The 57,671-nt window shown below is 39.2% G+C and carries 49 protein-coding genes and 1 pseudogene (2 of these 50 cut by a window edge); 25 read left to right on the top strand and 25 right to left on the bottom strand.

Annotated features, from left to right (window positions below):
• The 4 genes from EL121_RS02330 to EL121_RS02315 form a co-directional block, all read left to right on the top strand.
• Positions 1-499, top strand: the 3' portion of a protein-coding gene (locus EL121_RS02330; RefSeq protein WP_039197400.1) for a thermonuclease family protein. Its footprint begins 200 nt before the window's first position; the window shows 499 of its 699 coding nt (coding positions 201-699); its start codon lies beyond the left edge, outside the window; its stop codon occupies positions 497-499.
• Entirely contained in the window at positions 499-1,701 is a 1,203-nt protein-coding gene (locus EL121_RS02325; RefSeq protein WP_039197397.1) for an aminotransferase class V-fold PLP-dependent enzyme, read from the top strand. Before EL121_RS02330 ends, EL121_RS02325 begins: the two co-directional genes overlap by 1 nt.
• A gap of 109 nt (positions 1,702-1,810) precedes the next feature.
• Positions 1,811-2,785 carry a 6-phosphofructokinase gene (gene pfkA / locus EL121_RS02320; RefSeq protein WP_039197396.1) on the top strand — a complete coding sequence of 325 codons (975 nt, stop codon included), beginning with the start codon at positions 1,811-1,813 and terminating at the stop codon, positions 2,783-2,785.
• A gap of 63 nt (positions 2,786-2,848) precedes the next feature.
• Entirely contained in the window at positions 2,849-3,559 is a 711-nt protein-coding gene (locus EL121_RS02315; protein WP_039197394.1) for a YwiC-like family protein, read from the top strand.
• A gap of 38 nt (positions 3,560-3,597) precedes the next feature.
• Here EL121_RS02315 and rluD read toward each other — a convergent pair whose 3' ends face one another.
• Positions 3,598-4,575, bottom strand: a complete 978-nt coding sequence (gene rluD / locus EL121_RS02310) for a 23S rRNA pseudouridine(1911/1915/1917) synthase RluD (RefSeq protein WP_018652666.1) — start codon at positions 4,573-4,575, stop codon at positions 3,598-3,600.
• A gap of 153 nt (positions 4,576-4,728) precedes the next feature.
• Between rluD and EL121_RS02305 the strand changes: the two genes are divergently transcribed.
• The 5 genes from EL121_RS02305 (at position 4,729) to recQ (ending at position 9,432) form a co-directional block, all read left to right on the top strand.
• On the top strand, positions 4,729-5,511 hold the full coding sequence (locus EL121_RS02305; RefSeq protein WP_039197392.1) for an outer membrane protein assembly factor BamD: 783 nt from the start codon (positions 4,729-4,731) through the stop codon (positions 5,509-5,511).
• Positions 5,512-5,602: 91 nt separating this feature from the next.
• Positions 5,603-6,634, top strand: a complete 1,032-nt coding sequence (gene tsaD / locus EL121_RS02300; protein WP_039197390.1) for a tRNA (adenosine(37)-N6)-threonylcarbamoyltransferase complex transferase subunit TsaD — start codon at positions 5,603-5,605, stop codon at positions 6,632-6,634.
• A gap of 4 nt (positions 6,635-6,638) precedes the next feature.
• On the top strand, positions 6,639-7,205 hold the full coding sequence (locus tag EL121_RS02295; protein WP_039197388.1) for a nucleotidyltransferase family protein: 567 nt from the start codon (positions 6,639-6,641) through the stop codon (positions 7,203-7,205).
• A gap of 28 nt (positions 7,206-7,233) precedes the next feature.
• Positions 7,234-7,539 (top strand): iron donor protein CyaY, encoded by a 306-nt coding sequence (cyaY, locus tag EL121_RS02290; RefSeq protein WP_039197386.1) that lies wholly within the window; start codon positions 7,234-7,236, stop codon positions 7,537-7,539.
• Positions 7,540-7,623: 84 nt separating this feature from the next.
• On the top strand, positions 7,624-9,432 hold the full coding sequence (gene recQ, locus EL121_RS02285; protein WP_039197383.1) for an ATP-dependent DNA helicase RecQ: 1,809 nt from the start codon (positions 7,624-7,626) through the stop codon (positions 9,430-9,432).
• Positions 9,433-9,492: 60 nt separating this feature from the next.
• Here recQ and EL121_RS02280 read toward each other — a convergent pair whose 3' ends face one another.
• The 8 genes from EL121_RS02280 to lexA all read right to left on the bottom strand — a co-directional run bounded on the left by EL121_RS02280 (position 9,493) and on the right by lexA (position 16,618).
• Positions 9,493-9,684 (bottom strand): hypothetical protein, encoded by a 192-nt coding sequence (locus EL121_RS02280; protein WP_039197381.1) that lies wholly within the window; start codon positions 9,682-9,684, stop codon positions 9,493-9,495.
• Positions 9,685-9,982: 298 nt separating this feature from the next.
• Positions 9,983-10,393 (bottom strand): DUF2251 domain-containing protein, encoded by a 411-nt coding sequence (locus tag EL121_RS02275; protein WP_039197380.1) that lies wholly within the window; start codon positions 10,391-10,393, stop codon positions 9,983-9,985.
• A gap of 103 nt (positions 10,394-10,496) precedes the next feature.
• Positions 10,497-11,807, bottom strand: coding sequence for a phosphopyruvate hydratase (gene eno / locus EL121_RS02270; protein WP_014991897.1), 1,311 nt, complete (start codon positions 11,805-11,807; stop codon positions 10,497-10,499).
• Positions 11,808-12,018: 211 nt separating this feature from the next.
• On the bottom strand, positions 12,019-13,191 hold the full coding sequence (gene rlmC, locus EL121_RS02265) for a 23S rRNA (uracil(747)-C(5))-methyltransferase RlmC (protein WP_039197379.1): 1,173 nt from the start codon (positions 13,189-13,191) through the stop codon (positions 12,019-12,021).
• Positions 13,192-13,272: 81 nt separating this feature from the next.
• Entirely contained in the window at positions 13,273-14,310 is a 1,038-nt protein-coding gene (gene nagZ, locus EL121_RS02260; protein WP_039197378.1) for a beta-N-acetylhexosaminidase, read from the bottom strand.
• A 114-nt stretch (positions 14,311-14,424) separates the two neighbouring features.
• Positions 14,425-15,156 (bottom strand): TerC family protein, encoded by a 732-nt coding sequence (locus tag EL121_RS02255; protein ID WP_014991894.1) that lies wholly within the window; start codon positions 15,154-15,156, stop codon positions 14,425-14,427.
• 85 nt (positions 15,157-15,241) lie between these two features.
• Positions 15,242-15,922, bottom strand: coding sequence for a DNA mismatch repair endonuclease MutH (mutH, locus tag EL121_RS02250; protein ID WP_039197376.1), 681 nt, complete (start codon positions 15,920-15,922; stop codon positions 15,242-15,244).
• A 60-nt stretch (positions 15,923-15,982) separates the two neighbouring features.
• Complete coding sequence (gene lexA / locus EL121_RS02245; RefSeq protein WP_014991892.1) at positions 15,983-16,618, bottom strand: transcriptional repressor LexA; 636 nt, start codon at positions 16,616-16,618, stop codon at positions 15,983-15,985.
• Positions 16,619-16,776: 158 nt separating this feature from the next.
• Between lexA and plsB the strand changes: the two genes are divergently transcribed.
• The 5 genes from plsB to EL121_RS02220 all read left to right on the top strand — a co-directional run bounded on the left by plsB (position 16,777) and on the right by EL121_RS02220 (position 24,675).
• Positions 16,777-19,221 (top strand): glycerol-3-phosphate 1-O-acyltransferase PlsB, encoded by a 2,445-nt coding sequence (gene plsB, locus EL121_RS02240; RefSeq protein ID WP_039197374.1) that lies wholly within the window; start codon positions 16,777-16,779, stop codon positions 19,219-19,221.
• Between the two features lie 113 nt (positions 19,222-19,334).
• A complete protein-coding gene (purT, locus tag EL121_RS02235; RefSeq protein ID WP_039197372.1) occupies positions 19,335-20,516 on the top strand; it encodes a formate-dependent phosphoribosylglycinamide formyltransferase in 1,182 nt (393 codons plus the stop codon).
• A gap of 317 nt (positions 20,517-20,833) precedes the next feature.
• Positions 20,834-21,055 (top strand): hypothetical protein, encoded by a 222-nt coding sequence (locus tag EL121_RS02230; protein WP_039197370.1) that lies wholly within the window; start codon positions 20,834-20,836, stop codon positions 21,053-21,055.
• A gap of 288 nt (positions 21,056-21,343) precedes the next feature.
• Entirely contained in the window at positions 21,344-22,603 is a 1,260-nt protein-coding gene (locus EL121_RS02225; RefSeq protein ID WP_164997533.1) for an HlyD family secretion protein, read from the top strand.
• Positions 22,603-24,675, top strand: coding sequence for a peptidase domain-containing ABC transporter (locus EL121_RS02220; RefSeq protein WP_081978364.1), 2,073 nt, complete (start codon positions 22,603-22,605; stop codon positions 24,673-24,675). Before EL121_RS02225 ends, EL121_RS02220 begins: the two co-directional genes overlap by 1 nt.
• Before the next feature lie 353 nt (positions 24,676-25,028).
• Here the strand turns inward: EL121_RS02220 and dnaE are convergent, their stop codons facing one another.
• The 4 genes from dnaE to EL121_RS02200 all read right to left on the bottom strand — a co-directional run bounded on the left by dnaE (position 25,029) and on the right by EL121_RS02200 (position 31,981).
• Positions 25,029-28,505, bottom strand: a complete 3,477-nt coding sequence (gene dnaE, locus EL121_RS02215; protein ID WP_039197367.1) for a DNA polymerase III subunit alpha — start codon at positions 28,503-28,505, stop codon at positions 25,029-25,031.
• Between the two features lie 208 nt (positions 28,506-28,713).
• Complete coding sequence (lptG, locus tag EL121_RS02210) at positions 28,714-29,796, bottom strand: LPS export ABC transporter permease LptG (protein WP_039197365.1); 1,083 nt, start codon at positions 29,794-29,796, stop codon at positions 28,714-28,716.
• The gene (lptF, locus tag EL121_RS02205; RefSeq protein ID WP_039197364.1) at positions 29,797-30,900 is read right to left on the bottom strand and encodes an LPS export ABC transporter permease LptF; all 1,104 of its coding nucleotides are present in this window, start codon (positions 30,898-30,900) and stop codon (positions 29,797-29,799) included.
• 259 nt (positions 30,901-31,159) lie between these two features.
• Positions 31,160-31,981 carry a hypothetical protein gene (locus EL121_RS02200; protein WP_039197362.1) on the bottom strand — a complete coding sequence of 274 codons (822 nt, stop codon included), beginning with the start codon at positions 31,979-31,981 and terminating at the stop codon, positions 31,160-31,162.
• Positions 31,982-32,339: 358 nt separating this feature from the next.
• On the opposite strand from EL121_RS02200, the gene pepA reads away from it, so the two are divergent.
• Positions 32,340-33,839, top strand: coding sequence for a leucyl aminopeptidase (gene pepA, locus EL121_RS02195; RefSeq protein ID WP_039197360.1), 1,500 nt, complete (start codon positions 32,340-32,342; stop codon positions 33,837-33,839).
• Positions 33,840-34,068: 229 nt separating this feature from the next.
• Positions 34,069-34,573 (top strand): annotated as a pseudogene (locus tag EL121_RS02190) (MFS transporter).
• Positions 34,574-34,645: 72 nt separating this feature from the next.
• On the opposite strand, the gene EL121_RS02185 reads toward EL121_RS02190, so the two are convergent.
• The 4 genes from EL121_RS02185 to EL121_RS02170 form a co-directional block, all read right to left on the bottom strand.
• Positions 34,646-35,278: a 7-carboxy-7-deazaguanine synthase QueE gene (locus EL121_RS02185; RefSeq protein WP_039197356.1), complete on the bottom strand. Its 633-nt coding sequence runs from the start codon at positions 35,276-35,278 to the stop codon at positions 34,646-34,648.
• Positions 35,279-35,302: 24 nt separating this feature from the next.
• Positions 35,303-35,725 carry a 6-carboxytetrahydropterin synthase QueD gene (gene queD, locus EL121_RS02180; RefSeq protein WP_039199028.1) on the bottom strand — a complete coding sequence of 141 codons (423 nt, stop codon included), beginning with the start codon at positions 35,723-35,725 and terminating at the stop codon, positions 35,303-35,305.
• On the bottom strand, positions 35,718-36,386 hold the full coding sequence (queC, locus tag EL121_RS02175; protein WP_039197354.1) for a 7-cyano-7-deazaguanine synthase QueC: 669 nt from the start codon (positions 36,384-36,386) through the stop codon (positions 35,718-35,720). The genes queD and queC overlap by 8 nt, the downstream gene beginning before the upstream one ends.
• Positions 36,387-36,535: 149 nt before the next feature.
• Entirely contained in the window at positions 36,536-37,672 is a 1,137-nt protein-coding gene (locus EL121_RS02170; RefSeq protein ID WP_039197353.1) for a family 20 glycosylhydrolase, read from the bottom strand.
• 300 nt (positions 37,673-37,972) lie between these two features.
• Between EL121_RS02170 and purM the strand changes: the two genes are divergently transcribed.
• The 3 genes from purM to aspA all read left to right on the top strand — a co-directional run bounded on the left by purM (position 37,973) and on the right by aspA (position 40,934).
• Complete coding sequence (gene purM, locus EL121_RS02165; RefSeq protein WP_039197351.1) at positions 37,973-39,010, top strand: phosphoribosylformylglycinamidine cyclo-ligase; 1,038 nt, start codon at positions 37,973-37,975, stop codon at positions 39,008-39,010.
• A gap of 72 nt (positions 39,011-39,082) precedes the next feature.
• Positions 39,083-39,364: a DUF1294 domain-containing protein gene (locus tag EL121_RS02160; protein WP_039197350.1), complete on the top strand. Its 282-nt coding sequence runs from the start codon at positions 39,083-39,085 to the stop codon at positions 39,362-39,364.
• Positions 39,365-39,506: 142 nt separating this feature from the next.
• A complete protein-coding gene (gene aspA / locus EL121_RS02155) occupies positions 39,507-40,934 on the top strand; it encodes an aspartate ammonia-lyase (RefSeq protein ID WP_039197347.1) in 1,428 nt (475 codons plus the stop codon).
• Between the two features lie 80 nt (positions 40,935-41,014).
• Here the strand turns inward: aspA and clpB are convergent, their stop codons facing one another.
• A complete protein-coding gene (clpB, locus tag EL121_RS02150; protein ID WP_039197345.1) occupies positions 41,015-43,588 on the bottom strand; it encodes an ATP-dependent chaperone ClpB in 2,574 nt (857 codons plus the stop codon).
• 263 nt (positions 43,589-43,851) lie between these two features.
• On the opposite strand from clpB, the gene EL121_RS02145 reads away from it, so the two are divergent.
• Entirely contained in the window at positions 43,852-44,505 is a 654-nt protein-coding gene (locus tag EL121_RS02145; RefSeq protein ID WP_039197342.1) for an OmpW/AlkL family protein, read from the top strand.
• Between the two features lie 206 nt (positions 44,506-44,711).
• Here the strand turns inward: EL121_RS02145 and argE are convergent, their stop codons facing one another.
• The 5 genes from argE to EL121_RS02120 form a co-directional block, all read right to left on the bottom strand.
• Positions 44,712-45,854, bottom strand: a complete 1,143-nt coding sequence (gene argE, locus EL121_RS02140; RefSeq protein ID WP_039197340.1) for an acetylornithine deacetylase — start codon at positions 45,852-45,854, stop codon at positions 44,712-44,714.
• Positions 45,855-45,868: 14 nt separating this feature from the next.
• A complete protein-coding gene (locus tag EL121_RS02135) occupies positions 45,869-46,648 on the bottom strand; it encodes a hypothetical protein (protein WP_039197339.1) in 780 nt (259 codons plus the stop codon).
• A gap of 13 nt (positions 46,649-46,661) precedes the next feature.
• Complete coding sequence (locus tag EL121_RS02130) at positions 46,662-48,062, bottom strand: basic amino acid/polyamine antiporter (protein ID WP_039197337.1); 1,401 nt, start codon at positions 48,060-48,062, stop codon at positions 46,662-46,664.
• A 96-nt stretch (positions 48,063-48,158) separates the two neighbouring features.
• On the bottom strand, positions 48,159-49,574 hold the full coding sequence (locus tag EL121_RS02125; protein ID WP_039197335.1) for a basic amino acid/polyamine antiporter: 1,416 nt from the start codon (positions 49,572-49,574) through the stop codon (positions 48,159-48,161).
• Between the two features lie 89 nt (positions 49,575-49,663).
• Positions 49,664-50,557 (bottom strand): homocysteine S-methyltransferase family protein, encoded by an 894-nt coding sequence (locus EL121_RS02120; RefSeq protein WP_039197333.1) that lies wholly within the window; start codon positions 50,555-50,557, stop codon positions 49,664-49,666.
• Positions 50,558-50,775: 218 nt separating this feature from the next.
• On the opposite strand from EL121_RS02120, the gene metK reads away from it, so the two are divergent.
• Positions 50,776-51,927, top strand: coding sequence for a methionine adenosyltransferase (gene metK, locus EL121_RS02115; protein ID WP_014991856.1), 1,152 nt, complete (start codon positions 50,776-50,778; stop codon positions 51,925-51,927).
• A gap of 93 nt (positions 51,928-52,020) precedes the next feature.
• Positions 52,021-52,773 (top strand): TatD family hydrolase, encoded by a 753-nt coding sequence (locus EL121_RS02110; protein ID WP_039197331.1) that lies wholly within the window; start codon positions 52,021-52,023, stop codon positions 52,771-52,773.
• Positions 52,774-52,861: 88 nt separating this feature from the next.
• Here EL121_RS02110 and rep read toward each other — a convergent pair whose 3' ends face one another.
• Together rep and EL121_RS11555 are read right to left on the bottom strand one after the other, a co-directional pair.
• A complete protein-coding gene (gene rep / locus EL121_RS02105; RefSeq protein WP_039197329.1) occupies positions 52,862-54,880 on the bottom strand; it encodes a DNA helicase Rep in 2,019 nt (672 codons plus the stop codon).
• Between the two features lie 96 nt (positions 54,881-54,976).
• The gene (locus EL121_RS11555) at positions 54,977-55,117 is read right to left on the bottom strand and encodes a hypothetical protein (protein ID WP_164997532.1); all 141 of its coding nucleotides are present in this window, start codon (positions 55,115-55,117) and stop codon (positions 54,977-54,979) included.
• A 200-nt stretch (positions 55,118-55,317) separates the two neighbouring features.
• Here EL121_RS11555 and potA point away from each other — a divergent pair, with 200 nt between their 5' ends.
• The 3 genes in view from potA to potC are tightly spaced (each overlapping or abutting the next) and all read left to right on the top strand, a layout consistent with a single transcriptional unit that may run on beyond the window.
• A complete protein-coding gene (potA, locus tag EL121_RS02100) occupies positions 55,318-56,433 on the top strand; it encodes a spermidine/putrescine ABC transporter ATP-binding protein PotA (RefSeq protein WP_039197327.1) in 1,116 nt (371 codons plus the stop codon).
• A complete protein-coding gene (gene potB, locus EL121_RS02095) occupies positions 56,420-57,286 on the top strand; it encodes a spermidine/putrescine ABC transporter permease PotB (protein ID WP_039197325.1) in 867 nt (288 codons plus the stop codon). Before potA ends, potB begins: the two co-directional genes overlap by 14 nt.
• Positions 57,286-57,671, top strand: partial view of a spermidine/putrescine ABC transporter permease PotC gene (potC, locus tag EL121_RS02090; RefSeq protein ID WP_014991849.1) — the 5' portion only. 382 nt of this gene lie beyond the right edge of the window; the window shows 386 of its 768 coding nt (coding positions 1-386); the start codon lies at positions 57,286-57,288; the stop codon falls past the right edge of the window. The genes potB and potC overlap by 1 nt, the downstream gene beginning before the upstream one ends.

The following is a 57,671-nucleotide window of genomic DNA, read 5'->3' as shown; positions in this document are numbered from 1 at the left end:
CAATAAAGCCAAACAGGCGCTAGCAAATTTGGTATTTAAAAAACAAGTGATATTGCATAGTAGCAGTTATGATCGTTACCAACGCTTATTAGCGGTGGTTTATGATGAGCAAGAACGCAATATCAATTTATTGTTAGTACAAAAAGGTATGGCATGGGCGTATCGTGAAACACTGCCGATTTATGAGCAGGCAATGCTAAAAGCAAAACAAGCGCAGAAAGGATTATGGCAAGATAAATCGCCAATCAATCCGGCGGAGTGGCGTAAAACGCATAGTGCGGATAAGCGATCGGATTCCGGCTGGAATTGGCAAAATATTTGGAAAAAACGACCGCTTGTAAAAGATAAAACGCTAGATTGTGAGAGAATGTTACGTTGTAGTGATTTTAGTGACTACCAAAGTGCGAAACGTTATTTCGACCAATGTGGTTCCAAAACCATGGATGGAAATAATGACGGTATTCCTTGTAATAAATTGTATCGAGAGGCATTGCATTAATGGATATCCAACAAATAACAGCATTTAGATCTCAGTTTCCTTTTTTTAAGCAGCAAGCCGAATGGACCTATCTGGATTCGGCGGCAACAACCTTAAAACCCCAAATATTAATTGATAGCACTACTGAATTTTATGCCTCGGCTGGTTCGGTACATCGTAGTCAGTACGATCTTGCACAGAGCCAAGCCTATGAACGGGCGAGAGATCTCATTGTCTCTCGTTTTAATGTCGAGTCTCGCAATGCGGTAATTTGGACGAGCGGTACAACCCATGCAATTAATTTAGTGGCGTACGGCTTGGAATATTTACTGGAGGCCGGAGATGAAATCATTATTTCCGTAGCCGAACATCATGCGAATTTTATTCCGTGGCAACAGTTAGCGCAGCGTAAGCAAGCAAAATTGGTCGTGTTACCGTTAGATGCAAATTTTCAGCTAAATCCTACCGCTTTACAGCAGACTATTTCTACAAGAACTAAAATCGTTGCCTTGAATTTAGTTTCAAATGTCACTGGTATACGTCAGCCGGTTGAGCAGCTAATCCCAATCATTCGCCAACATTCGAATGCAAAAATTTTATTGGATTGTGCCCAAGCGGTATGTTGTGAAAAGGTCGATGTGCAAAAACTGGGTGCGGATTTTTATGCTTTTTCCGCACATAAAATGTATGGGCCGACCGGTGTGGGTGTGTTAACCGGAAAATTGCAAAGTTTAGAGCAAATTCGACCATTATTTTTCGGTGGTAAAATGCTGAATGATGTATCCGAATCAACTCTTTCTGTTGCTGATTTGCCTTATCGTTTAGAAGCCGGTACGCCGAATATCGCCGGTATTATTGGTTTTGGTACAATTTTGGAGTGGTTGGAACAATGGGACTTTGAGGCGTTGAATCAAGCGGTTGAAAGCTTAGCGGAAGAGGCCTACAAGCGGTTAAAAAATTATAAAAATATCCAAATTTTTTCTCAGCCGGGCTGTTCTACTATCAGCTTTACATTTCAAGGGATTCATCATGCCGATATTGCTGCAATTATGACGGAACGTAAGATCGCTTTACGTAGTGGAGAACACTGTGCAAAACCGTATTTGCGCTATTTAGATCAAACCGGAACTTTACGATTATCGATTGCACATTATAACCAAATAGAAGATTTGGAGTGCTTTTTAGAAGCATTGGATTTAGCACTTGAGATTTTGGCTGATTAGATCAAAAAAATATGAAAATTTGCTAGAATGAATACCCTAAATAAGGTAATCTTCACGCCAATTTCCGATTTATTTTAAAATTTTAAATTTATAGCAAAAGGTGTCTAAAATGGCTAAACAAATCAAAAAAATTGCTGTGTTAACGAGTGGTGGTGATGCGCCGGGTATGAATGCTGCGATTCGTGGTGTCGTTCGTGCAGCACTCAATGAGGGTTTAGAGGTATACGGTATCCAAGACGGTTATTATGGTTTATATAATGACAAAGTTATCCAACTTAATCGCCGTTCGGTATCAGAAACAATTAACCGTGGCGGTACATTCTTAGGTTCTGCGCGTTTCCCGCAATTTAAGGATCCGGAAGTGCGTAAGCAAGCGGTAGAAACGCTGAAAAAATATGAAATTGATGCATTAGTGGTTATCGGTGGTGACGGATCTTACATGGGCGCGAAACTATTAACGGAAGAATTCGGCTATCCTTGCATCGGTTTACCGGGCACGATCGATAACGATATCGTAGGTACAGACTATACAATCGGTTACCAAACGGCATTAGAAACGGCTGTGGAAGCTATTGACCGTTTACGTGATACTTCTACTTCGCACCAACGTATTTCAATCGTAGAAATCATGGGACGCCACTGTGGTGATTTAACCATTAGTGCAGCGCTTGCAAGTGGTTGTGAATATATTGTTGTGCCGGAAAAAGGTTTAGATAAAGAATCATTAATGCGTAATATTGATGAGGGCTTCAAAAAAGGTAAGCGTCATGCAATTATTGCGATTACCGAGTTAATGACGGATGTGCATCAGTTAGCAAAAGAAATTGAAGCTCGTTTTGGTCACGAAACGCGTGCAACAGTATTAGGTCACATTCAACGTGGTGGTGCGCCTTGTCCGTTTGACCGTATTTTAGCATCACGTATGGGTGTATATGCGGTAGATTTATTGTTACAAGGTCATGGCGGTCGTTGTGTCGGTATTCAAAACGAAAGATTAGTACACCACGATATCATTGATGCAATTAACAATATGCGTCGTCCGTTCAAAGAAGAATTGTTCGATGCAGCTAGAAAATTATTCTAATTTTTCTTAAAATTGAGAGGCGGCTTAAGTAAGCCGCCTTTTTTATTTGTACAAGGAAAATTTATGTTTAATGATAAGCCGGTTATTTCAAATCAGCACGGCGCATTAGCCATGGCATTTATTCCTTTTTTATACGGAATGTTTGCTTCGACTCCAACGCTAAATCACCTCTTTTTAGGTTTAGCATGGTTGTTTCTTTATTTATTTTCTTACCCTTTTCTTTCATTATTTAGCAAAAAGCCAACCGATCGTAACAAAAAGTGGGCGTTCATTTATGCGTTGATAAGCTTATTCTGTGCAATACCGATTTTATTAACTACTCCCCAGATTTTGCAATTTTTAGCGTTAATTTTACCGCTTGCTGCGATTCAAATTTATTATGCAAAACAACGAGATGAACGTAATTTGCTTAATGATATTGCCGGTTATTTAACTTTTGGTGTGATCGGTATGGCGAGTTTCTATCTCACTACAGAACAGGTTAATTGGGACATTTTAATTCACCCAACACTATTTTTTATCGGGGCAACCTTATATGTAAAAAGTATGGTGCGAGAGCGTAAAAATCCGCTGTATATGGAACTGAGTATCGGCTTTCATCTACTGTTTGCGATTATTTATTTAATGTTCGGAAACCAATGGTTGTTTGTAGTGTATTTGATCGGACTAGCGCGTGCAATTGTCGTGCCGAGTTTCGGTTGGAATGTGAAGCAAGTCGGGATGTTTGAGTTCCCTGTTATTTTCATTTTTATGATTAGCTTAATTTTTGGATAAGAAAAGGCGCTTATACAATGTAAGAGCGCCTTTTTTAATTAGTAATCTAAATCATCTTTATATAATTGATAATCCGCTTTTAAAGCCTCAATTAATTCAACGAAATCATCCGGTAGCGGTGCGTGCCATTCCATCAGTTCGCCGGTAATCGGGTGTTCTAAACGTAACATAGTTGCGTGTAATGCTTGGCGTTGGAAGCCACGTAATACCGCTAAAAACGCTTCGCTTGCTCCTTTTGGCGGACGAGGGCGACCACCATAGAGCTGATCGCCTAATAACGGATGCGCAATATGTGCCATATGTACACGGATTTGGTGAGTACGACCGGTTTCTAAACGTAAACGCAGGCGAGTATAGTTACGGAAACGCTCCATAATACGATAATGAGTTACCGCCGGTTTACCCATAGGGTGTACTGCCATTGCGGTACGTTTGGTTGGATGGCGAGCCATTGGCTCATCCACTTTACCGCCTTGTGTCATTACACCGCTTGCTACCGCTTCATATTCACGTGTAATACGGCGTTTTTGTAATGCGGTTACTAAATGAGTTTGTGCCGGAATATTTTTTGCTACCACCATTAAACCGGTTGTGTCTTTATCTAAACGATGCACAATACCGGCACGAGGCACTTCTGCAATCGGTGGATAGTAATGCAATAAGGCATTCAACACTGTACCGTCCGGATTACCGGCACCCGGGTGGACAACTAAGTCTTTCGGTTTATTGATAACTAGAATGTCATCATCTTCATACACGATATTTAACGGAATATCTTGTGGCTCGAATCGTACTTCTTCTTCGATTTCCGCTTGAACTTCGATAAGCTCGCCACCGAATACTTTTTCGCGCGCTTTGTTTACAATATTGCCGTTTACTTTCACTAAATCACTTTCAATCCACACCTTTAAACGTGAACGAGAATAATCAGGGAAAAGTTGCGCCAGCGCTTGGTCTAAACGAGCGCCGAGTAAATCCGCCGAAACCTCGGCAGTTAATGTCATTTGTTGAGTCATTTAAAGATAAATTCCAAAATTTGTCTGTTGCTTATTTGAATAGGTTATATAAAATAGGGAAATTGGTATGAACTTAGCAAAGTGCCATTGGTCAAACTTGACCATTGTACATTAACTTTTGGTCATAGACACTTTTTTATAGGTAAAATCATTATGCATAAATTCACATCTCTTGCTTCGCTGGTGTTAGCGGGGCTGTTAGTAGTAGGTTGTTCTAATAGTGCGAATAAAGAATTAGAAGAATCATCCGCACAAGATCTCTACACTAAAGGGCAAACCTATTTACAAGATGGCGATTATAACTCAGCAATTCGCTATTTAGATGCGGTTGGTACCAAAGGTGGCCAACAAAGTGCGTTTGGTGAGCAAACTCAATTAAGTTTAATTTATGCAAATTATAAAGTCGGTGAGTATTATAAAGCATTAGATGCGGCGGAACGTTTTGTGCGAGCTTATCCAAATAGTGCGAGCATGGATTATGTTTACTATTTAGCCGGTTTAAGTAATGCACGTTTAGGTGATAACTTTATTCAAGATTTCTTTGGCGTAAATCGTGCGTCTCGTGCATTAGATAGCGTACGTAATGCGTATGGTAGCTTCCAGACGATTGTACAGCACTATCCACAAAGCAAATATGCGCAAGATGCAAAAAACTGGATGGGCTATTTAATCAACCGTATGGCAGAACACGAGTTAGCGATTGTTAAATTCTATGATGATCGTGAAGCTTATGTTGCGGTGGTAAATCGTGTAGAAGAAATGATGCGTTTCTATCCGGAAAGTAAACCAACATACGAAGCTTTAGCTTATATGCAAAAGGCTTATGAGCAAATCGGAATCAAAGATTCGGCAGAGAAAGTTGCCGCATTAATTGAAGCGAATAAAGATAAAAGCTTCCCGGAAATCATTAAGCCTGAATATAGCGAACAGTTCTAATTAAGCGGTTGATTTTTATAAAAGTTTTGCAATTCTAGGGGCGTTATTTTTGAATAATGCCCCTTTCCCATTTCATAAATAAGAAGAAAATATGCGAATTTTAGGTATTGAAACTTCCTGTGACGAAACAGGAGTGGCAATTTATGATGAACATAAAGGTTTGGTTGCCAACCAACTTTATAGCCAAATTGAAATGCACGCAGATTACGGTGGTGTTGTGCCGGAACTGGCCTCTCGAGATCATATCCGTAAAACGTTACCGCTCATCCAAGAAGCATTGAAAGAAGCGAATTTAACCGCAGATGATATTGACGGTGTTGCCTATACGGCAGGTCCGGGGTTAGTCGGTGCATTGCTAGTTGGCTCTACGATTGCCCGTTCGCTTGCTTATGCATGGAACGTGCCGGCGCTTGGAGTTCACCATATGGAAGGGCATTTAATGGCGCCGATGTTGGAAGATAATCCGCCGGAATTCCCATTTGTGGCGTTACTGATTTCAGGCGGACATACTCAGCTGGTCAAAGTAGATGGCGTAGGACAGTATGAAATTCTCGGCGAGTCGATTGATGATGCGGCAGGTGAAGCCTTTGATAAAACCGGTAAATTACTTGGATTAGATTATCCGGCCGGTGTGGCGGTATCACAATTAGCTGAAAAAGGTATACCGAATCGTTTTGTTTTCCCTCGTCCAATGACGGACAGACCAGGGCTTGATTTCAGCTTTTCTGGCCTAAAAACCTTTGCAGCGAATACGATTAATGCCCATTTAAATGAGAATGGTCAGTTGGATGAACAAACTCGTTGCGATATCGCCCACGCTTTCCAACAAGCAGTGGTGGATACGATTATCATCAAATGTAAACGAGCTTTACAGCAAACCGGTTATAAACGTCTTGTGATGGCTGGCGGTGTGAGCGCTAATAAACAATTACGTACCGATTTAGCCGAAATGATGAAAAACTTAAAAGGCGAAGTGTATTATCCTCGCCCGCAATTCTGTACCGATAATGGCGCAATGATTGCTTATACCGGCTTTTTACGCTTAAAAAATGGTGAAACTACCGATTTAAGTGTTAGCGTTAAACCTCGCTGGCCAATGACGGAATTACCAAAAATCGGGTAAGGTTATGTTAGAAAAAATTGAGCGTTTAATTGTTGAAATAAATAAGCTGCATTTAGCTTTTTCCGAAGATTATTTTGAAACGGGTAAAGTTGCAAAAGTAAACTTAAAACATACGCTTGCTAAAGTGCCGACAGAGCATATTTTATCTTACCGTTTAAATTTACACGAATCTATCAATGATTATTTATTCCGTGCGGATTTATACGATATTCCTTATTTTTATCGAGTAAAAGCCTCGGAATCTATTTTAGATAAGATCAAACGTTTTGAGTCTCGTAGCGAAGGCTACCCGGTTAATAGCATTATGAATGACATTTTTGGTGCGAGGATAATCGTTTCCAGTGAAGAAATCGCAGAGATTATGGAACGTTTAGACGATTGGAAAGATAAATATGGTTTAAAAAATTGGTATTTGAGAGATAAAGAAGAATATGTAGGAATTCATATTTACTTTAAAAATGCCAGTAACTTTTATTATCCTTGGGAACTACAAGTTTGGGATAAAAAGGATGCAGAAAAGAATATTCAGAGCCATATTAAATATAAACGTAATTTTGTAAAAAATATTTAGCAAGTATATAGATCTTAATGAGGAAAAAATGAACGTAGCAGAATTTCACCAAAAAATTGAACAAGTATGGCAACAAATCGAAGAAAAAATTGATGATGAAGGTTTAAGTGTCGATACTGAAATTCAAGGTGCAGTATGTACATTAACTTTTGATGATGAATCACAAATTGTCATCAATAAACAAGAAGCGATGTTAGAGTTATGGCTTGCTAGCAAATTAGGTGGCTTTCATTTCGCTTACCGTGATGGTGAATGGGTTACTGCAGAAGGACGCTCTTTCTGGACGCATCTTGAAGAAGCCTTCGCGCGTCACGGTGAACAAATCAGCTTTTAATTAATAAGCGGTCGTTTTTGTAAAAAGTTTTGCAAATTTGACCGCTTGTCTATTTCCTTTTTAGCTTATCTTATTGGAATCACAATGCAATTATCTCAAACTGCTGCCAAAGATGTATTAAATAATGTCTTCGGTTATCAATCTTTTCGTCACGGACAACAAGAGGTGATCGATTCGGTTTTGGCGGGAAGAGATTGCCTTGTGATTATGACCACCGGCGGCGGTAAGTCGCTTTGTTATCAAGTGCCTGCACTTTGCTTAGACGGTATTACGCTAGTGATTTCTCCGCTGATTTCCTTGATGAAAGATCAGGTCGATCAGCTACTTACGAATGGTATTGAAGCCGGTTTCCTAAACTCCACTCAAACGTTTGAAGAACAACAAGAAGTTGAGCAGAAAGCACTTTCCGGTCAGCTAAAATTACTTTATCTCTCGCCGGAAAAAGTGATGACCCAAGGCTTTTTCCATTTTATTTCGTTATGCAAAATTAGCCTAATTGCCGTTGATGAAGCGCATTGTGTTTCGCAGTGGGGACATGATTTTCGCCCGGAATATACTTTATTAGGCAATCTACGTGATACCTTTCCGAATGTGCCTCTTATGGCATTGACGGCAACCGCAGATCCAACAACTCGTCACGATATTCTGCAACACTTACGCTTAAAAGTACCGCATACTTATTTAGGCAGTTTTGATCGCCCGAATATTCGCTATACGGTACAAGAGAAATTTAAGCCAATGGAGCAGTTGGCAAAGTTTATCAGTAAGCAACAGGGCAAGAGCGGTATAGTTTATTGTAATAGCCGTAAAAAAGTGGAAGAAATTACCGAGAAACTTGCGGCACGTAAAATTTCGGTGATGGGTTATCACGCAGGCATGTCAGTTCAGCAACGTGAAACGGTTCAAAATGCGTTTCAGCGAGATAATATTCAAGTTGTGGTTGCTACTATTGCTTTTGGGATGGGGATTAATAAATCGAACGTGCGTTTTGTCGTGCATTTCGATTTGCCGCGCAGTATCGAATCTTACTATCAAGAAACCGGGCGTGCAGGACGTGATGATTTACCCTCTGAAGCGGTATTATTTTATGATCCTGCCGATTATGCGTGGCTGCAAAAAGTGCTATTGGAAGAACCGGAAAGTGAGCAGCGCGATATAAAACAACATAAATTACAAGCGATCGGCGCCTTTGCCGAATCACAAACCTGTCGCCGTTTAGTTCTGTTGAACTATTTTGGTGAATCACGCCAAGAGCCTTGTAAAAATTGCGATATCTGTTTGGATCCGCCTCGTAAATATGATGGGACATTGGATGCGCAAAAAGTAATGTCGGTGATTTATCGTACCGGTCAAACTTTTGGTGCGCATCATGTGATTGGTGTATTACGAGGTTTAAATAATCAAAAAATTCGCCAGTTTAATCATGATCAGCTTTCGGTGTACGGCATCGGTAAAGAGCAAAGCCAAGATTATTGGCTAAGTATTATTCGTCAACTGATTCACCTCGGTCTAATTCGCCAAAATATTGTTAATCATTCGGCATTACAGCTCACAGAAGAGGCTCGCCCGGTGTTGCGTTCAGAGAAAAAACTTGAATTAGCAATGCCTCGCTTAACGTTCTCGGCAACGGCTTATGTACAGAAACAGACTTCGGTTCGTTATGATAAAGACTTATTTGCTCGTCTACGTTTTCTACGTAAACAAATTGCCGATAAAGAAAATATCCCACCTTATGTGGTATTCAATGATGCAACTTTGCAAGAAATGGCGGAATTTTTACCGCTTAGTGAAATGGAAATGTTGGATATTAATGGGGTAGGAGAACGTAAACTGGAACGTTTCGGTGGTGCTTTTCTAAGCCTGATTCAAGAACACTGTAATAGCCGCAAATAAAAACTGCACTTAAAATCACGTGAGCTCAAAGTGAAATTAAGTGCAGCTTATCAATTCAAATTATTTGCCTTGAGCAGCCCATAAGTCTGCGATACATTGGTTTGGAGCGTATACCAATTTACCTTCTTTAGTAATGTAAGGTGTTGGATCATATTCACGAGTACAAGCGCCTGGGAAGTTAGCCGCATAAGCGCTAGTCGTTGCAGAAAGTAAAGTAACAGTTGCTAGTGTTGCAAGAACTAATTTTTTCATAATGAACTCCTAATAAATTTTTATACATAAAATATCAAATATAAACTTGATAACAATTATCAATAACTATATTTGATGCGTAAATTTTACGCAGGGGTTGTTATAGAGTCAAGTATATTATTTAAACATTTTAACTTGTCAGCTCTCTTTGTATATACGTCAGTATTCTAAATAATTTTTCTGAAATGTAATGCTTATTGAAATAAAAAGTGAACGAAACTCTCTATAAAAAGGGTTCAGTTCACTTTAAATCAAGATCTATTTATTAAACAGTAAATAAGCTTAGTCAGGTACTCAATTACCCAAGCCATTTCTCAACTAATTCAGCATTTGTTTCTTTATGTACCCACATGCTACCTAATTCCGGTTGAGGGAATTTCGTGTGGTTATAGCCGACAAATTGGCTAAAATCGAAAGCAGCGTGCGGATAGCCATTAATTAGTAAAAAGGCTTGATAGCCATTTTCAGACCAACAAATTTCTAAGCGACGAGGTTCCATTAAGGTCTTTTCTTCAATGTCTGATTTACTATAAACAAATAAGCTATCCACTACTGGATTTTCTGTCTGATGCAGATCCATCGCATAAAAATAACCTGTTTCACCATCATCTTCGAACATGACAACCAGGTGTTCATATTTTGTTGAATGCGCTCCATTACGATAACCTTGCCCGATAAGTAATTGGTCAGTTAAAACAGAATATAGCATTGTTTTTCCTTTTTAATTGAATTGTCTATTTTGGCTTTATACTTGCTTAGAATACAAAAATGCCACAGAAATTTCTGTGGCATTTTTTGCTAATCAAATAAGATTACGCTTGACCTTTAACTTCTTTACGACCGTTAAATGGTGCTGGTGTACCTGCTGCAGCTAATGCTTCTTCGATACGGATTAATTGGTTGTATTTAGCAACACGGTCTGAACGGCTCATAGAACCTGTTTTGATTTGACCTGCAGCTGTACCAACCGCTAAATCAGCAATTGTTGCATCTTCAGTTTCACCTGAACGGTGTGAGATAACCGCTGTATAACCAGCATCTTTAGCCATTTTGATTGCTGCTAAAGTTTCAGTTAAAGAACCGATTTGGTTGAATTTAATTAAGATTGAGTTTGCGATACCTTTCTCGATACCTTCTTTTAAGATACGAGTGTTAGTTACGAATAAGTCGTCACCAACTAATTGAACTTTGTCACCTAAAACTTTAGTTTGGTATGCGAAACCTTCCCAGTCTGATTCATCTTGACCGTCTTCGATAGATACGATTGGGTACTCTTTACATAAACCTTCTAAGTAGTGAGTAAACTCTTGAGAAGTGAATGTTTTGCCTTCACCTTTCATATCGTATACGTTACGTTCTTTGTCATAGAACTCAGATGATGCACAGTCCATCGCTAAAGTTACGTCTTTACCTAAAACATAACCTGCTTTTTCAACTGCTTCTTTGATACATGCTAAAGCATCTGCGTTTGACGCTAAGTTTGGAGCGAAACCACCTTCGTCACCAACAGCTGTATTTAAACCTTTAGATTTTAATACTTTCGCTAAGTTGTGGAATACTTCCGCACCGATACGAAGAGCTTCTTTTAATGTAGAAGCGCCAACCGGTTGAATCATGAATTCTTGGATATCAACGTTGTTGTCAGCGTGCTCACCGCCGTTGATGATGTTCATCATTGGTAATGGCATTGAGTATACGCCCGGAGTACCGTTTAATTCAGCGATGTAAGCATATAATGGTAAACCTTTAGACGCTGCTGCTGCTTTAGCTGTTGCTAAAGAAACCGCTAAGATTGCGTTTGCACCGAATTTAGATTTGTTGTCTGTACCGTCTAAATCGATCATGATTTGGTCGATTTCAGCCTGTGCAGTACCTTCTTTACCAACTAATGCGTTAGCAATTTCATTGTTTACTGCTGAAACAGCTTTTAATACACCTTTACCTAAGAAACGTGATTTATCGCCATCACGTAATTCTAATGCTTCACGTGAACCTGTAGATGCACCAGATGGAGCAGCTGCTAAACCTACGAAGCCACCTTCTAAGTGAACTTCTGCTTCAACAGTTGGGTTACCACGTGAGTCGATGATTTCACGACCAATTACTTTAACGATTTTAGCCATTGTTAATATCCTCTAATTGAGAGTTAATGAAAAAAAGAATAATAATATAGTAAAGATATTTTACGCTTTTGTCTTGTAAAAAAGTGATTTAGCTCACAAAATCTAGCGCTTCTTTGATCGAATACGGATAAATGAAACTAAAGTTATCCAATTATACCTAAATTTTGCTAAAAATATAAACTCCTACCAATATTAAGGTAGGAGAAAAAGCTTATTTTTTTATGAGAAAAGTGAGCACTTCATAATGCGAAGTATGTGGAAACATATCGAATAATTGCACCTTTTGGAGTGAATAATTGCTTAATGCTTCAAAATCTTTCGCCATTGTTTGGGCATTACAGCTTGAATAAATTAAATAAGGTGTACCCAATTGGTTTAAAAACTCCGCAAGCGGTTTTCCAATACCACGGCGAGGCGGATTCACTATCACAAGATCCGGTGTTGCACCTTTCTCGTTCAGCGCAAATTGTGCCGAGTCAAGCGAAGCGAATGTTACATGTTTAAGTTGTAGTTGCTCGGCGGATTTCGTTGCACTGGCAATCGCAGAAGCTGAAATCTCAATACCGGTTAATTGTACATTCTCATTCTTCTCTTGTAGCGCTTTTGCGCAATGCAAACCAAAGCCTCCGACACCGCAGAACAGATCCCAAAATTGTTGAATCGGTAGTTCTTTTATCCAGTTTTGCGCTGTGGCATAAAGCTGGCTTGCAACATTCGGATTGGTTTGGAAGAAACCTTGTGGACGAATAAATAACGGAATGCCGTTAAAATTTTCTTCAATCGTGGTTCTTTCTGTGAGGAAGATTTCGGTTTCGCCCTCTAAAATCGCAGCATGTTGCGGCTGGATATTTAAGCTAACGATAGAATCTTTCGGCAGTTTAGCTAATAAATTTGGCAATTCACGTTCAACAAGCAGTCGTTTTTGCTCACTTCTGAGCACAAAGCGCAACATAACAGATTGGTTATATTGGCTTTGCGTGATCAAAATATACTTCAATTCGCCTTTCTTTTTCGAAATGTTATAAGGCACGAGTCCAGCTCGGGCGATAAAATCTTTAAGAATCGGAAAAAGCGCTTCAAATTCAGTCGGATAGAGTGGACAATCACATAGATCGATACCACTTTGCGGATCGGTTTGATCTTTTAAAATGCCTAAAATTGGACGCTCGACACTGCCGGATACCACCATTTTCGCTTTATTACGAAACTGTTTTTGTGAAGATTGAACAGGCGGTAAGATTTCAGTGAATTTTTGCAAAATAAAAGGCGAAATTAACCGCTTAAGATTAGCTTCTTTATCCATAAGCTGCGTAGAATATGGCTTTTCTAACCACTGACATGAAGTACAATGTTGCTGTTGAAAATGCGGGCAATTTAATATCATTTTGTTAAAAGAATAGGGATATTTTTAGTAGTTTGTTAGGGCATAAAATATGATTTATGCCCTAAAAAAATAAATTATTGATTAGCAGTGCTGTGCTTTGTATTCAAGCCATTCGTTTTGTAATGCGGTTAAACGTTGCTGTGCTTGCTGATAACGAGGACTTGCTTCAAGCTCGTTCCAACTTACTGTTTTACGTTTCATCAATGAAATATGGCGTTCAGTTTGGGCTTTGCTCGGTTGATATTTTAAACCGTCCAACACTTGAATAACACCTTCCGGCTCATTACAGAGTAGTAGTAAGTCACAACCTGCGTGAATTGCTTTCTCCGATCTTTCGACAAAATTGCCCATAAAACTGGCACCTTTCATGCCTAAATCATCGGAAAAAATCACACCGTTAAAATTAAGTTGACTACGTAATACTTGCTTTAGCCAATATTCCGAACCGCTTGCCGGTTGGCTGTCACATTGTGTATAAATCACGTGAGCTGGCATAATTGCAGACAGTTTGCCTTTTGAAATGAGCTGTTTAAACGGCAAAATATCGTGGTTGAAAATCAATTCTTTCGGACGATCATCAAAAGGTGTTTCTAGATGCGAATCGGCTAATACGTGTCCGTGACCGGGGAAATGTTTACCGGTCGTCGCCATTCCCATTTCTCTCATGCCGTCAATAAACGCTTCGGCTATCGGCAGAATCATATCCGGATTTTCGCCAAACGAACGATCGCCAATAGCTTTACACTGATGGCCTAAATCTAAGACTGGTGCAAAACTTAGATCAATATCTAAGGCGAACATTTCAGCAGCCATTAGCCAACCGGTCTGCTGGGCTAAAGCGGTCGATTCTTGCGGATTTTTTGCAAGTGTATGAAACGCTTGCATTGCCGGCAATTTAGTAAAGCCTTCACGGAAACGCTGCACTCGGCCACCTTCTTGATCAACAGTAATCAATAACGGTTTTTTTACCCGTTGGCGAATTGATTTTACTAAGGCTTCCAGTTGTGCTTTATCGTAAAAATTACGGCTAAATAAAATCAAGCCGGATACGAGAGGGTGTTCAAGGATTTCAACCTCTTCTTGGCTGAGTTCTTTATCTTTTATATCAATCAGTAACATAATTTGTCGCGAGTATAATTGCAAAATTTGGGGGAAAAGTGACCGCTTGCAATAGAATAAGGATGCGCTATTTTACATTAAAAAAGCCCCTGATTTTCATCAAGGGCCGATTTATTATGCTTTAGCGTGTTTTTCTTGATTTTTACGCATTTTAATATTGAGTAATTCCACAATAACAGAGAAGCCCATTGCGGTGTAAACTGCTGATTTTGGAATATGGATATTAAAGCCTTCGCCGACTAATACCACACCGATTAAAATTAAGAATGCTAATGCGAGGTTTTTAATGGTTGGGTTATTATCTACGAAATCACCAATTGATTTTGCTGCAAGCATCATCACCGCTACCGCAATAATGATTGCGATAACCATCACCGGAATATCATCTGCCATTGCTACTGCAGTGATTACCGAGTCAAGCGAGAAGACAACGTCAAAAATAGCAATTTGAACTAAAATCATCAAAAAGCTGGCTTTTTTACTCGAATTTTCTTTTTCTTCGTGTGATTCGCCTGCAATTGATTCTTTCAATTCCATCGCACTTTTCACAATAAGGAAAATACCACCGAGTAAAAGAATTAAATCACGACCGGAAATCGGCATACCCGCAATTGAGAAAAGCGGATCGACTAATTTCATCATCCAAGCAAGGGAAAGTAATAGCAGGATACGTGTTCCCATTGCTAATGCTAAACCAATAATACGAGCTGATTGGCGTTGATGAATCGGGAGACGTGAAACTAAAATACTGATAACAATAATGTTATCGATACCTAATACGATTTCAAGCCCAGTAAGGGTTAAGAGTGCGACCCACGCTTCGGGATTTGCAATCCAATCAAACATAAAGTGTCCTTTTAATAGAGAAAGATTTAATAGGTTATCACCTATAATTTAAAAGGCGCTAATCATAGCGAGAGTCATGTAAAAATTAAAGGGGCGAACGTAAAAAATTCTGTAAAATTTCGGCGGTAAATTGTTTACGTAAATAAAAGCCTAACGGTAAAGATTGGACTCGTTCACCTTGCTGATTAATTGCACTCGTTAGTGATCGACTATTCCGACCTTTAGGACGTAATTGCATTACTTCGCCAAGTGTGGCATTAATCTCATTTAAACGCCCAAAAATAATATATTCCATTAATTCTTCCCAGTCATTTTTCAACTGTTGTTCTTGTTCAAATGAAGGTGTCCATAAAATTGGCTGTCCTATATGGCGTGCTGCAACCGGAATTTGTCTTTCTCCTTGCACCGGAATCCATAATACTTTTTGTAATTTGTGGCGAACGTGTGAGGTTTGCCAGGTAATACCGGTATTTTGCGTCAGCGGCGCTAAACTGACAAAGGTCGTTTCTAGAGGAAAACCTTTATGATTAATAGGAATAGTTTTGAGTTCAATCCCTAAATGCGCAAAATCCTGTTCCGGCTTGCTGCCGGCTTTTGCGCCTAAAGCCGTTTCGATTAATTGCCCGACCCAACCTTTATCTCGGAGGAGATCGGGAGGAACATCCATATTTAATTGCTGGGCGATTTCACCAAGTGTAAAACCGGCAAGCCAATTTGCTTTTTCAAGTAATTCGGCTTCGGAATGTGAAAAGGTGGAAAGTTGCATAAGAATATACTAATGACTTATAGGAGAATGATTTATCTTCATTCTCCTAATAATTGAGAGTTACATCCACGCGTTATTACGAATCACACCAACGGCAATCCCTTCGATTTCGATATATTCTATGCGAGGATCAACAATAATTGGTTCTAATTCATCATTTTCTGGATGAAGATAAATGAGATCACCTTTTTTCTCTAAACGTTTTACGGTAACTTCATCATCAACTCGTGCGACAACAACCTGACCGTTACGAGCAAAGTTTGTTTTATGCACGGCAAGTAAATCACCGTCTAAGATACCAATTTTTTCCATCGAGTTGCCATTTACTTTAAGTAAGTAATCCGCATTCGGATTAAACATTGCACCGTTTACCGGATAATGGCTCTCAACGTGTTCAATCGCCATAATCGGCGTACCCGCTGCTACTTTTCCAATTAAAGGTAAGCCGTCATCATTAGCTGCTTCTTCGGTTTCATTATTCACTAAGATGCGAATACCACGTGAAGTACCGGAAAGCATTTCAATATAACCCTTACGCGCTAGTGCTTTTAAGTGTTCTTCTGCCGCATTGGGTGATTTGAAACCGATTTCTCTTGCAATTTCCACTCGTGTTGGCGGCATACCAGTGGTTTCAATATGGTGTTTGACAAAATCAAAGATTTCTTGCTGACGAGCAGTTAAGTGTTTACGTGACATTTTTTCCTCACTGTCTTTATATACAGAAATTTGTGTCATTATATACAGTAATTTTTTATTTGTAACTAGATAAATTCAGAAAATTCTGACAAATTTATGGTAAACTATATTTTGTATACATATAGATGGCATAAACCATAACAATTAAGGATATTAAAATGTCTAGCCTCTTAAACTTTTATCGGAAAGTGTTGAATGTTCCGCTTTCATTGTTGGTTAAATCTCGTTCTATTCCTACCGATCCGGTGAACGAGCTTTCATTAAATCTATCGCAACCTATTATTTACGTATTGCCTTATACGTCTCAAACGGATTTATTAATTCTACAAAAGAATTGTCAGGTGCTTAATTTGCCTGATCCTTTACAAAATAATGAGATTAACGGTCAGTCCTTACCTCGTTATGTCTTTTTAGATGAAGGTCGTCGTTTTTTTAAATCGAAAGGAGCAAAAAGCGAGACTGAATCTCTCTTCTATCGTTATCTTGATTTGCATCGTGCTGATGAAAATTTAGATGTGCAGCTTGTGCCGGTATCTGTGTTATGGGGACGTTCTCCGGGCAAAGAAAAAGCACCATCTCTACGTTTTATGAGTACTTTTCAGCGTATCATCGCCATGATTTGGTTCGGGCGAGATAATTTCGTGCGTTTTTCCCAAGCATTATCTTTACGTTATATGGTGACAGAACACGATGCGGAAGAAGGTTTGGCGCAAAAGTTGGCTCGTGTAGCTAAAATGCACTTTGCTAAGCAGCGTTATTCGGCAATGGGGCCTCGTTTGCCTGATCGCCAAGCGATGTTTAATAAGCTGATCCAATTGCCGACAATTGTGCAGGCGATTGAAGACGAAGCGAAATCGAAAAAGATTTCAAAAGAAAAAGCGCAACAAGAAGCGGAAAAAATCTTAGATGAGATTGCGGCTGATGTTAGCCACGAGACGCTACGTATGGCGGATCGCGTGTTAAGTTGGTTATGGAATAAATTATATCAAGGTATTAGCGTACAGAATGCGGATCGTGTACGCAAGCTTTCTCTAGAAGGGCATGAGATTGTTTATGTTCCGTGTCATCGTAGTCATATGGACTATTTATTGTTGTCATACATTTTGTACCATCAAGGTTTAGTGCCGCCACATATCGCTGCAGGTATAAATTTAAACTTCTGGCCGGCAGGGCCGTTTTTCCGTCGTGGCGGGGCATTCTTTATTCGCCGTACTTTCAAAGGTAACCGCTTATATTCAACGATTTTCCGTGAGTATTTGGCAGAGTTATTTTATCGTGGCTATTCGGTAGAATATTTTATCGAAGGCGGTCGTTCTCGTACCGGGCGTTTACTTGAGCCGAAAACCGGTATGATGTCGATGACATTACAAGCTCTACAACGTGGTTTGACTCGCCCGATTAGCATTGTGCCGGTTTATATCGGTTATGAACACGTGCTTGAAGTGGATACTTACGCAAAAGAACTACGAGGCGCAGAGAAAGAAAAAGAAAATGCCGGCTTAGTGTTACGTGTGATTAAAAAATTACGTAATTTAGGGCAGGGTTATGTGAATTTCGGTGAGCCGATTCAAGTAAACAATTATTTGAATCAGCATTTCCCAGAATGGAAAGAACCACCTTCTGAAGATGCTCGTCCGAAATGGTTAAATGATGCGGTTGATGCTGTGGCTCAGCAGGTTATGGTGAATATCAATAATGCGGCTGCGGTGAATGCGAAAAATCTGATCGGCTCGGTATTGTTAGCTTCTCGTCAGCGAGCGTTAGCAAGTGAACAATTAATTGAGCAAGTAGATAGCTACCTACAATTATTTAAAAACGTACCTTATTCGGCGGATATCACTATCCCGAAAGCATCAGCGGAAGAAATGTTACAACACGTGCTTACGCTGCCTCGTTCCGGTGTGGTGAGTGAGAAAGATAATTTTGGTGAAATGATTCGCTTAGATCGTGAATCAGCGGTGTTGATGACTTATTATCGTAATAACATTCAGCATCTGTTTGTGCTGCCATCATTGGTTGCAAGTATCGTCTTACACCATGAGTCGGTATCCAAAGATCTGATTATGAAAACGGTAAGTCATATTTACCCGTTCTTAAAAGCCGAGTTATTCCTTCATTTTGAAGAAAGTGAAGTGCGTCACCAAGTTGAATTGATTTTAACCGAATTTGCTCGCCAGCAAATTATCAAATACGAAAGTGACGTATTAAAAATTAATCGTTCTCGTGTGAGAGCATTACAGCTGCATGCGGCAGGTGTGCGTGAAATTTTACAACGTTACTACATCAGCTTAAGTGTCTTGTTAGAGCAACCGGAAATAAGCCGTAATGCGTTAGAAAAAGAAAGCCGTTCTATCGCACAACGTCTTTCGATTTTGCATGGTATCAATGCACCTGAGTTTTTCGATAAAGCGATTTTCTCAACTTTTAGTGCAAGTTTGAAAGCACAGGGTTACTTTGATGAACAAGGCAATGCAGTCATTGCGAAAGTCATGGAAGCGGAGGAAATGCTGAGAACGTTGATTTCGGTTGAAATTCAGCTCACTATTCAAGGTGCGATGGAAAAAGCGGAAGAGCTTGAGAAAGCGGACGATAAATCAGCATAATCACTCGATTAGCACTTAACAAGCGGTAAGATTTAGCAAATTTTTTACAAAATCTTACCGCTTTTATTATATAATTCACGCAAACGTTTGCTTTAAATCAAAGAGGATCAAAAATGACCACAATTGGCACGCCATTAAGACCGAATGCAACGAAAGTAATGATGCTTGGTTCGGGAGAATTGGGTAAAGAAGTTGTAATTGAGTTACAACGTCTGGGAGTAGAAGTAGTTGCGGTGGATCGCTATGAAAATGCACCGGCGCAACAAGTGGCGCATAGAGCTTATACGATCTCCATGTTAGATGGAGTGGCATTACGTGCATTAGTGGAACAAGAGAAGCCGGATTTTATCGTGCCGGAAGTTGAAGCGATTGCAACGGCAACACTCGTTGAGTTAGAGCAAGAAGGTTACAATGTTGTACCGACTGCAAAAGCTACGCAATTAACAATGAACCGTGAAGGTATTCGCCGTTTAGCCGCAGAAGAACTCGGTTTAAAAACATCGCCCTATCGTTTTGTAGATAATCTGGAAGATTTTAAACAAGCAGTTGCAGAGATTGGTATTCCATGTGTAGTTAAACCGATTATGTCATCATCCGGTCACGGACAATCAGTGATTAAATCTGAGGATCAAATTCAACAGGCATGGGATTATTCGCAAGAAGGCGGACGTGCCGGTGGCGGGCGTGTGATTGTGGAAGGCTTTATTAAATTCGATTATGAAATTACTCAGCTAACCGTACGCCATGTAAACGGTACGTCTTTCTTAGCACCAATCGGGCATCGCCAAGAAGACGGTGATTATCGCGAATCTTGGCAACCGCAAGCGATGTCCGAGCTTGCATTAAAACGTGCGCAAGAAACCGCAGAGCGAATTACAACGGCATTAGGCGGACGTGGTATTTTTGGTGTGGAATTGTTTGTTTGTGGCGATGAAATTATCTTTAACGAAGTTTCACCTCGTCCGCACGATACGGGAATGGTGACAATGGCTTCTCAAGAGCTTTCACAGTTCGCTTTGCACGCCCGTGCGATTTTAGGTTTGCCAATTCCGGAAATTTATCAAATTAGCTCGGCGGCTTCCAAAGCGATTGTAGTGGAAGGTAAGTCGAATAACGTGACTTTCGGCAATCTTGATAAAGTACTGGAAGAAATAGGCACCAATATTCGTTTATTCGGTAAAGGTGAAGTAAACGGTCACCGCCGTTTGGGAGTTATCTTAGCTCGTGACGAGAACACCGAAAAAGCCTTAGCCAAGGCTGAACGTGCCTATGCGAAATTAGCGGTACAGCTTTAATCCCTTCTGTTAAAAATGCCAGTAGTGAAATTACTGGTATTTTACCTAATTCCTTTATAAAGAGAGATATCAAATTTATCTCTCTTTTTTGTATATGCTACTTAAATTATACTTACTTAATATTTTTGATTTTAAATGACCCCTTATCATACATTAAATTGAATAAAAGTCAGAAATATATTTTTATTTTTTCGACTTAGATCGCAAAAATTTTTTCTAAGAGTATTGTGAAATTTTGAACGTGTTATAGTTTACGTAGTGGTAGATTGAAGATTTACCACTACGTAAATATTGAATAATTTTACAAGGAGAATTTTATGAAAGAACTTAATAAAATAGAAATTGTTAATGTAAGTGGTGGTCACTGGGCTGCTGGTATTGCCGGTTTTTTGGGAAGTTATATAGGCTCGAAATATCTAGATAAAGTCACAGAAAAAGTAGAAAAGAATTTAAATGATTTTGGTCATAAACAAGCAGATTCTTTTAGAAAAGACCCATCTATCATTACAGGCAGATTCTCATTTAATGGTGATCTATAATAACTAAACAATAGGCCACTTTTATAGGTGGCCTATATAAAAGAGGTATATATGAAATTCATAGTTGCATTTGTTTTCTTTGTATTTTGTTCAAAGATAATTTATCCAAATATTCCTTTTTATATGAATGAATATGTGTTTGATTTTTTATGTTTTTGGGTGGTGTTGTTTGTAGATTTTTATTTTGGAAAAAAGAATTAAATGTGATGTTAATAAGTGTGGTTTAGATGTTGTTTATTATAATTATTAAGTTAGATATAAAAATATAATTTAGATAATAAGATAAATATGTTCCGTCAAAAAGCAATAAACTTTCATAATAAAAAATGGAAAAGCACAGCTGTAATTATTTCTTCATTGCCAAGTTGGTTAGTTTTTTCCGTTTCTTTTATTCTTATTTTATCATTTGTCTTTTTTATTACTTTTGCAGATTATACTCGTCGGACAAATATAGTCGGTGAAATTGTTATGCAATCTCATCCGGTTATACTTTCTGCTAATAAATCAGGTTATATTTCTGAGAAATATATAGAAGCACATCAGAAGGTCACAAAGGGACAGCCTCTATTTAAAATTACTTTAGATAGGATTTCTAAAAGTGGTGATACAAGCTTAAATTCTATCCAATCGTTGCAAAAACAAATTCAATCTATTGATAATTCTATTGCTTTATTACGAAAAAATGAGGCAGAAACATTACTCAGTCTTAGAAAACAAATTGATAATCATCAAAAGATTCATAAAGAAAAAAGTCAATATCTTATTGAAATAGAGAGAACTTTAAATAAATATATGGATTTAGTAAAAAAATATGAGAAATTATTCAAACAAGGTTATTCGAGTAATGATGAAGTAAATAGTCAACGAGCAAGATATTTTTCTCAAAAGTCACTTTCTGATGAGATAAAAATGGAGTTGATTCAGCAAGAGTCCGCTATTTTACATTTAGAAAATGAAATTGAAACGCAAAAAACGAATTTTCAAAACAATATTATTCGTTATGAATTGCAACAGAATGACTTACGCATACGTTTATTAGAATTTGAATCTATTTCCGAATTAATCATTAATGCTCCTATGGATGGAGTCGTCGAGTCTATTAGTGCAACTATTGGGCAGGTTCTTAAAGAAGGTGATCCCTTATCACAAATTTCACCTTTGAATAAAGGTAAATATCGATTAGTTATGTGGGTACCAAATAGTGCTATTTCGTTTATTAAGTTAAATGATGAAATCAATATACGCTATGAGGCTTTTCCATTTGAGAAATTCGGACAATTTAAAGGATACATTCGCTCTATTTCCAGTTTACCGGCTTCTCTGCAAGAACTTAGTTTTTATAGAAACTTACCATTAGAGACAAACGAGAATATTCCTTTATATAAAATAACAGCAGAATTGCCTGATCAATCAATTACTTATAATGATAGGGATTTATATTTTATGAATGGAATGAAAGCGGAAGCTACTTTGTTCTTAGAAAAACGTAAATTATATGAATGGATGCTTTTCCCTTTATATCAACTAACTAAAACAATGGAAGAATAATGGAACAGTTGAATTTTAATTTTTTCAGAAAAGTTCCTGTAACCTTACAGACGGAAACCGCTGAATGTGGGTTAGCGTGCTTATCTATGATTTTAGGTTATTATCATCATGGTAAGACTAATTTATTTAATTTACGTAGCCAGTATGGAGTATCTTCTAGAGGTGTAAATTTACAAAATCTTATTGATATTTCTCGTCACTTAGGTTTTATAACTCGTCCTTTATCACTTGAATTGGAAGAAGTTAATCAACTACGTTTACCTTGTATTTTACATTGGGATTTTAATCATTTTGTCGTATTAACTAAAGTGACTGATAAAAATTTTATTATTCATGATCCAGCTTTTGGTAGAAAAAAATTAAGTAAAGAGCAATTTTCTAATCATTTTACTGGTATTGCTTTGGAGATTTGGACAGAAGTTAAATTTGATAAGCAGAAAAATACTGATGAAATTAACTTTTGTGAAACATTAAAGCATATTTCAGGCATAAAGGGAGCATTGATTAAGATTTTTGCACTTTCGGCGTTGGTTGAGTTAATAGGCTTGCTTATACCAGTTGGTACGCAGTTAGTTATGGATCATGTTATTCAAGCAAAGGATCAATCCTTACTATTAGTAATTTGTGTCGGATTATGTTTATTTACATTTTTTCGCAGTGCTATCAGTATGTTTAGAGCTTGGATTTCATTGAAAATGAGTTATTTAATTAATTTTCAGTGGACATCAAGTTTCTTTTCTCATTTATTGAAATTACCTTTAGAGTTTTTTGAAAAAAGACAAGTAGGTGATATTCATTCGCGCTTTGATTCACTTTCTATAATTCATAAAACACTGACATCAAGTATTGTTGCAACTATTATTGATTCAGTAATGATAATTTGTTTAATTGTCATGATGATTTTGTATGGTGGTTGGTTATTTTTGATTGTACTAGGATTTTCAGTTGTATATTTAATATTAAGAATAGTTACTTATTGGACTTATCGTCAAATTTCAGAGGAAAAAATTATTAAAGCTGCAAGATCGCATTCACATTTTATGGAAACTTTATACGGTATTACTACGTTAAAGTCTCTTAATCTATTACAAAAGAGAGAGGAACAGTGGATGTCTTTAAATGCAGATTCATTTAATACAGGGATTAGAATTACAAAATTAGATATGTTATTTGGAGGTATTCATACTTTTATTTCAACTTTAGAACAGATATCTATTTTATGGATCGGTGCAAATTTAGTTATTGACAATATAATGACACTAGGTATGTTTATAGCATTTAATGCTTATAGAGGCTCATTTTCAGCCAGAATAGCAAACCTTATAAATGTTTTCTTTAACCTAAAAATTTTATCTTTACATCGTGAGCGAGTGGCCGATATTGCATTAAGTGATATTGAAGAAGAGAGTAAGCAATCTTTTTTTGAAATTACTAATAATAATGCTTCCCTATTGATCAAAGATCTTTGTTTTCAATATGATCAATTTACTCAACCTATATTAAAAGATATACAGCTTGATATTCAATCTGGGGAAAGTATTGCTATCAGCGCACCGTCAGGATTTGGAAAAACAACTTTATTAAAATTAATGGCCGGTTTATTAAAACCAAGTTCAGGAAAGATTTATTTTAATAATGTCGATATTCATCAACTTGGCTTAAGTAATTATCGAGGACAAATTGCTTGTGTTCTGCAAGATGATAAATTTTTTTCGGGTTCCATTTTAGATAATATAGTGAGTTTTGAAGAAAATTATGAACGAGATCGTGCTATAGAATGTGCAAAAATTGCGAATATTCATCAGGAAATTATGGATATGCCAATGAATTATGAAACACTATTAGGTGAACTCGGAAATAATTTATCAGGAGGACAAAAGCAGCGTTTATTTATTGCCAGAGCTTTATACAAAAAACCTAAAATTTTATTTATGGACGAAGCAACAAGTCATTTAGATGAGGAAAATGAGAAAGCGATTAATCAAGCTATTTCAAATCTTAATATTACTAGAGTAATTATTGCTCATAGAAAATCAACGCTTGAAAGTGCTAATAGAATAATTTATTTATAAAATTTATTATATAAAGAAAAGAGAGGTATTTATTAGTAAAGACGACAAGAAAGTTCTAAAACTTATTGTAGGAATAGTTGCTTTAATATTATGTATTGTTTTTATGGATGCTTTTTGACCATTTTTAATCATGGCGATATGTTTTATAATGGTTAAAATTTGGAATTATATTGATAAGTGTAAAGAAGATACTACTAAGTGAAAAATTTTAGATTGCAATATAGGTGAGTATATAGAAAAGGGTATTGATGATATAAAATCAATACCCTTTTTAGTATAAAATATAATAGATTTTGCTTTAGCTACTAGATCAGTATTTGCAAAAAAATCTGCAAATTCAACCGCTTGTTTTGTTATTCGAACTCCAGTTCTACGGCATTTTCACCGAGTAGAGCTTTAAGTTGGTCGAGCATTTCATCTTTCGGGGTTACTCGCCATTCTACGCCGCTACGTAATAAGGCTCTGCCTTCAGGACTTTGGTAGTAGAAATGTAACGGTAACGTCCCTTCTTTATTCGGTTCGATGATTTCTCGTAATTCTTTTACAAATTGCGGTGTGAGCTGTTCTTGACTAATCGCTAAAGCAAGGCTTTTCGCATAGCGGCTGCGAGCTTCGTCTAAAGTAGCTATTTCTCGCACCGACATTTTTAACCCACCGCTAAAATCATCGAACTGTACCGAACCGGTAGCGATCACAATACGATCTTTCTCTAAAAGATGACCGTAAGTTTCGAGTGCTTCTGAGAATAGTGTCATATCTAATTTACCGGAACGATCTTCAATGGTAGCAATGCCAAGACGGCTGCCTCGTTTGGTTACGGCAATACGTGAACCCATAATAATACCGGCAACGGTGACCACTTGCCCACGGCGTGTCGGTTGCAGTTCATTTAAGCGTACTGGCGCATAGTGCGATAATTCTTTTAAGAATCGCCCGATTGGATGACCGCTTAAATATAAACCGAGTGTGGTACGTTCACCTTCTAAAATGGTTTGTTCCGACCATTTTGGTGTATTCGCATAGGCATTTTGCACTTCTTCCGGCGTTTCAGTTAGCACACCGAACATATCGCTTTGCCCCAATGCCTCCATTTTGCTATGTTGATCAGAAGCTTTCAGTGCGTCTTCTAAATTTTTCATTAGTGCGGCACGGTGCGGGCCTAATTTATCGAAAGCACCCGACATAATTAAGCCTTCAAAGGTACGGCGATTGATTTTTTTCAAATCGACACGTGCGGTCAAATCAAATAAATCTTTGAAGATACCGTCTTTTTCACGCGCTTCTAAAATCGCTTCAACCGGTCCTTCACCCACGCCTTTAATTGCGCCTAAGCCATAAACAATCTCGCCTTTTTCGTTCACTGAAAAACGGTGTTTACCACTGTTTACATCAGGCGGAACAACGGTTAAGCCCATATTGATACATTCGTCATAAAAGCCAACGATTTTGTCGGTATTATCCATCTCCGAAGTCATTACCGCCGCCATAAATTCAGCAGGGTAGTGTGCTTTCAGCCATAATGTTTGGTAAGAAACCAACGCATAAGCGGCAGAGTGAGATTTGTTAAAACCATAACCGGCGAATTTTTCCACCAAGTCAAAGATTTTCATCGCAAGATTACCATCAATACCTTGTTTGATTGCCCCTTTTTCGAAGATTTCACGCTGTGCCGCCATTTCCTCCGGTTTTTTCTTACCCATTGCACGGCGTAATAAGTCCGCACCACCTAGGGTATAGCCGGCAAGTACCTGTGCGATTTGCATTACCTGTTCTTGGTAAACAATAACACCATAGGTCGGTTCCAAAATCGGTTTAAGCGATTCGTGCTGATATTGTGCATCAGGGTAAGAAACTTCTTCATGACCATGTTTACGGTCGATAAAGTTTTGTACCATGCCGGATTCAAGCGGGCCGGGACGGAATAATGCCACTAACGCGATAATATCTTCAAAACAGTCGGGCTTCAGACGTGAAATCAGATCTTTCATTCCTCGTGACTCTAGCTGGAATACCGCTGTTGTTTTCGAAGCGAGTAACAGATCAAACGATTTCTTATCATCCAATGGAATACTTTCGATATGCACCGGTTCTTTGCCTTCTCGGGCTAAGCGTTGATTGATCATCTCCAACGCCCATTTAATAATGGTGAGCGTCCGTAAGCCTAAGAAGTCAAATTTTACTAAACCGGCATATTCCACATCATTTTTATCGAAGTGAGTAACCGGATGTAGCCCTTCCGAATCGCAATAAAGCGGTGAGAAATCGGTAATAGCGGTTGGGGCGATTACCACACCACCGGCGTGTTTACCGGCATTTCGGGTTACGCCTTCCAATTTACGTGCCATATCAATCAAGTCTTTCACTTCTTCATCGGCTTCGTAAAGTTCCGGCAGTTTCGGCTCGGCATCAAAGGCTTTAGCCAAGGTCATACCCGGATCGGGTGGAATCAGTTTAGAAATACGATCGACAAAATTATACGGGTGACCTAGTACACGGCCTACGTCTCGGATTACCGCTTTTGCCGCCATCGTACCGAAGGTAATGATCTGCGAAACCGCTTGACGACCGTAAGTGTCGGCAACATGTTCAATCACACGATCTCGCCCATCCATACAGAAATCGACATCGAAATCGGGCATTGAAACACGTTCCGGATTTAGGAAACGCTCAAAGAGCAAGTCGAAGGCAAGCGGGTCTAAATCGGTAATTTTTAACGCATACGCTACTAAAGAACCCGCACCGGAACCACGCCCCGGACCAACCGGAATATCGTTATCTTTCGACCACTGAATAAATTCCATTACGATTAGGAAGTAGCCGGGGAAGCCCATTTGGTTAATTACATCCAGCTCGACTTGCAAACGTTCATCATAAACAGACCGCTTGTTTTTGCGTTCTTCCGGATCCGGGAACAGAAATTCCAAACGCTCTTCCAAACCTTCACGTGATTTTTTCACTAAAAAATCTTCGGTAGAAAGATCGCCGGTTGGGAAATTCGGTAAGAAATATTCGCCTAAACGTACGGTTACATTGCATCGCATTGCAATTTGTACTGTATTTTCAATCGCTTGCGGTAAATCGGCAAACAAGGTACACATTTCTTGTTCGCTACGGAAATATTGCTGTGGTGAATATTTTTTCGGGCGTTTTGGATCATCCAAGGTGTAGCTGTCGTGGATTGCCACACGAATTTCGTGCGCATCAAAATCGTCTTCTTTCAAGAACACCACGTCATTTACTGCAACTAACGGTAATTGGTGTTTTTGTGAAAAAGGCACGGCTTGTTGAATATAGCGTTCTTCATCCGTACGGCCGGTGCGGCATAGCGCGAGATAGTAATGATTCGGGAAATATTGCTGATAAAAGCCGACTAATTTGTCCGCTTCCGCTTCATTTTCTTTGAGTAGAGCTTTCCCAACATCGCCGTTTCGTCCGCCGGAAAGCACGATGATGCCTTCATTTAACTCGGCAAGCCACGCTTTTTCGACTAGCGGAAATTCAACATAGCCTTGTTGATAAGCTTTTGAAAGTAAAAGAGTAATATTGTGATAACCGGTGTTGTTTTTTGCCAGTAAAGTCAGCTCAAAGAAATTTTCGCTGTCCGGTTCGGGACGCACGAAAATATCCGCACCGATAATCGGTTTTAAACCGGAACCTAACGCTTCGCCATAAAATTTCACCAATCCGCAAAAGTTGCTGAAATCGGTTAATGCCATTGCCACCATATTGTTGGCAACTGCCGTTTTGACTAACGGTTTTACTTTAGCCAAACCGTTAATCATAGAGAAATCACTATGGACTTTAAGATGAACGAAACGTTGTTGAGTCATTACGATATTACGATTGAGATAGAAATAGAAACTTAACCTATGCCAGGTTATACAACTCAGCTTTTTTGAAACTGAAAGATATATGCAGAGAGAGCCACAGGGTGGCTCAACTGGCTCGAAGAACCTCATAACCACGTACGGCTTGAGCGTGGTAAAGCGGTTAATTTTTTGCAAAATTTTGCAGAAATTTAACCGCTTGTTTTATGAATTAATCACGTTTTTTAGTCAGTAACCACCAAACGATGCTTAAACAGATTAAACTCGGTATTAATGCACCGATAGCAACCGGTATCCATGAGAAGACGAGCGTCATATTGCCAAACACGATGTTGGATACATAGAACACAAAGCCTGCAATGATACCGATAAATAATTTGGTTCCCATTGCGCTACTACGGAGCGGCCCAAAGACAAACGAGATCGCAAGCAACATCATCACTGCCATTGAAATCGGCTGATATACTTTACGCCAAAACGCAATTTGGAAACGTTTGGAATCTTGCCCGGTTTCTTTCAAGAAACCGACATAATCGGATAAACCTGAAATAGAAAGTGATTCCGGTTTGAGCGATACGATGCCTAATTTACTTGGCGTGATCGTTGTTTGCCAGTTTTTATTGACTTCTTTTGCTTGTTGAATGCTGTTATCGGCAATCGATGACGTTTGTACATTCTGAAGCGTCCAATTTTTGCCGTTAAAAACCGCATTCTTCGCTTGGGTGACCGATTTTAACGACTTATCTTCAAAATGATAAATCGATAGATTATTTAATTTACGTTCGTTTTCGATATGGCGAATATAAATAAAATCATTACCGTCTTTTGCCCAAAAACCGCCTTTAGTCGATAACATAGAGCCTCCGCTTTGGGCGATAGAACGCATATTTCGAGCATATTGTTCGGTTTGCGGTATTCCCCATTCGCTCACTAACATCGTAAAAACAATGAGTGGAATCGCCGTTTTCATTACCGCCAAGCCGATTCTAAAACGAGAAAATCCGGAAGATTGCATCACCACCAATTCACTGCGGCTGGCAAGGTTTCCCAAGCCTAATAAGCCACCGATTAAGGCAACCACAGGGATAAATTCTTTAATGTCACTTGGTAGCATTAAAAGCGAATAATAAGTGGCGGTTAAAGCGTCATAAGATCCTTTACCGACATCTTTAAATTCTTCAACTAATTTGATGATAAACACCAAGCCGCTCGACATTAACAATACGGCAAAAATCATCGTAATAATGGTTTTGCCGATATAGCGTTCGAGAATATTCATACCAAATAAATTCATTTACGCCACCGCCTTATTACGACTGAAAGAATAACGAATCGCCGACATCCATTTTGTATCCCAAAAGTTCATCACCATTGCCAGTATAAGGAATGAAATCGATACTAACGGCATTAATAATGTCGCATCTAATTTGCCTGAAGCACCAGAAGATTTAAGCGAGCTTTGTAGCAAGAAATAGATCAGATACAGCAATACTGCCGGAATGACTTTCGCAAAACGACCTTGACGAGGGTTTACGCTACTCATTGGTACGGCTAATAATGCCATAAGAGGTACGGCAAAAATCAGCGCAAAGCGCCATTGCAATTCTGCTTTAGCTTCGTTTGACGAATCGGTCATTAATTTGTTGAAATCCGCTCGTTGTACTAATTTTTCATTGGAATCCACATCTTGGTAGCCGAGATAAGCTTGGTAATTGTCAAAATGAGAAATTCTAAAATCTGTGGTATTTGCTGTCCCTTCATAGCGGGTACTGTTTTCAAGGGTGAGAATTTGATCTCCATTTGGTAAACCTTGTAACTGACCTGATTCCGCAACCACTACGGAAGGGCGATTTTTCTTCTGTTGATCCGGTTGGAACACATAAATATCGTTTAATTTATTTTGTTCGTTATTAATATTTTCAATAAATAAAACGTAACCACCAGCCGTCATAAATTGACCGGCTGACAATGCTGAAAAGCGTGGATTGGACTTCGCCTCTGCTAACATTTCACTTTGTTTATTAATTGCCCAAGGCGTGAGCCAAAACACGTTATATACTGCAAGAGCCGTAGTAAAAATAGACAGAAAAAGCGCTACTCGGGTTAATAAACTTTGCCCGATACCGCATGCTCGCATTACGGTAATTTCACTTTCGGCATAAAAGCGTCCAAGGGTCAATAATAGTGCGACAAACAGAGAAAGTGGCAACATAAATTGAGCTAAAGCAGGCATACCTAACCCTAATAAACTCAGTACTAAGTCGGTCGGTACTTTTCCGCTGACGGCAGAATTCAGCACGGTAATCAGCTGCTGACTAAAAAACATTAATAACAAAATAAATAAGATCGCCAATTGGCTTTTGAAGATCTCTTTCGTTAAATATCGACTTAAAATCACGATAACACTCTCATTGAGGTAATGTTAACCGTTAATACGGTTTAACTAGAAATAGGGTAAACGGTATGCTTTGACTAATTATTATCAGTAAGAAAACACATTTCTGTGAATGTTCGCGAAACCGCGCGAATATTTGCAAAAAATTAGTGAAAATAGACCGCTTATAAAAGTCGTTAATCATACCTTTTTTACATCAAAAAATCACGAAAGGATTTTTGCTGGCGGTAAATTAATAAGCCCCGAAGTTCGGGGCTTTCTGCTATTTAGATTTTGCTACTGATTTTCTTAAAAGTAGTTTTTTACCTTGCCCATCAGTAATTACAATTTCCGTTGGCGGGGTACGTTCTTTATGCACGATGGCAATTAAATTATCATGTTGTGTAATATCTTCAAATTTCCCTGTTACTTGTAACGCTTTGACATTTACGTTATCTGCAAACATTAAGAAAGTACCTAAAGGTGTTACTCGGATATTTTGTAAACCTAATTGTTCTTTACTCGTAATTTGGTATTGAGGAGCTTTATTTTTAGATTTAGCAATTGTTTCCTTATTAGTAACTAAATCAATAATGCTCTGTAGTTTTTGCGCACCCTCACCATCTTGCTCTGAAGCATTGTTTATTGGCTGTTCTGTTGCCGTTGAAACAGTTGTTGAAGCCTGTTCTCCATCAGTAGAAAAAACCGCTTCCCCAATAAATTGTTCAGCACTTGATTCTTGAGCAATCAGAGGTTCCCCCCCTTTATTTGATGCGACTAAAAATAAACGTGAACCAATTTTTTCAAAGCGAATATCAGCATTTGGTAATTGTGATTCCAGTTGTTGAGTAAGTGATTTAATTGTCACTTCGCCGTTGTTTGGAATAGATACTGAACGGGTGGTGTCTAATTCATAAGTAATAAAGCCGACTTTTAAACGTTGGGCTAATTGCTGTAGTAATTCACCCGTTTGTCCTTCGTAAGCAATACGGAGTTTAGCCTGTTCATAACGGTTAAATAACTCATTGTCGTCTGCTAATGCCTGTGCATTGACGAATAAGCATACGAGACTGGTAAGAAAAGTTTTATTCATTAATTTTTTCATTGTAAGTTCCATTTATGATTTTATGGACTGATTATGACAATTTATTTGCTGATAAATTCATCATAAATAATAGATTAATTAGTATAAAACAACACCTTGAAAAGGCAAGCCTCTTGCAATGGTGAAAAATGGGCGAGCTCACGTGTTTTATACCGACTTAAGATTACTAACCCTATGAATCCTTTATAGTATTTTGAGAAAAACTATAATTTTCTTCAAAATAGGGTGATTTTTCGATGAAGTTCTCATTTCTGTTATTTTCTACTTGTAATTTACTCGATAAATAGGTAGCTTACTTGTGATATGAGTAATTAATCGTTACTTTTGACCTTAACCGATTTGAGATAAAGAGGTAGTGATGGAATTTAGCGTAAAAAACGGTAGCGTAGAAAAACAACGTACTGCGTGTTTGGTTGTAGGCGTATATGAGCCTCGTCGCCTTTCTGCGGCGGCAGACCAATTAGATAAATTAAGTGAAGGCTATATTAGTACTTTACTAAGACGCGGCGATTTAGAGGGTAAAGCAGGCCAAACGCTTTTGTTACATAACGTACCAAATGTACCTGCAGATCGCGTATTGCTTGTTGGTTGCGGAAAAGAACGAGAGTTAAATGAACGTCAATATAAGCAAATTATCCAAAAAATGGTGCAAACCATTAATGAAACAGGGTCTATGGAAGCGGTTTGTTTCTTAACCGAGCTGCATGTGAAAGGTCGTTCAACCTATTGGAATGTACGTTTTGCTGTAGAAGCGATTCAGGAAAGCCTATATGCCTACAATGATTTCAAAAGCATTAAGCCTGAGGTACGTCGAGAATTACGCCGTGTGATTTTTAACGTTGCTAACCGTAAAGATTTATCTGATGCGGAAAGAGCGTTGGATCATGGTAAAGCGGTTTCAACCGGTGTAGCTTGTGCTAAAAATGTGGCAAATTGTCCACCAAATGTATGTAATCCGGCTTATCTTACCGAATTAGCGAAAGGTTTAGCAAACGAATATGAAAATATTCAAACCCGCATCCTTGATGAAGCTGAAATGGGCTCATTATCAATGAATGCTTATTTAGCGGTTTCTCGCGGTTCGCAAAATCCAGCTTATTTATCCGTAATTGAATATCGTAATCACCCGAATCCGGATGCTAAACCAATCGTTTTAGTAGGTAAGGGACTGACTTTTGACTCCGGCGGCATTTCAATTAAACCGTCCGATTCAATGGACGAGATGAAATATGACATGGGCGGCGCTGCTTCGGTTTACGGTACGATGAAAGCGTTAGCGGAAATGAAATTACCGCTGAATGTTATCGGTGTTTTAGCCGGTTGTGAAAATATGCCGGACGGCAATGCATATCGACCGGGTGATATTCTGACAACGATGAACGGTTTAACTGTTGAAGTATTGAATACCGATGCGGAAGGTCGCTTAGTTTTATGCGATACATTAACCTATGTAGAACGCTTTGAGCCAGAATTAGTGATTGATGTGGCGACTTTAACCGGCGCTTGTATGATTGCGCTTGGTGCACACAACAGCGGCTTAATGTCGACCAGTAATGTGCTGGCAAACGATTTATTAAATGCAGCGGAACAAGCGGACGATAAAGCGTGGCGTTTACCATTAGGTGAAGAATACCAAGAACAGCTTAAATCAAATTTTGCTGACTTAGCGAATATCGGTGGACGTTTAGGCGGTGCCATTACAGCTGGGCAGTTTTTATCAAACTTTACCAAAAAATATACTTGGGCGCATTTAGATATTGCCGGTACGGCTTGGAAGTCCGGTGCGGCGAAAGGTGCAACGGGTAGACCGGTTTCATTATTAAGTCAATTTTTGATTAATAAAGCTAATAGTCAATAAGCGGTCAATTTTTCATAACAATTTACAAGCCCTCAGGTAGTAATACCTGGGGGCTTTTTATTCGATCGATAGATTAAAATCTATTTTTGTGTGAAAAGTTTGATCTGGTTTAAATGTATAGACTACCTTATTTACATATAATGCTCGTTATCAAACATTTTGATATTTTTTTACTTTCTTTTTTGTGTTTTTATGTTGTTTTTGCAATTTTATGAATAAGGAGTCTTATATGTTTTCGTTCTTAAAGGCATCTCCGCCGGCACAGAGAAAATCAGGTGAAATTGATGCGGAGTATAAAAAATTACGTTGGCAGGTGTTTGCCGGTGTTTTTATTGGTTATGCAGCGTACTACCTCATTCGTAAAAATTTCTCACTTGCGATGCCGTATCTCATTCAAGAGTATGGTTTTTCTAAAGCTGATTTAGGTACGGTTGGTGTAGCATTATCTTTAGCTTACGGTATCAGTAAATTTGTGATGGGTAATGTCTCGGATCGTTCAAATGATGATCGGCTTACAAGCGGCGGATTTAGTGCCTCGTGTTGCAACAGGTACGGCAACAGGTTTAACCGGTTTATTCGGTTACCTATTAGGTTCGGCAAGTGCTGGTTGGGTAATGGGTAAATTGGTAGACTTATATGGCTGGGACGGCGGTTTCTATGCACTTATTGCTTCAAGCTTCTTAGCGTTCGGCTTTATTGCTATCACATTATTCAATAAAAAATCAGCAGAATAAGCTTATCATTTCTTATACTGATTAAAAAATAAAGGCATCGGGAGAAATCCTCGATGCCTTTATTATATTAATTTATTCAATACCAACCAATTTATGTGTTTGTAAACTCAATTGCCATTTGGGTTTATTCGCTCGTTGATTCAAAATACCGAGTTGGGTAATGGTTTCCAATAAATTCATTTTGCCATCCACTTCGCAAGGAGAAAGGTAGTAATGTTCAGCGGTAATTTGTGTTTCGATTTGTTCACAAAAACCTTGTACATCGCCTTTGTCCATCACGATACGGACTTCGTTAGCAAATGGAATACACTCTTTCAAATATTTCTCTTGATACATCAGTTTCGGACTGGTAGCGATATAATCAATTTGTTTTGGGACGGCTTTTAATCCATTCGTTTCAATCGCCAACCAATAACCTTCCGCTTTAAACACATCGAGTAATACGCTTAAATTGGCATACATCGTTGGTTCGCCGCCGGTAATGATAATATTCTTGGCGGAATAGGATTTTACTCGTTCAAGAATTTTCGCCACGCTCCATTTTTCGTATTCGTTATAGTTAGTATCGCACCACGGGCAAGCAAGATTACATTTGCCTAAACGCACGAAAATGCAAGGTAATCCGGTGTTAAAGCCTTCACCTTGCAGGCTTTCAAAGATTTCGACAATCGGAAATTCAATATTGGGATAAATAATCGCAGTCATGATAAATCGTGTTTTTTCCTGCAATTATCGTGAATATTCACAATATGACGTTGGCGTTTCCCAAAGGCGAATTAAGCGGACCGGTAAACCGACTTTTTCCAGCTTTTCAAACATATATTTCGCCATTTCTTCCGCTGTCGTGCGGCTTGGAATACCGTAAACTTTAGAGTTTAAATCGATTAACAGTTTGGCAACTTGGCTTTCTCTGTCGCTATTTAAATCGTAGATATAGGCGTGATCCATCGGGTCTAAGATTTCACGTTTTACCACCGATTTTAAATCGGAATAATCCATCACCATGCCTCGTTTCGCTCCTTCAGCAACTAAGTCGCCGCTAACTTCCACCTGAAGTTTATAAGTATGTCCGTGTAAGTTTTGGCATTTGCCGTCGTGCCCATCGAGCATATGCGCCATATCGAAACTAAATTCTTTTGCAATTTTAAACATTTTTTTGACCGCTTGTTTTTTCTGATAAGTACTCATTAAGCCCTTTTTCGCGCAATACGCAACTCGGGCAAGTGTGACAACCACCTTCTACACCTAAATAGCAAGTATGGGTATGTTGCCTGATATAGTCGAATGCACCGAGTTTATCAGCTAATTCCCATGTCTGTTTTTTAGTAAGGTACATCAATGGTGTTCGAATGTTGAAGTTGTAATCCATTGCTAGATTTAAAGTCACATTCATTGATTTCACGAACACATCTCGGCAGTCCGGATAGCCGCTAAAATCGGTTTCGCATACACCGGTGAAAATAGTTTGGATACCTTGTCCTTTAGCGTAAATAGCGGTGTAAAGTAAAAACAGTGCGTTACGACCATCAACAAAGGTATTCGGCGTATTACCTTCTTGTTTAATTTCGCGTTCTTCCATCATCGCGTTGGATGTGATGGCTTTGATGACGGAAGTATCAATCAGTGTTTGTTTAACGCCGAGATCTTTGGCTATCCATGCGGCTTTTTCCAGCTCAATCGCATGGCGCTGACCATATTGAAAGGTAACAACTTCGACATTTTCCACGCCAAATTCTTGAATGGCTTGAAAAAGGCAAGTGGTAGAGTCTTGCCCGCCGGAAAAAATCACGACGGCTTTTGGAGTTGAGTTCATTTTGTATCCTTAGTTTTGATTTCAAAGAGTGTCTTTGGCGTGGGAGGTTTTCGAACCACGAGAAAGAATAAGCGGTCTGAATTTGCAAGTTTTTTGCAAAAAGAGACCGCTTGTCGAGAAGCTATAATAGCAGAATTTTCAATCGTTTTCTAATGCGATTTCGGGTCATTGGTTTTTTGAATCACTGCTTTTAATAGATCTTGGGTTGATTCTTCGATCACTTCACTACTTAATGAGCCGGAACGTTCTCCCCAAATAGAAAGGGAAGAACCGATAATATTTTTTGTGTTTTTAACCTCATTTTCTTTATTTTTTCCATCCCATAAACCGAGCTTCCAATTATTTAGTACATCTTCGGTTGCATATTTACTATCATGTGTAATATTAGCATTTCCTTTTGGTACAAAATAAAGGTAATAAGAATTATAATTTAATACTTTAAAGCCGTTTTCGAGTAATTCCGGCAAGTCGGCACGAATTTTACGACGTTCCGCAATATCTTGGCTTTTTTGAGCATCACCGTCATAACTCCAATAAGTGATTTCCACATTTTTATTTAATTGATTTAAATTATTTTTAATTAAACCGTCATTCCAAATACGAGTAATTTTGCCTTTCTCGTTAATAAACTGATTAAGCGTATTTACATAGCTAATAAATTCGTGATTAGTTTCTACACTATAGCCGAATTCATCGCCACCAATATGAAAATGTTCGCTCGCATGCCCAAAAATATAAATTACTTCGGCAATTAATGTTTTAATTACTTCAATTGATTCAGGGTTAGTAATATCAATTTCTTCATCATTCATTTTGGATTTTAAATTTTTAACATAAGCCTCTCCATGCTTGATTTCAAGCAAATTGAAGATTGCTGTCATATGATTCGGCGTATCGACTTCGGGCACTAATTCAATATTTTTACTTTTTGCATAATAAATAATATCGTCAATTTGTTTATAGGTTAAAAAAGGTTTATTAGTTTTTGGATTATAATAAGTGCCGTCTTTAACTATCGCATTTTCTTCCGATTGATCTAAATAACTACTTTCTAATGCATAATTTTCATGATCAGAAAAGTGTAAGTGTAAGAACGTACCTCCTGCATGATGAATTGTATCGATAAATTGTTTTATAGTTTCAACCGGATAAAAACGGCGAGCAATATCAAGCGTTAGTCCCGCTTCTTTTATTTGTGAATGATTCATTGCATTAACTGTTTGTGAAGAGCAGGAAGAAAGTAATCCGATAACAATTAAAGTGAATAATGAGACTATTTTTTTCATATATGTTTGCTAATCAATTAAGGGTGTATGTTCTGACAATAACAATTTAAAATAATTCTTCTAACTAATTATATTAGAATATTGCGTTTTTTTATCGTCTATTGATTAAAGAAAAAACACTTTGTCATATATGGTTTCAAGCTTTAGGAAAGGAAGAAGTAGAATAAAGATTATGCGACGATTGAAGTAAAAGCGGTTAAAGTTTGTCTTATTGATATAAGTTTTATGCTAATTGATTAACGCAAACGTTTGCTTTGTGCTATAATGAAGCGAATTTTTTATTTTCTGTTGAGGTTAATCGTGAGCAACACACAACTTAGCTATAAAGACGCAGGCGTTGATATTCACGCAGGCAATGAATTGGTTGAACGCATCAAAGCGGATGTAAAACGTACTCGCCGCCCGGAAGTGATGGGCGGTTTAGGCGGTTTCGGTGCATTATGTGCATTACCGACTAAATATAAAGAACCAATTTTAGTATCAGGTACTGATGGTGTAGGGACTAAGTTACGTTTAGCGATTGATTTGAATAAACACGATACCATTGGTCAAGACTTAGTGGCAATGTGTGTGAATGACTTAGTCGTACAAGGTGCGGAACCTTTATTCTTCTTAGATTATTATGCAACCGGCAAATTAGAAGTTGATGTTGCAGCGGATGTGATTAAAGGTATTGCAGACGGTTGTGAAATCTCAGGCTGTGCATTAGTTGGTGGTGAAACCGCAGAAATGCCAGGTATGTACCACGCAGGTGATTACGACCTAGCCGGTTTCTGTGTCGGTGTTGTAGAAAAATCTGAAATTATTGACGGTTCGACCGTAAAAGCTGGCGATGCGTTAATTGCATTAGCTTCAAGCGGCCCACATTCAAACGGTTACTCATTAATTCGTAAAGTGATTGAAGTCAGCGGTGCAAATCCGGCTACCGATACATTAGAAGGTAAACCGTTAAGCGAGCATTTATTAGCACCAACCAAAATCTATGTGAAATCAGTACTTCAACTGATCAAACAAGCGGATGTTCATGCAATCGCGCACTTAACCGGCGGCGGCTTCTGGGAAAATATTCCTCGCGTGTTACCGGCAACAGTAAAAGCAGTGATCGATGAAAAATCATGGGAATGGCCGGCAGCATTCAAATGGTTACAAGAAAAAGGTAATATCAGTCGTTATGAAATGTATCGTACCTTTAACTGTGGTGTAGGTATGGTAATTGCATTACCGGAAAAAGATGTTGAAACTGCATTAGCCGTATTAAAACAAGCGGGTGAAAACGCTTGGGTAATCGGTAAAATTGAAAACTTAGGTGATAGTTCAGAACAAGTTGAAATCATCTAATTTGCAAAAAAACTAAAAAATCGGACCGCTTGTAGCTATACTACAAGCGGTTTTTTTTCGGAAATTTTTACAATGTTTATCTTTCTCTCAATTTATTTTCTCGTTATTAATTTACTCAGCTTTTATCTGATGTATGCCGATAAGCAAAAATCGGTTAACAACGCGTGGCGTATTCCCGAGTCCAATTTATTTTTCCTCTGTTTCTCCGGAGGATTTATCGGGACTTTTCTCGCAATGAAATATATTCGCCATAAAACTAAACATTGGCAGTTTCATGCGGCGGTGATTGTTTCCACTTTGTTTTGGCTGATTGTGTTACCGGCATGTTACTACTTCCTCATTTTTAATCATTAGAATTTCTAATCCGAATCCTTAATTTATATCCTACACTCTATTAGGTGAAATGTGACTTAGATCACATTTCTTTTTATGCTAAATCGTTATGATCTCTACCAGATTTAATACCTATTCTTTTTTATTTTTTTGAGGTGAGTATATGAATAACGTACGTGTTGAAGTGGATTTATTAGGTGAAAGAGAAGTTCCTGCCGATGCTTATTGGGGAATCCACACACTAAGAGCGGTTGAGAATTTTAATATTTCAAAAAATACCATTTCAGATGTACCGGAATTTGTGCGCGGTATGGTGATGGTAAAAAAAGCAACCGCATTAGCAAATGGTGAGCTTGGAGCTATTCCGAAAAAAGTCGCGAGAGCAATTGTAGAAGCTTGTGATGAGATCTTAGTAAAAGGCCGCTGTATGGATCAGTTCCCTTCTGATGTCTATCAAGGCGGAGCAGGTACATCGGTAAATATGAATACCAATGAAGTGGTGGCGAACTTAGCACTTGAGTTACTCGGTCATCAAAAAGGTGACTATAACGTGATTAACCCAATGGATCACGTGAATGCGAGCCAATCAACCAATGATGCGTATCCGACCGGTTTCCGTATTGCGGTATATAACAGCATTTTGCATTTGATCAAAAAAGTACGTTACCTACAAAAAGGTTTCGAAGCGAAAGCGGAAGAATTTAAAGATGTGTTAAAAATGGGACGTACTCAGTTGCAAGACGCGGTACCAATGACTGTAGGGCAAGAATTTAAAGCCTTTGCAGTATTATTGGAAGAAGAAGTACGTAATTTAAAACGTACCGCTAAATTATTGTTAGAAGTGAATTTAGGCGCTACAGCAATCGGTACCGGTTTAAATACACCGGAAGGTTATTCAGAGTTAGTGGTTAAACATTTATCGGAAGTAACCGGTTTACCTTGTGTTTTATCAGAAAACTTAATTGAAGCGACTTCAGACTGTGGTGCTTATGTGATGGTTCATGGTGCATTAAAACGTACTGCAGTGAAACTTTCAAAAGTATGTAACGACTTACGTTTACTTTCGTCAGGTCCACGTGCCGGTTTAAATGAAATCAATTTACCGGAATTACAAGCAGGTTCTTCAATTATGCCGGCGAAAGTAAACCCGGTTGTGCCGGAAGTTGTTAACCAAGTGTGCTTTAAAGTGATTGGTAACGATACAACAATCACCTTTGCGGCAGAAGCTGGTCAGTTACAATTAAACGTAATGGAACCGGTAATCGGTCAAGCCATGTTTGAATCTATCGAGATTCTTGCCAACGCTTGTGTGAATTTACGCGATAAATGTATTGACGGCATCACGGTAAATAAAGAAATCTGTGAAAATTTCGTGTTTAACTCAATCGGTATCGTCACTTACCTCAATCCATTTATCGGTCACCATAACGGTGATATTGTTGGTAAAATCTGTGCGACAACCGGCAGAGGCGTACGTGAAGTGGTATTAGAGCGTGGTTTACTCACTGAAGCGCAATTAGACGATATTCTTTCAGTTGAAAACTTAATGAACCCGACTTATAAAGCGGCGAAATTTACTGAAGAAGAGTAGTTTTAGCTTAGTTTTATAAACTGACAAGCGGTCGAATTTGCAAAATTTTCTGCAAATTCGACCGCTTGTTTATAAAAGGATTAGCTGTTGCTAATGCTTAATTGATCATTTTGATAGTCCACAACAACAGGGCTGTTCGGTAATAATTTTCCACTTAAGATCTGTTGTGCAAGTGGATTTTCAAGTTCTTGCTGAATTGCACGTTTGAGCGGTCTTGCACCGAATAACGGGTCAAAGCCCGCTTTGCCGATATGGTCTAATGCCGCATCCGTAACCGTTACTTCGTAGCCACGTTCCGCAAGACGAGCAATTAAACGTTGTAATTGAATACGAGCAATCGCACGAATATGTTCTTGACCAAGTGGGTGGAATACCACGGTTTCATCAATACGGTTGATAAATTCAGGACGGAAATGTTGTCCTACCACTGACATTACCACTTCTTTCATTCCTACATAATCTAATTCCGGATTTTCTTGGATTAAATGCGAACCTAAGTTCGAGGTCATAATCACTACCGTATTGCGGAAATCCACGGTACGACCTTGACCATCGGTTAAACGACCGTCATCCAACACTTGAAGCAAGATATTAAACACATCAGGGTGTGCTTTTTCCACTTCATCGAGTAACACCACCGAATATGGACGGCGTCGAACCGCTTCGGTTAAGTAACCGCCTTCTTCGTAACCGACATAGCCCGGAGGTGCGCCGACTAAACGAGAAACGCTATGTTTTTCCATAAATTCCGACATATCGATACGTACCATCGCATCAGGATCATCGAAGAGGAAATTCGCCAAGGTTTTGCAAAGTTCGGTTTTACCGACCCCAGTCGGGCCAAGGAATAAGAATGAACCAATCGGACGATTCGGATCAGATAATCCGGCACGGCTACGGCGAATTGCATTTGCTACCGCTTCAACCGCTTCATTTTGCCCGATGACACGGCTGTGTAACACTTCTTCCATACGTAACAGTTTTTCTTTCTCACCTTCCATCATTTTGGAAACCGGAATACCGGTCGCTTTAGAAAGTACTTCTGCAATTTCTTCATCGGTTACTTTGGTACGAAGTAGCTGATTTTCACCGCCTTCTTCCTCACGTTTTACCACTTCTGCAAGTTGTTTTTCCAATGCCGGGATTTTGCCGTATTGCAATTCGGACATTTTCTCGAAGTTACTTTCACGGCGAGCCTGATCCATTTCAATACGGGCATTTTCTAACTCGGTTTTGATATGTTGCGTGCCGAGAAGAGCAGATTTTTCCGCTTTCCAAACTTCTTCCAATTCGGAATATTCACGTTCGCGAGCGGTCAATTCTTCATCTAATTTTGCAAGACGTTGGCGGCTTGCTTCATCTTCCTCTTTTTGTAACGCTTGGCGTTCCAATTTAAGCTGAATGATACGGCGTTCAAGTTTATCTAACGGCTCAGGTTTAGAGTCAATTTCCATACGTAAACTGGACGCCGCTTCATCAATTAAATCGATTGCTTTATCCGGTAACTGACGATCAGAAATATAGCGATGTGAAAGGGTTGCCGCTGCCACGATTGCCGGATCGGTAATTTGTACGTGATGGTGGATTTCATAACGTTCTTTCAAGCCACGTAAAATCGCAATCGTGTCTTCTACAGTCGGTTCATCCACTAATACTTTTTGGAAACGGCGCTCAAGTGCCGCATCTTTTTCGATATATTGGCGGTATTCGTCTAACGTAGTTGCCCCAACGCAATGTAATTCGCCGCGAGCAAGAGACGGTTTGAGTAAGTTACCGGCATCCATTGCACCGTCTGTTTTACCCGCACCGACCATTGTGTGAATTTCATCAATAAATAAGATAACCTGACCTTCTTCTTTGGCTAATTCATTGAGTACCGCTTTTAGACGTTCTTCAAATTCACCACGATATTTTGCACCGGCAATTAATGCCCCCATATCAAGAGAAAGCACACGTTTATTTTTTAAGCCTTCCGGTACTTCGCCATTAACAATACGCTGTGCCAAGCCTTCTACGATCGCAGTTTTACCCACCCCGGGTTCACCGATTAATACAGGGTTATTTTTAGTACGGCGTTGTAGAACTTGTACTGCACGGCGGATTTCTTCATCACGTCCGATAACCGGATCTAATTTACCGGCTTTGGCACGCTCGGTAAGATCGATAGTATATTTTTGTAGTGCTTGTCTGGTTTCTTCTGCGTTTTGATTATTCACTGTTTCTCCTCCTCGAATTTGGCTGATTGCGTTGTGTACTTTCTCTTTAGTTAAGCCAAATTGTTTTAATAATTTACCTAAATCGCCGTTATCATCCAGTGCGGCAAGCACGAATAATTCCGAGGAAATAAAGCTGTCGCCGAATTGTTGTGCCAATTTATCACATTGATTTAACAGGCGAATCAGTTGTTGTGACGGTTGGGTCGAGCCACCGGATACAGTCGGTAAGCGGTTTAAAATCGCTTCCAATTCACTCAATATGCGTTGTGGTTGTACATTGAGTGCGGTAAATAGTGGAGCAATAGATCCGTCTTGCTGTTTTACTAACGCATACAGTAAATGGGCAGGTTCAATATAGTTATTGTCTTTTCCAATGGCTAATGATTGTGCTTCTGCAAGGGCTTCTTGCAGTTTGGTAGTAAATTTTTCGAAATTCATATTTTTACTCCTAAATTTCATTAATCTGTATCGAGCAAGATTTATACTTGCTTCAACGCTTTAATAAATGGAGCTAGTCGAATTTATTTCAAGTGAAAATGTGAAAAAGATCACAAAAAAGGAATAAATACCCAGTTATAGGTATTACTTTGTGTTTTTTTTGATTCTTGTCAATAAAACTTATCAGAACTGTTCTTAAAATGTTATCAAGGTAACAGATTGGTTACCTTTTTATTTTCAATCACAACAAATTAGAGGTCAAAATGAAAAAAGTAGCGTTGGCAGTGATGTTAAGTGGGGCGTTATTAGCAGGTTCGGCAGTGGCACATCAAGCGGGTGATGTAGTCGTTCGTGCCGGTGTGGTAAGAGTGAATGCAAATTCAGAATCAACGACTAAAACGCCGACTCAAGTTGATTTAAAAGTGAAAAATAACCAACAATTAGGTTTAACTGCAACTTATATGTTTACCGATAATGTTGCGGTAGAGTTATTAGGTGCAACACCGTTCTCACATAAAATTAATGCAAATGTACCGGCTTTAGGCGCAGCATCTGGTTTAGGTCGTGTAGCGATTGTGAAACAATTACCGCCAAGCTTATATGCACAATATTATTTCTTTAATGCGGATTCGACAGTACGTCCGTATGTTGGTGCGGGTTTAAATTACACACGTTTCTTTAATGCGAAATCAACTCACGCAGCGGTAACCAATTTAGAAGTGAAAAAACATTCATTTGCACCGGTTGCAAACCTTGGTGTGGATGTGAAATTAACCGATAAACTTTCTTTTAATGCCGCTGCATGGTACACACGTATTAAAACAACTGCAAAATTTGATGCATTAGGTGCAAAACACGAAGTGAAATTAAAACTTGATCCAGTTGTATTATTTGCAGGTTTTGGAATCAACTTCTAACAAAAAGAATGTGAGCAAACGGCTATTTAGTTATCTCTCTACACAATAACCGTTTGCTCTATTCTTGGAAGAGGAGCAAGGAAGCGCCCGAATTTTGCATGGATATGTCTGCATAGGTAGTGCATAGATATATTTGAAGAAATATGCAAAATTTTAACCAAAAATGACCGCTTACCAAATTGGATAGTGGTCATTCTCTTTATGCTTTATAAGCAGAAATGATGAATCAGTTTGCTGAGTAATTCTCGGGTCGGTTCAATAAATTTCGTTTCCAAAAATTCATCAGGTTGGTGAGCTTGTTCAATGGAACCCGGACCTAAAACCAGTGTAGGGCAAAGCTGTTGGATAAACGGCGCTTCGGTACAATAGTTTACCGCATCACATTTTTCGCCTAACAGTTTTTCAACCACTTGTACCACTTGTGCGGAATGTTCACACTCATAGCCGGGAATTCCGTCATGTAAGTGACGAATCTCAATCAGATCGCCGTATTGTTCCAACATCGGTTTTAAATTCTCATTGACCATCGCATATAAATCTTCAACCGGTAGATTTGGCAATGGGCGCATATCGAATTGCAATTCACAACAGGCACAAATACGGTTAATCGCATCTCCGCCATGAATATTGCCAAAATTCATCGTTGGATACGGCACTTTAAACAGATCGTTGTGATATTTTTCACGTAACTGATTACGCATATTCATCAGATAGCCGGTTGCTTGGTGCATTAATTCAATCGCATTAATGCCACGATCCGGATCGCTTGAGTGACCGCTTTTGCCGGTAATTCTGACCGCTTCGCCAACGTGCCCTTTATGCGCACGAATCGGTTTTAAAGAAGTCGGCTCGCCGATAATCGCACAATCAGGGCGAATATGCGTATGTTGAGCGAAGGTTCTCGCGCCAAGCATGGTGGTTTCTTCATCGGCTGTAGCGAGAATACGTAACGGTTTGGTTAATTTGTTTAAATCAATTTGGTTAAGCACATCGACAATAAAAGCAAAAAAGCCTTTCATATCCGCGGTGCCTAAACCGTAGAATTTGCCGTCTTGTTCGGTTAATACGAACGGGTTAAAAGTCCATTTACCTTCGTCAAACGGCACGGTGTCGGTATGTCCGGCTAATAATAAACCGCCTTCACCCTCGCCGTAAGTAGCTAATAAATTATACTTATCACGACTGCCTTCCACTCGGATAATCTCGGTTTTAAAGCCGAAATCGGCAAGCCATGTCGCCAGTAATTCGATAAGTTGCTTATTGGATTGATCTTCCGTCGCTTCTAAACTGGAAATAGTCGGCAGCGCAATTAAATTGCGGTAGCGTTCGATAAATTTTGTGTTTGCCATAATATTTTCTCTTTTTATTTACGTTTTAACATTGCTAGACCGGCGAGAACTTCCCAAATCATAATTGCATAGATAGCCACTCGTTCAAGTATTGGGGTAAGGATATTCGGAAGGAAAATCGTTACCAAAATACACAACACGCCGATTGTACCGGCTTGTAGGGCAAATCTGCGTAACCATAACAGTTGGGGTTTAACAATATCAATACCTGCCATAAGAATCGCTAGATTTCCGAATAAATAGGTCAGGCTTGCCCCTAAATTTTGTAGCCCTCCGGCAGTTATTTTAGCTTGTGATGAAGGGATTAGGCTCATTCCGATACTAAAGAAAGCCGCAAAAATAAGCGCTAATAACCAATATTTACGGCGAGATAGCTGCACGATCACGGCAAGATATGCAATTACAAAAGCTAATCCTTGCAAGCTAAAAACGGCATTCATCACTTGCGATAACGGTGAAAAGGTATTGGTTTTTCCATCAATAATCGTGCCGAAAGGGATAAGTAACTCTAACACCGTATGTCGAATATAGCTGATGAGTGATGATTCGCTAAAGAGGTTAACTACAAACTCGGCAAACAGGTAGAACACGCCCATAAATGAAAGTAGAGCGGCTAATAAAATAACAACAAAACGACCACTACCACGAATGAGCGGGTGCATAAAAAACGGATAAACGGCAACCCCAAATGATCCGTTATGAAAGAATTCCTGTAATTGACGTGAAATTTCAACGATTTTATTTGCAAAAATTCGAAGAAAAGCGACCGCTTTTCCTGCAAAGTCTGTTTTCATGTCTGTTCCTGAATTATTGAGTGATAAGCGTATAAATCGCTCCAACAAATAGCAGTAAAATAATAGCGAGCAATAACAGTTCCGACTTAGTTAGCTGTAATTTACCGGTATTTTTATAACGTGCGTGGAAAAATAAAAGAACGCCCGGCATATATAGCACAACCGATAATAATAAGTAGTCTAACCCCGCAGCATAAACAATCCATAAACCGTAAATTGACGCCATCGCACCGGTCAGTTTGATATACCATGCTTCGTTTTGTTTTATCGCCACTTTGAATAAATAAGCGCCGACTAAGAAATAAGGCACCAAAATCATGGTGGTCGAAAGCTGAATTAGCATACTGTAGCCTTTGCCGGTAAACAAAACAAGCAACAGGCTAATTTGAATCGTAATATTGGTTAACCATAAACCGGCAATCGGTGTGCCATTAATATTGGTACGGTTTAATAATTTCGGGAATACTTTGGTTTTTGCCGCTTGGTAAGGAATTTCCGATGAAAACATCGTCCAGCTCATATAAGAAGCTAATACCGACACAATCAAGCAGAAAGTGATAATGATCTTACCGCCAGCGCCCATCATTTGTTCCATTAAACCTGCCATAGACGGGTTCGGCATTTCGGCAATCACTTCACGAGGAAGAATACCGAGCGATAATACCGTAATCGACACATAGAGAACCAAGGTAATCAAAATACCTAGAATGGTAGCTAAACCGACATCACTTTTCTTTTTCGCGTGTGCGGAAAGTACCGAAGCACCTTCTACTCCGACAAATACCCAAAGCGTGATCAGCATCGTGCCTTTTACTTGTTCTAAGGTATTTTCGCCCAATTTGCTGCCGTTGAAATCTTGTACAAATTGTTCAGGTGAAAAGAACCAAATCGCTAAGCCGATAAATAAGAATAGCGGTAAAGTTTTAACAATTGTCGCAACTAAATTCACAAATGCAGCTTCTCGGATGCCTCGTGCTATCAGATGATGGACTAACCAAACAATTGCCGAAGCACCTAAAATGGAAGCAACGGTATTGCCTTGCCCAAAAATGGTATGGCTTTCACTGTCAACAAAAGTCCCCAGTCCTTCAAAAGCGACAACTAAGTAGCCTACGCTGCCTATTGCGGTACAGAGCCAGTAACCCCAAGCCGATACGCCACCGACGAAATCACCGAACCCTTCACGAGCGTAGGTGTAAATGCCGCCCTCTAACTCAGGTTTAATACGAGAAAGGAAGAAGAAAGATAAGCCTAAAAAAATGATACCGACACCGGTAATTAACCAGCCGATCAATAGCGCTTGCGCACCGGCAACCTCCGCCATATTTTGCGGAAGGCTAAAAATACCGGAACCGATCATCGAGCTAAGTACTAATGCGGTTAAAGAAAAGAGACCGATTTTGCCTTTTGACATGCAATGTCCTTATAATTGTTATTCACACAAACTGCATAATTTAGCATAAAAATAAAAAATCCCCTAATGTTGAAACATTAGAGGATGTTATCTTTTTTAGCCCCAATCAACGTTGGTGAGACTGTTATAAACCGCCCAAATAAACAAGAAGCCGATAAGCACTAATAAAATTTTCTCAAAAGCCGAGAGATTTAATGCTTTTCCTTGATGTTGATAGCGTGAGTAAAGGAATAAGCCAATGCCGGGTGCATAAAGTAATACTGATAATAATAAGTAATCTAAACCCGCCGCATAAACAATCCATAAGCCGTAAATAGAGGCGATAAAACCGGTTAACTTAATATACCATGCTGAATTTTGTTGGAATGACAGCTTTAATAAATATGCACCGATTAGGAAATAAGGTACAAGGATCATTGAAGTCGAAATTAATAATAAAGCGTTGTAGCTTTTACCGGTTAATAACACAAGGAATAAACAGAATTGCACCACAAAACCGGTAAACCAAAGTGAATTAATCGGCACTTCATTCGCATTCAATTTATCTAAAATTTTCGGGAATGCACCGTTTTTCGCACCACGATAAGGTACTTCCGCCGAATACATCGTCCAGCTCACATAAGAAGCCAACACCGATACAATTAAGCAAAAAGTAATTAAAATTTTACCGCTTGAACCGATCATCGTTTCTAATAAGCCCGCCATTGACGGATTTGACATCGCTGCAATGGTTTCACGCGGTAAAATACCCAGTGAAAGCACAGTAATCGCAATATATAAAACCAATGCGATCAGAATCCCAAGTACGGTCGCCAAACCCACATCACTTTTCTTTTTAGCGTGAGCAGATAACACGGAAGCCCCTTCCACACCGGTAAATACCCAAAGGGTAATTAACATCGTGTTTTTAACTTGTTCCGAAACGCTGTTATTCAGTGTTGTACCTTGTAAATCTTGGTTAAACGTTTCGCCTTTGAAATACCAAATTGCTAAACCGATAAATAGCACGAGCGGGAAAACTTTCACAAAAGTTGCAACCAAGTTCACTGTTGCCGCTTCTTTTACACCGCTTGCTACTAAAGCGTGAACTAACCACACGATAATCGAAGCGCCGATAAAAGACGCAAGCGTATTGCCTTGCCCGAAAATAATATTCGATTCCGAATCGGTAAATGAACCGATTCCCTCAAATGCCACCACTAAATAGCCGACAATCCCGATGGTTGCACACAGCCAGTAACCCCAAGCGGATAGGAAACCGACGAGATCACCGAACCCCTCTCGTGCATAAGTATAAATACCGCCGTCTAAATCCGGACGTAAACGAGAAATAAAGAAGAAAGAAAGTCCAAGGAAAATAATTCCGATTCCGGTAATCACCCAGCCAAGAATTAACGCTTCACCGCCGGCAACAGCCGCCATATTTTGCGGCAAACTAAAAATCCCAGAACCAATCATCGAACTGAGCACCAAAGCGGTTAAAGAAAGTAACCCAATTTTTTTGTTTGACATAGTTGTCCTTATTGATGTTGTGCTTGATACAAGCGGTCGAATTTTGTGGATTTTTTGCAAAAAATGACCAAATTTGACCGCTTATTCGGTTATTTTAAATGTTTAGCCAATGTGTTGATATATTCGATCCCGATACCGCAACAGCCGCCGACAATGGTTGTACCTTGTGCCGTCCATTTTTTCGCCCACGCAAGATAGGCTTCCGGATCTAAATCTTTACGCACTTCGTCTAAACCGTCGTTGGCGGTCGCATCTTTCGGCTGCGGAGCAAACGCATTTGCATACGCACCGGTTTGGATATGTGTCGCATTTTTTTCTTTTAGAATGGATTGCGTGATCGCAAGGGCTTGTTCAATCACTTCAGGCTGACAGCAGTTAAATAAAATTGCACTAACGCCTAGTTCCACCATTTTTTCAATCGCAAGCGCAACAGATTCGCCGGAACGAAGTTGCGGCTCAGGTGTCGGCTCATCATCGGTTAAAGTAAACGAAACCCAAAGCGGACGCTCATCTTTCGGTAATAACGGCTTAATTGAAGTCGGCTCGATAATCGCACTTTGCGTTTCGCATAACCAAATATCCACATAAGGCGCAAGCCCATCAATAATCGGTTGGGCAATTTCAGCAAAGCGATCTACCTGAATCAAATCAGCACGGTAAGAGCCGAACATTGGAGGGAGTGAGCCTGCAATTTTTGCAGATTTTCCGCTATTTTTAACCGCTTGTTTTGCCAAACGACCGGCTAAATCGGCAAGCATTTTACCGTCCACACTAAAACGTTGTTCGCCGATATGAAACGGCACAACCGCATAGCTATTGGTCGTAATCACTTCTGCGCCGTTTGCGATAAAATCTTCATGGACTTGTTGCACCGCAGACGGTTTTTCATAAAGGGATAAAGCCGACCATTCAGGTTGTTTAAAAGGTGCGTTCAAACGCATTAACTCACGGCTCATACCGCCGTCTAAAATTGTGATTGCCATATTTTGCCTTATAAAATCATTTAGAAGTAAAGTTGAAAAATAGTTTGCCTTAGATGTTCAAAAAATATATTATAGACGTCTAGATGGAAAAACTTCCAAAAGAATTTAATATAAGCGGTCGAATTTTGCAAATATTTTGTGATTTTTGACCGCTTGTAAATTTTAGTGAGGGAGCAACGCTCCTGCCTATATAAAGGTATGACCAAAGGATAATTACAATGGCGATTAATTTATTTACTTCAGAATCAGTATCAGAAGGACATCCGGATAAAATTGCAGACCAAATCTCGGATGCGGTGTTAGATGAAATTTTAAAACAAGACCCGAAAGCACGTGTGGCGTGTGAAACATATGTAAAAACCGGTATGGCGTTAGTCGGCGGTGAAATCACCACTTCTGCATGGGTGGATATCGAAAACTTAACCCGTCAAGTGATCTGCGACATCGGCTATACCCATTCGGATATGGGCTTTGATGCGCATTCTTGTGCGGTATTAAATGCGATTGGTAAACAATCGCCGGATATTAACCAAGGTGTTGACCGTGCGGATCCGTTAGAGCAAGGTGCGGGCGACCAAGGTATTATGTTCGGTTATGCAACCAATGAAACCGATGTATTAATGCCGGCACCGATTACTTATGCTCACCGTTTAATGGAACAACAAGCTAAAGTACGTAAATCAGGCAAATTAGACTGGTTACGTCCGGATGCGAAAAGCCAATTAACTTTCGCTTACGAAAATAACAAAATCGTAGGGATTGATGCGGTGGTGCTTTCAACCCAACACGCTGAACACGTTTCACAAAAAGATTTAGTGGAAGGTGTGATGGAAGAAATCATCAAGCCGGTATTACCAAGCGAATGGTTAAGCCAAAACACCAAATATTTCATTAACCCGACCGGTCGTTTCGTGATTGGCGGTCCAATGGGTGACTGTGGTTTAACCGGCCGTAAAATTATCGTAGATACTTACGGTGGTGCGGCTCGTCACGGTGGCGGTGCGTTCTCCGGTAAAGACCCATCAAAAGTTGACCGTTCGGCAGCATACGCAGCACGTTATGTAGCAAAAAATATCGTGGCGGCAGGTTTAGCGGATCGTTGTGAAATCCAACTTTCTTATGCAATAGGTGTGGCGGATCCGACATCAATCATGGTGGAAACTTTCGGCACGGGTAAAGTTTCAAATGAAACATTAGTGAAATTAATCTACCAAAACTTTGATTTACGCCCATACGGCTTAATCAAAATGTTAGATTTAATCCGTCCGATCTACCGTGAAACAGCAGCTTACGGTCACTTCGGTCGTGAGCACTTCCCATGGGAACAAACAGATAAAGCGGAAGCATTACGTGCAGGCGCAGGCTTATAATTAAGCAATAACAAGCGGTGTGATTTTGTAAAAATTTTGCAAAATTACACCGCTTTTTTATTATTTATAAGTAGTGGAAAAGGGAGTAGCGGAATGTTCGATAGCCATATTCATTTAGACCAACTTGAAGTAAACCAAGTAGAACAGATAGTTAGCGATCCTTTGTTGCAAGGCGTATTGGCGGTCAGTACCGATTTGATGAGTGCGGAAACGTTATTAGCATTAAAACAAAAATTTCCGAAAATCCAAATTGCGGCAGGATTTCATCCTGAACAGGTATTAATTGATGATAAACAGCAACAAGCGTTATTTGATTGGATCGTAAAAAATCGAGCGAATTTGACCGCTATCGGTGAAGTGGGATTACCGTATTATCTAAAAAGACAGAATCCTAAGCTGGATTATCAGCCCTATCTTGCCTTGTTGGAACAGTTTGTTGCGTTAAGCAAGCGGTTAAATTTACCGTTAAATTTGCATATCGTGCATGATGATGTAGCGATAATGCTGGATTTGCTGGAAGAATACAAAATCCAACATGCGCATTTCCATTGGTTTAAAACCGATGATGATTCATTTGAACGTTTTCTTCGTACCCCTTATTTCGCTAGTGTTACACCGGATATTTTATGGAATCCGAAAACGCAAAAAATCGCCCAAAACTTACCGCTTGATCGTTTATTAATTGAAACTGACAGTCCGTGGCAGCACGAAAGTTTGGAAAATGCGAGTATTTCACAGCAATTACAAGCAATATTGGCGCAATTAGCGAAATTAAGAGATGAGCCAGAGAATGTGATTCGCTCGCAAATTAGGCGGAATTATCAGCGGTTATATGGGGTAGTATAAGAAAACGGAATATCCGTGCAGCACAGAAAAACGGTGCAATTTTTGCAGAATTAGCAAAAATTACACCGCTTGTTATTTGAGGAAGATCTTACTTTTTATTCGCCTTTAGCATTGCCATTAGGTTGGCGATATTGGCTGAAGTTTTTTCGACTTTCTGTTCTTCGGTCATTTTCGGTTTTTCACTTTCCCAAACTAAATCGTCTTGTGGTAATTCAAGTAAGAAGCGACTTGGTTCCGGTTTGATAATTTCACCGTACTGGCGGCGTTCTTTACAGAGTGAAAATGTCAGAGTTTGTTGCGCTCGAGTAATGCCCACGTAAGCAAGACGGCGTTCTTCCTCGACATTATCCTCATCCAGACTGGTTTGATGCGGCAAAATGCCTTCTTCCATACCAACTAAGAAAACGTGCGGAAATTCCAGGCCTTTTGAAGCATGCAGCGTCATTAATTGCACTTGGTCCGCTTCATCATCGTCTTCACCACGTTCTAACATATCACGCAACGTCAGGCGGTTTACCACTTGCACCAACGTCATCGGTTCTTCGATTTCATCGCCTTCCAGCATACCTTGCACCCATTCAAACAACGTTTGCACGTTACGGCTTTGCATTTCAGCTGCTTTCGGCGAAGTAGCCGTTTCATACAAATAGGCTTCGTATTGAATTTTTGCCAATAAATCTTTTACCGCTTCAATCGGATCGGAACGTTCCGCTTGGTCGGCGATTTCGACAATCCAACGGGCAAAATCTTGCAATGCTTGATAGGGCTTGGGTGTCAGACGTTGAATCAATTCAAAATCGAAAATCGCTTCAAACAAGCTGACCTGTTTTTCATTGGCAAGTAAGCCTAATTTTTCCAACGTTACCGCACCAATTTCTCGTTTCGGGGTATTAACGATACGTAAAAACGCCGCATCATCGTCTTGATTAACCACTAAACGCAAGTAAGCCATCATATCTTTAATTTCGGCACGGGCGAAAAATGACGTTCCCCCGGAAATTTTGTAGGGGATACGGTTTTGCATCAGCAATTTTTCCAGCAAGCGAGACTGATGATTACCACGATATAAAATCGCATAATCTTTGTATTTAGTTTTGTTGGAAAAACGATGGGCAATCAATTCCCCGACAATACGTTCCGCTTCATGTTCTTCATTTTTGGCTTCGATAACATTTAATTTTTCGCCTTCACCTAAATTCGAAAATAATCGTTTTTGGAAAATATGATCGTTGTTATCAATCAAAATATTGGCGCAGTGCAAAATGCGTTGGCTGGAACGGTAATTTTGCTCCAGTTTAATCACTTTCAAATCAAAATCTTCACGCAAACGCTGCATATTTTCCGGTTTTGCGCCACGCCATGAATAGATTGATTGGTCGTCATCACCTACCACAGTGAAATTTGCCTCATTGCCTACCAATAATTTAATTAGCTCATATTGGCTGGTATTGGTATCTTGGTATTCGTCCACCAGTAAATAACGGACTTTCTGCTGCCAACGGGCTTTTGCTTCCGGAAATTGGCGGAACAGCAATACCGGTAGCATAATTAAATCGTCAAAATCAAGCGCATTATAGGCTTTTAGCTGATTTTGGTAGAGCTGATAAAAATGCGAAAACACACGTTCACGCTCATCTCGCACGCGAGTTAATACCATTTCGGGTGAAAGCAGATCGTTTTTCCAGTTGGAAATGGTAGAAATCAATGTTTTGAGTAAATCTTTATCTTCCGCGACATTTTCCGGTAACAAATGTTTGAGTAAAGCAAGTTGATCGTGTTCATCAAACAACGTCATACCAGATTTGAAACCCAGTAATTTGTATTCACGTTTTAAAATTTCAAAACCAAGCGTGTGGAAAGTCGAAATGGTTAGCCCTTTGCTGTTTTCTTTACCGATAGAATGCGCAACACGCTCACGCATTTCACGTGCCGCTTTGTTGGTAAAGGTTACCGCTGCGATTTGTTTTGGCGAGTAACCGCAATGAGCTATCAGATGGGCGATTTTATTAATAATGACACGCGTTTTGCCTGAGCCTGCACCGGCTAATACAAGGCAAGCCCCTTTTACATATTCCACCGCTTGTTGTTGTTGATCATTTAATTTCATTTTATCTACTTTTTATTTACTTTATTTTCAGCCACTTTTTAAACCGCGATATTCTAGCCGAAAGACAACAAGCGGTCGAATTTCTTTAAAATTTTATTAAATCGGCAGACGAGTAGCTAATGGTGCGGCAAGAAAATTATTGGCAATAAGGCGGTGTTTTGTGCAGCAGTTAAATCCGTGAACTGATAAATTGAAACCATAATATTTAGCGAAATTTTCCGAAGCAACCGTTTGCAAAAAAATTTTAAAATTTGACCGCTTGTTAAACGGTTTTTGTCTAAAATAAATGCCTTAAAAATCAAATTTTTGCTTTTAAAATTGAGCTGTTCGCTATATCATTAACAGTTAGTTTTTAGCGTATAGTTACGCACACTCGCCCTGAAAATAATTCAGATTTTGCATTTTAATTTTATGCCCTAGGGGGAATACAAAAGTAGATGGAAAAGTTAGAACAAAAACCAATCATCGAACTACGCAATGTTACTAAAAGCTATGGTAGCAAAACGATTCTTAAAGATTTAAATTTAACCATTAACGATGGTGAATTTTTAACTATTTTAGGTCCTTCAGGCTGTGGTAAAACAACAGCATTACGTTTAATCGCAGGTTTTGAAGACTTGACTGAAGGTTCAATCATTCTTGATGGTCAAGATGTATCTAACGTTCCTGCTGAACAACGCCCTGTAAATACGGTTTTCCAAAGCTATGCGTTATTTCCGCATATGACGATTTTTGAAAATGTTGCTTTCGGTTTACGTATGCAAAAAGTGCCGAATGAGCAAATCAAGCCGCGTGTAATGGAAGCATTACGTATGGTGCGTTTAGAAGATCGTGCGGAACAAAAACCGGCTCAGCTTTCAGGTGGTCAGCAACAACGTATTGCCATCGCACGTGCGGTAGTGAATAAGCCGAAAGTATTGTTGCTTGATGAATCGCTTTCTGCGCTTGACTATAAACTGCGTAAAGAAATGCAGAATGAGTTAAAAGCATTACAACGCCAATTAGGTATTACCTTTATTTTCGTTACGCACGATCAAGAAGAAGCATTAACGATGTCTGATCGTATTATCGTAATGAACGGCGGTAAAATTGCGCAAGACGGTACGCCTCGTGAAATTTACGAAGAGCCGAGCAATTTATTCGTGGCTCGTTTTATCGGCGAAATCAACGTATTTGATGCAACCGTAATTGAACGTGTTGACGCTCGCAATGTTAAAGCGAATGTAGAAGGTCGTATTTGTAATATTAAAGTTGAAGATATGGATGTGACGCCAAATCAACAACTCAAAGTGCTTTTACGTCCGGAAGATATCGTTATCGAAGAATTAGACGAAGACGAAAGCTCAAAAGCGATTATCGGTCATATTATCGATCGTAACTATAAAGGTATGACGTTAGAGTCAAGCGTACAGTTAGATCATAACGGTATGAACGTATTAGTAAGCGAATTCTTCAATGAAGATGATCCGAATATCGATCACGAAGTCGGTCAGAAAGTGGCATTAACATGGCACGAAGGTTGGGAGGTTGTACTCAATAATGAAGATTGCTAGTAACAAATTCCAAGCTGGAACAGTTTCAGTTATCTTCGGTTGGTTGTTACTTTTTGTACTTGTACCGAACTTATTGGTTCTGTTAATCAGTTTTCTTACTGAAAATCGCCAAAGTGCATACTTTGTCGATTTCGTATTTAGTCTGGATGCATATAAACAGTTATTCAATGATACTTACGCAACCGTATTGTGGAACTCATTTAAAATGTCTGCGATTGCAACATTTTTCTGTTTAATTATCGGTTATCCGTTTGCATTTATTATTGCGAAGATGCCGGCGAAACTGCGCCCAATTCTATTGTTCTTAGTTGTATTGCCATTTTGGACAAACTCGCTGATCCGTATCTACGGTATTAAAATTTTCTTAGGCGTGAAGGGCGTATTAAACGAAACATTATTGGCTATCGGTTTAATTGACGAACCGCTTCGTTTATTAAACTCTGAATTGGCGATTATCATCGGTTTAGTGTATATCTTGTTACCGTTTATGATTCTACCGCTTTATTCTTCAATTGAGAAAATTGACGGTCGTTTATTAGAGGCAGCAAAAGATTTAGGTGCGAATGCGTTCCAACGTTTTGTGCGTGTAACGATTCCGCTTACAATGCCAGGGATTGTAGCAGGTTGTTTATTAGTATTATTACCAGCAATGGGAATGTTCTATGTTGCTGACTTATTAGGCGGCGGTAAAACACCATTAATCGGTAACATTATTAAGAGCTTATTCTTAAATACCAACCAGTTTGCATTAGGTTCGGCAGTAAGTATCGCACTTACCGTGTTAATGGCATTAATGTTATATGTTTATTACCGTGCAAATAAATTATTAAATAAAAAGGTGGAGCTTGAATAATGAAAAAGACATTAAGAAACTTTTTTATGTTCGTGGTGTTTGCCTACCTTTATATTCCGATTATTATTTTGGTGGTAAACTCATTTAATGCAGACCGTTACGGTTTACAATGGAAAGGGTTCAGTTGGAACTGGTATGAGCGTTTATTTGCAAACGATACGCTGGTTCACGCAACCATGAATTCATTGACGATTGCGTTTTTTGCCGCAACGTTTTCAACTATTTTAGGTGCGTTAACTTCGATTGCGCTATACCGCTATAAATTCCGTGGTAAGCAAATGGTCGGCGGTTTGCTGTTTATCGTCATGATGTCACCGGATATCGTAATGGCTGTTTCATTATTAGTGCTATTTATGATTTTAGGTGTGCAACTTGGTTTTATTTC

Source organism: Actinobacillus equuli, assembly GCF_900636745.1.
GTDB lineage: Bacteria > Pseudomonadota > Gammaproteobacteria > Enterobacterales > Pasteurellaceae > Actinobacillus > Actinobacillus equuli.
Note: the sequence above shows the minus strand (reverse complement) of the source record. Positions and strands in the feature narration are given on the sequence as shown.

What these genes read in the sequence shown, in the direction of transcription:
- tsaD (WP_039197390.1), top strand. Translation starts at nt 5,603, where the DNA reads ATGCGAATTTTAGGTATTGAAACTTCCTGTGACGAAACAGGAGTGGCA.
- EL121_RS02145 (WP_039197342.1), top strand. Translation starts at nt 43,852, where the DNA reads ATGAAAAAAGTAGCGTTGGCAGTGATGTTAAGTGGGGCGTTATTAGCA.
- pfkA (WP_039197396.1), top strand. Translation starts at nt 1,811, where the DNA reads ATGGCTAAACAAATCAAAAAAATTGCTGTGTTAACGAGTGGTGGTGAT.
- EL121_RS02170 (WP_039197353.1), bottom strand. Translation starts at nt 37,672, where the DNA reads ATGAAAAAAATAGTCTCATTATTCACTTTAATTGTTATCGGATTACTT.
- purT (WP_039197372.1), top strand. Translation starts at nt 19,335, where the DNA reads ATGACCACAATTGGCACGCCATTAAGACCGAATGCAACGAAAGTAATG.
- EL121_RS02325 (WP_039197397.1), top strand. Translation starts at nt 499, where the DNA reads ATGGATATCCAACAAATAACAGCATTTAGATCTCAGTTTCCTTTTTTT.
- EL121_RS02185 (WP_039197356.1), bottom strand. Translation starts at nt 35,278, where the DNA reads ATGACTGCGATTATTTATCCCAATATTGAATTTCCGATTGTCGAAATC.
- EL121_RS02225 (WP_164997533.1), top strand. Translation starts at nt 21,344, where the DNA reads ATGTTCCGTCAAAAAGCAATAAACTTTCATAATAAAAAATGGAAAAGC.
- potB (WP_039197325.1), top strand. Translation starts at nt 56,420, where the DNA reads ATGAAGATTGCTAGTAACAAATTCCAAGCTGGAACAGTTTCAGTTATC.
- metK (WP_014991856.1), top strand. Translation starts at nt 50,776, where the DNA reads ATGGCGATTAATTTATTTACTTCAGAATCAGTATCAGAAGGACATCCG.
- EL121_RS02255 (WP_014991894.1), bottom strand. Translation starts at nt 15,156, where the DNA reads ATGTTTGATTGGATTGCAAATCCCGAAGCGTGGGTCGCACTCTTAACC.
- rluD (WP_018652666.1), bottom strand. Translation starts at nt 4,575, where the DNA reads ATGACTCAACAAATGACATTAACTGCCGAGGTTTCGGCGGATTTACTC.
- rep (WP_039197329.1), bottom strand. Translation starts at nt 54,880, where the DNA reads ATGAAATTAAATGATCAACAACAACAAGCGGTGGAATATGTAAAAGGG.
- EL121_RS02220 (WP_081978364.1), top strand. Translation starts at nt 22,603, where the DNA reads ATGGAACAGTTGAATTTTAATTTTTTCAGAAAAGTTCCTGTAACCTTA.
- recQ (WP_039197383.1), top strand. Translation starts at nt 7,624, where the DNA reads ATGCAATTATCTCAAACTGCTGCCAAAGATGTATTAAATAATGTCTTC.
- EL121_RS02295 (WP_039197388.1), top strand. Translation starts at nt 6,639, where the DNA reads ATGTTAGAAAAAATTGAGCGTTTAATTGTTGAAATAAATAAGCTGCAT.
- EL121_RS02230 (WP_039197370.1), top strand. Translation starts at nt 20,834, where the DNA reads ATGAAAGAACTTAATAAAATAGAAATTGTTAATGTAAGTGGTGGTCAC.
- EL121_RS02110 (WP_039197331.1), top strand. Translation starts at nt 52,021, where the DNA reads ATGTTCGATAGCCATATTCATTTAGACCAACTTGAAGTAAACCAAGTA.
- EL121_RS02315 (WP_039197394.1), top strand. Translation starts at nt 2,849, where the DNA reads ATGTTTAATGATAAGCCGGTTATTTCAAATCAGCACGGCGCATTAGCC.
- EL121_RS02200 (WP_039197362.1), bottom strand. Translation starts at nt 31,981, where the DNA reads ATGAAAAAATTAATGAATAAAACTTTTCTTACCAGTCTCGTATGCTTA.
- cyaY (WP_039197386.1), top strand. Translation starts at nt 7,234, where the DNA reads ATGAACGTAGCAGAATTTCACCAAAAAATTGAACAAGTATGGCAACAA.
- EL121_RS02275 (WP_039197380.1), bottom strand. Translation starts at nt 10,393, where the DNA reads ATGCTATATTCTGTTTTAACTGACCAATTACTTATCGGGCAAGGTTAT.
- clpB (WP_039197345.1), bottom strand. Translation starts at nt 43,588, where the DNA reads ATGAATTTCGAAAAATTTACTACCAAACTGCAAGAAGCCCTTGCAGAA.
- EL121_RS02135 (WP_039197339.1), bottom strand. Translation starts at nt 46,648, where the DNA reads ATGAAAACAGACTTTGCAGGAAAAGCGGTCGCTTTTCTTCGAATTTTT.
- EL121_RS02125 (WP_039197335.1), bottom strand. Translation starts at nt 49,574, where the DNA reads ATGTCAAACAAAAAAATTGGGTTACTTTCTTTAACCGCTTTGGTGCTC.
- lexA (WP_014991892.1), bottom strand. Translation starts at nt 16,618, where the DNA reads ATGTCACGTAAACACTTAACTGCTCGTCAGCAAGAAATCTTTGATTTT.
- eno (WP_014991897.1), bottom strand. Translation starts at nt 11,807, where the DNA reads ATGGCTAAAATCGTTAAAGTAATTGGTCGTGAAATCATCGACTCACGT.
- queD (WP_039199028.1), bottom strand. Translation starts at nt 35,725, where the DNA reads ATGTTTAAAATTGCAAAAGAATTTAGTTTCGATATGGCGCATATGCTC.
- EL121_RS02160 (WP_039197350.1), top strand. Translation starts at nt 39,083, where the DNA reads ATGTTTATCTTTCTCTCAATTTATTTTCTCGTTATTAATTTACTCAGC.
- EL121_RS02305 (WP_039197392.1), top strand. Translation starts at nt 4,729, where the DNA reads ATGCATAAATTCACATCTCTTGCTTCGCTGGTGTTAGCGGGGCTGTTA.
- pepA (WP_039197360.1), top strand. Translation starts at nt 32,340, where the DNA reads ATGGAATTTAGCGTAAAAAACGGTAGCGTAGAAAAACAACGTACTGCG.
- EL121_RS02280 (WP_039197381.1), bottom strand. Translation starts at nt 9,684, where the DNA reads ATGAAAAAATTAGTTCTTGCAACACTAGCAACTGTTACTTTACTTTCT.
- mutH (WP_039197376.1), bottom strand. Translation starts at nt 15,922, where the DNA reads ATGCAACTTTCCACCTTTTCACATTCCGAAGCCGAATTACTTGAAAAA.
- potA (WP_039197327.1), top strand. Translation starts at nt 55,318, where the DNA reads ATGGAAAAGTTAGAACAAAAACCAATCATCGAACTACGCAATGTTACT.
- dnaE (WP_039197367.1), bottom strand. Translation starts at nt 28,505, where the DNA reads ATGACTCAACAACGTTTCGTTCATCTTAAAGTCCATAGTGATTTCTCT.
- plsB (WP_039197374.1), top strand. Translation starts at nt 16,777, where the DNA reads ATGTCTAGCCTCTTAAACTTTTATCGGAAAGTGTTGAATGTTCCGCTT.
- aspA (WP_039197347.1), top strand. Translation starts at nt 39,507, where the DNA reads ATGAATAACGTACGTGTTGAAGTGGATTTATTAGGTGAAAGAGAAGTT.
- EL121_RS02130 (WP_039197337.1), bottom strand. Translation starts at nt 48,062, where the DNA reads ATGTCAAAAGGCAAAATCGGTCTCTTTTCTTTAACCGCATTAGTACTT.
- nagZ (WP_039197378.1), bottom strand. Translation starts at nt 14,310, where the DNA reads ATGTTACTGATTGATATAAAAGATAAAGAACTCAGCCAAGAAGAGGTT.
- lptG (WP_039197365.1), bottom strand. Translation starts at nt 29,796, where the DNA reads ATGAATTTATTTGGTATGAATATTCTCGAACGCTATATCGGCAAAACC.
- queC (WP_039197354.1), bottom strand. Translation starts at nt 36,386, where the DNA reads ATGAACTCAACTCCAAAAGCCGTCGTGATTTTTTCCGGCGGGCAAGAC.
- argE (WP_039197340.1), bottom strand. Translation starts at nt 45,854, where the DNA reads ATGGCAAACACAAAATTTATCGAACGCTACCGCAATTTAATTGCGCTG.
- EL121_RS02120 (WP_039197333.1), bottom strand. Translation starts at nt 50,557, where the DNA reads ATGGCAATCACAATTTTAGACGGCGGTATGAGCCGTGAGTTAATGCGT.
- rlmC (WP_039197379.1), bottom strand. Translation starts at nt 13,191, where the DNA reads ATGATATTAAATTGCCCGCATTTTCAACAGCAACATTGTACTTCATGT.